This is a genomic window from Streptomyces sp. NPDC127098 (assembly GCF_042722465.1).
Lineage (GTDB): Bacteria > Actinomycetota > Actinomycetes > Streptomycetales > Streptomycetaceae > Streptomyces > Streptomyces millisiae.
This window is the reverse complement of record NZ_JBHXFJ010000050.1, coordinates 1-55,938: the sequence shown is the minus strand read 5'-3', so window position 1 is coordinate 55,938 and position 55,938 is coordinate 1. Positions and strand designations below refer to the sequence as shown.

The following is a 55,938-nucleotide window of genomic DNA, read 5'->3' as shown; positions in this document are numbered from 1 at the left end:
GATCGTGGTCAGGCTGGTGGTGCGGTGCCACTTCTCCACCCGGGCCGCCGACAGCCAGCGCCAGGGCGGGCGCGCTCCCGACCTGAGCAGGCCGAAGACGACCGTGACATAGGCCCACAGCAGACCGGTCCAGCCGAACGCCTGGCACAGCCAGTACAGCCAGTACCCGGGCGCGTCGGCGAGGAAGGGCATCACCCGGGTCGTGGCCGAGGTGCCGTTCTCCACCCTGACCCACAGCCACCAGAAGACGAGGCCGGTGATCAGCAGCGCAAGGCTGGCGTCCGGCACGGCCGCGCGGGCGTCCGACCGCAGGCCGCGCCAGTCGAACCGTCGTTCCGGCCGGCTCCTTCCTCCCGCGGAGGGCACGGTCGATCGCATGGAGTCTGTCATCGGAGTCCACCATTCTCGGAGAGCGACTTCGCGGTCCCAGCCCCCGGTGACGGCCCCTCAGGTGCGTATCCCCAGCAGCGTAATCGGCCTGGTCGCGGGCCGGAAGACACGTGCGGCGGGCGATGCCGACGGGCCACGTGTGATCCACGCCCTTGACGGATGTCCAGGACTGGCTCATTCTCGTCGCCATGCAGTCCGTCCTGACGTCGCGTCGCCATGTCGACCTGGGCCGTGTCACCACGGCCTCCTGTCTCGTCTGACGTCAGGCAGCGCCTGATCCGGCCGTGCGGGTGATCCGCGGCCGCGCTGCGCTTCTCTTCTCCACCGCGTCCTTCCCGACGCTCCCCTCGTTCTCGCCGTCCACTCGTCGACGGCCGCTCTTCCCGGCTCAGGACCGGGCGCCCCCGCGCGCCCACCGCCGGTCGCCGGCCCCCGAAAGGAACCCCTGTCGTGCTGTCCTCACGCCTGCCTCGCCCGAGATCCGTGCCCACCACCGCCGCCCTGGCGCTCTCCCTCTCCGTCCTGCTCGGTGCCTGCGGGGGCGGCGGCGCGGCGAGTGACGACGCCGGCGGCTCGGCCGGCGAGCCCACCGACGGCGGCACCCTCAGGTACGCGTTCAACGCGGCGCCCGACTGCGTCGACTCGCGGCAACGGCCCCAGCTGAACTCGCGGTTCATCGGCCGGCAGCTGGCGGACACGCTCACCGAACAGGACCCGGAGACCGGCGAGATCCTGCCCTGGCTCGCCACCTCCTGGGAGGTCAGCGACGACGTCACCCGCTTCACCTTCCACCTCCGCGACGACGTGACCTTCAGTGACGGCGAGCCGTTCGACGCCGAGGCCGTCAAGGCCAACTTCGACGCGATCATCGAGCTCGGCGTCCAGGCGCCGCAGGGCTACAGCTTCCTCTCCGGGTACCAGGAGACCGTGGTGGAGGACGCGCAGACGGCCACCGTCGTGTTCGAGGAGCCCAACGCGCAGTTCCTGCAGGCCACCGCGACCCAGTCGCTGGTGCAGCTGTCCCCCGCGTCCCTGGGGAACGACCCGGCCGACCTGTGCCTGGGCGACTTCGCCGCCTCGGGGCCCTTCACGCTGGACGAGTTCACCCCGGAGAACTCGGTGCGGCTGGTCAGGCGCGACGACTACGCCTGGGCCTCACCGCTGGCCGAGAACCAGGGCGCCGCCCACGTGGAGGCGGTCGAGCTGGACGCGATACCCGAGGGCAGCGTCCGGCAGGGCAGCCTCACCAGCGGCCAGGTCGACCTCATCGAGGCCGTGCAGCCCGCCACCCAGGCGCAGCTCGCGGACACCCCCGGGTTCACCGTGGCCACCTCCGCGCTCCCCGCCATCGCCATCCCCTACATCCCGCTGCCGCACAGCCCGAAGCTCCAGGACGCGGACACCCGCCGCGCCCTCGGCCTCGCCATCGACCGCGACGCGATCGTGGGGGCCGTCTACAACGGCGTCAACACGACCGCCACCGGCGTGCTGACCACCAGCAACCCCGGGTATGTCGACCAGTCCGACGAGATCCGGTACGACCCCGAGGCCGCCGCCGAACTCCTGGACCGCGCGGGCTGGGACACCATCGGCGACGACGGCGTCCGCCGGAACGCGGACGGCGAGCGGCTCAGCCTGACCATCACCTACGAGAGCGGCGACCCGCTGGCCGAGCAGCAGCACCAGCTGGTCCAGCAGCAGTGGGCCGAGGTCGGCATCGAGCTCGTCCTCGACCCCGTCGCGACCTTCCCCGACGTCAACATCGACGAGTACCCGGGGGACATCACCACCTGGAGCCAGACCCGGGCCGACGTCGACGTGCTCCGGCTCGTCTACTCCTCCTTCGACCCGGCCTACAGCATGCGGTACGGCAACCCGGACGAGGAGCTCAACGAGCTGCTGAGCGCCCTGCAGACCACGGTCGACCCCGAGGAGCGCGGCGAGATCGCCGCCCAGGCGCAGCGCCGGATCATCGAACAGGGCTACGCGGCGCCCGTCTACGACCGGGTCTCGGCCTACGGCTTCAGCGACCGGGTCGGCGGGTTCCGCACCGACCTGGAGGCCAAGCCGCTGCTCAACGAGGTGTGGCTCGCGTCGTGACCCGCTACGTCCTGGTCCGGCTCGGCAACGGCGTGTTCGTGCTGTGGGCCGCCCTGACCGTCTCCTTCCTGGTGTTGCACCTGGTGCCGGGCGACCCGGTGTCGGTGATGCTGCGCGGCAACGGTGGAGAGGGTTCGTCCGTGGACCCCGCGGCGGCGGACGCGCTCCGCGCCGATCTTGGCCTGGACCGCCCGCCGCACGAGCAGTACCTCGACTTCGTGTGGCAGGCGGTCAGGCTCGACTTCGGCACCTCGTTCGCCACCGGCGACGAGGTGAGCGCCGTGCTGGGCAGGGCCCTGCCGTCGACGCTCGAACTGGCCGCCGCCTCCCTCCTGTTGGCTCTGGTCCTGGGGGTGGCGGCGGCGCTGGCCGCGTCGTTGTTGCCGACCGCGCCGCTGCGCTCGGCGGTGCTGTCGGCGACGGTGGTCGGCAACGCCGTCCCGACCTTCTGGACCGGCGTGGTGCTGCTCCAGGTCTTCTCCTTCCGGCTCGGCTGGTTCCCCGCCTTCGGGGAGGGAGACCTCTCCCACCTGGTGCTGCCCGCGTTCGCCCTGGCCCTGCCCGGCATCGGCCTGCTGGCGCAGGTGCTCGGCAGGAGTCTGCGCACCGCGCTCGGCGAACCGTATGTGCGCACCGCGCGCGCCAAGGGCGCGAGCCGGCTGCGCGCGGTGACCGTGCACGCGTTGCGGAACGCCGCCATACCGGCGATGACGCTGTTCGGCCTGATGATCGGCGGCATCGTCGCCGGCGCGATCATCACCGAGACGGTCTTCTCCCGGCCGGGTCTCGGCGCGCTCACCGCCAAGGCCATCGACACACACGACTTCCCGGTGATCCGCGCGCTGGTCTTCCTGGCCGGGGCGCTCTACGTGCTGGTCAACCTGGCCGTCGACCTGGTCTACCCCAGGGTCGATCCGCGGATCGTCCTGACCGCCGGCGCGACGTAAGGGAAAAGGTAACCATCCGATGTCCGTCACCACACCACGCCCCGAGGAGCTGGAGCTCCAGGACCTGGAGGCGCCGCGCGCCCGGTTCACGGACGCCGCCCGGCGCCCCGGGCTGCTGCTCGCCGTGTTCTGCCTCGTGCTCGTGCTGGGCTGGACCCTGGTCCCGGGTCTCTTCGCCGGCCAGGACCCGCTGCACACCGACGCCTCGCGCGGCCTCCTGCCGCCGGGCCCAGAGCACTGGTTCGGCACCGACAACCTCGGGCGCGACGTCTACACGCGCGTGGTGCACGGCGCCAGGACCTCCCTGGTCGCCGGCCTGCTGTCCGTCGCCCTGGCGCTGGTCGCCGGCTCGGTCATCGGCGTGCTCGCCGGGTACCTCGGCGGCTGGCTCGACCACCTGTTGATGCGGGTGGTCGAGGTCCTGGTCGTCATCCCCGGGTTGCTGCTCTCGCTCGCCGTGGTGTCCGTCCTCGGCTTCGGCACCACCAACGTGGCCGTCGCGGTCGGTATCGCCGGCATCCCCGGCTTCGCCCGGGTGGTGCGGGCCGAGGTGCTGCGCGTCAGGGCGAGCGCCTACGTGCGGGCCGCCGTGACCAGCGGCAGCCGTACCCCGGCCATCCTGCTGCGGCACGTGCTGCCCAACGCCTCGCCGCCCGTGCTGGTGCTGGCCGCGCTCGACATCGGCGGCGCGGTGCTGTCCATCTCGGCGCTCAGCTTCCTCGGTTACGGGGCCGCGCCGCCGGCCCCCGAACTGGGCGCGATGGTCTCGGAGGGGCGGGACTACATGACCACCGCCTGGTGGCTGACCACCTTCCCCGGGCTGACCATCGCCCTCGTCGTGCTGTCCACCAGCCGCGTCGCCCGCGCGCTGGAGCGGACCGGAGTCTCCTCATGACCACCACCACCCACCCCCTGCTGGCCGTCAGCGACCTGCACCTCTCCTACCGCACCAGGCGCGGCACCGTGCACGCGGTGCGGGGCGCCTCGCTCACCGTCCCGGCCGGCGGGACGGTCGCCCTGGTCGGCGAGTCGGGATCCGGCAAGTCGAGCGCGGGCCTCGCCGTGCTGGGCCTGCTGCCCGCCGGCACCGAGCCGCTCCGGGGCTCCATCCGCCTCGATGGGCGCGAACTCGTGGGCCTGTCCGACCGGGCGATGCGCGACGTCAGGGGCCGCGGGATCGGCTTCGTCCCGCAGGACCCGAAGGCATCACTCAACCCGGTCCAGCGGGTGGGCGCCCAGGTGGCCGAGGCGCTGCGCCTCAACGGCCAGGCGCGCGGCCGCGCGGCGGCCGCCCGGCGCGCCAGGGAGCTGCTCGGCGAGGCCGGCCTGCCGGAACCCGACCGCACGGCGGAGCAGTTCCCGCACGAGCTGTCGGGCGGCATGTGCCAGCGGGTGCTGATCGCCATCGCGCTGGCCGGCGAGCCCCGGCTGCTGATCGCCGACGAACCCACCAGCGCCCTGGACGTCACCGTGCAGCGCCGCATCCTCGACCACCTCGGCGACGTCACCCGGCAGGCCGGCGCCGGGCTGCTGCTCATCACCCACGACCTCGCCGTGGCCGCGGAACGCGCCGAGCAGGTGGCGGTCATGTCGCGGGGTCGGATCGTGGAGGCGGGCCGGAGCGCGGACGTCATCGGCGCCCCCGACCACCCCTACACCCGGGAGCTCGTGGCCGCCGCACCCTCCATGACGTCCGAGCCCGCCGCGCCCGCGCCCCCGGGCGCCGAGCCGCTGCTGACGGTGGAGAACGTGCGGCGGGTCTTCCCGGTGCGGCGACCGACGAGCGGGGGCCCTCGGGAGATCGCCGCCGTGGACGGGGTGAGCTTCACGCTGGCCCGCGGCGGCTCGCTCGGCGTCGTCGGCGAGTCGGGCTCCGGCAAGTCCACGCTGGCCAACCTGTTGTTGCGCCTCGACCGGCCGGACGCCGGACGCATCGTGCTGGACGGCGTCGACCTGGCCACCGCGCCGGCCGCCGAGCTGCGCCGGCTGCGCCGACACGTGCAGCCGGTGTTCCAGGACTCCTACGGCTCCCTCGACCCCGCCCACACGGTCGCCGAGGCCATCGCCGAGCCGCTGCGGGCCTTCGGCGTCACGCCACGCGCGGCACGGGTCGCCGAGCTGCTCGACCTGGTGCGGCTGCCGGCCTCGACGGGTGCCCGCCGGCCGGCCGAGCTGTCGGGCGGTCAGCGACAGCGCGTGGGCATCGCCCGGGCCCTGGCCCTCACCCCGCGGCTGCTGGTCCTCGACGAGCCGGTGTCCGCGCTGGACGTCTCCGTGCAGGCCCGCATCCTCACCCTGCTGGGTGAGCTGCGCGCGGAACTGGGGCTCGGTTACGTGTTCATCTCGCACGACCTGGCCGTGGTCCGGCAGGTCTGCGACCGGGTCGTCGTGATGCGCCGGGGCCGGGCCGTGGAACAGGGCCGGGTCACGGACGTGTTCACCCGGCCGGAACACCCCTACACCCGGGAGCTGCTGGCCGCCGTGCCCGGCGCCCCCGACCACCGAACGACGCCGGCGCACCCGGCGAGGAGGCCGACATGACGCTTGCGGAGACCGATCGTACGGAGTTCGCCCGGCGGTGGGCCGAGTGGCACGACGCGCACGAGCGGAACCGCGCGGACCCGCACGGGTTCCTCGCGATCACCAGCCTGCGCTGGCTGACGCCCGAGCCGGCCCGTTTCGACGACGCCCCCGGCGTCTGGTCGAGCACGCCGGAGGGGGTGGTGGTCGAGCTGGCCGAGGGCGAGGAGCTCTCGGTCGACGGCGATCCGGTTCACGGGCGCCACCGCTTCGCCGAACTCGACGAGCGTGGTGGCGTGTTCGCCTCCTCGGGCCAGCTGGTGATCGAGGTCGCCAGGCGTGGCGGGCACGACATCCTGCGCCCCCGCGACCCCCGCCACCGGCTGCTGACGGAGTACCCGGGCACCCCGACGTACGACCCGGAGCCGGCCTGGGCGCGCCCCGGTCGCTTCGTGCCGTTCGACGCGCCGCGCGCGGTGACCGTCGGCGCCGTCGTCGAGGGTCTCGAGCACGTCTACGAGGCGCCGGGGCAGGTCGAGTTCGAGCTGGCCGGCGCCACCCGCCGGCTCACCGTGTTCGGCGGCTCGGCGCGCGGCGGGCTGCTGGCGCTGTTCACCGACGCGACATCGGGGGTGACCACGTACGCGGCCAGCCGCTCCCTGTCGATCGCGCCGCCGGACGGGGCGGGCGCGGTCACCGTCGACTTCAACCGGTCCTTCAACCTGCCCTGCGCCTACACCGACTTCGCCACCTGCCCGCTGCCGCCACGCGAGAACCGGCTGCCGGTGGCCGTGGCGGCGGGCGAGCGGCTGCCCGCCGGGCGCGGCGGCGCGGCCTGAACGGTCGCCTCTTGGCGTTGCTCAGCCGTGCCGCTCCGTGGCCCGGAGGCCGGCGAGCACCACGCCGACGATGCGCTCCGCGTCCGCGCGGGTGAACCGACGCATGCCGCGGTTGACGATCAGGTGCACCGGACCGGAGATCATCTCGCCGAGGAATGAGCTGTCGACCGGGGGGAGTTCGCCCCGGTCGACGGCAGTCTCCACCCGCCGCCGCATGGCGGCCACGCGCTGGTCGAGAATCCTGGTCAGCGCCTGGACGGTGGCGCTCTGGCGAGCGGGCTGGATGGCCTGTTCCAGCGTCCGCCCGAAGGGCGTCTCCAGGCCACCGGCGAGGGCCACCAGGAAGTCCACCAGGTCCCGGTGGATGTCGCCGGTGTCGGCGACCGAGGCGAGGTCCTCGGCGTAGCGCAGCAGCGCTTCGACCACCAACTCCTCGCGGTCCGGCCAGTTGCGGTAGACGCTCGTCTTGTGCACGCCGGCGAACTCGGCGACCTCCTCGTAGCGGAAGCCCGCGATGCCGTCGCGCGCCACGAGCTCGACGGTCGCGGCGAGGATCCGCTCTCTCACCCGCGCGTTGCGGCCACCGGGGCGCCGGGCCGGCGGCCGGTCAGTGGTCCCGTTGGCCATCGCCGCGCTCACCTCCTGTTTCCCCGCTCGGGTGCCGATTGTCGCCAGGTGCGGCGTTGCGGTGCAAGCCGAGGATAAGTAGTCTCGCTAAAAGCGACAGCTTGTCTCTTTAACCGACGGAACCGGGAGCCCACACGTGCACGTCCTTGTCTCCGGAGCCGGTGTCGCCGGACTCGCCTGCGCACTCGAACTCACCACCCGCGGCCACGACGTCACCGTCGTCGAGTACGGCCGCCACCTCCGGCTCGCCGGCACCCCCATCGACATCCGCGGTGACGCGATCGAGGCCGTGGAGCGGATGGGACTGCTCGCGGAGATCCAGCAGCGGCGGGTCCGGATGACCGAGCTCACCCGGTTCGTCGACAGCGCGGGCGAGCCGGTGGCCCGGATCCCGATGGCGGAGGTCAGCGACTCGGACGACGACATCGAACTCCTCCGCGAGGACCTCCTGCGGGTGCTCGCCGACGCGCTCCCGGACACCGTGGCGATCCGCTTCGGCGACTCCGTCGAGGCACTGACCGACGACGGCGTCGACAGCGGCGTCGACGTGCGTTTCGCGTCGGGCCGCACCGCGCGGTACGACCTGGTGCTCGGCGCCGACGGCCAGCACTCCGCGGTACGCGGGCTGGTGTTCGGGCCCGAGGAGGACCACCTCCGGCACCTCGGCGTCTACTTCGCCCTCGCCGACCTCCCCGCCGAGGCTCGCTCCACGGGCACCAACTCGATATACAACGTGCCCGGCCGGATGGCGGGCGTCTTCCGGTACGGCGGCCGGGCCGTCGCGGTCTTCCAGTTCCGCTCGGAACGGATCGACCACGACCACCGCGACCTGGACGCCCAGAAGAAGATCCTCGTCGACGCCTTCGCGGGCCACCGGTCGTGGCGGATCCCGGAGCTGCTCGACGCCGCCCGCGCCGATCCCGGCTTCTACCTCACCTCCGCGAGCCAGATCCACCTGCCCTCCTGGCACCGTGGCCGCGTCGCCCTCGTCGGGGACGCCGGATACAGCCCGGCCTACCTGTCCGGCCGGGGCACCTCACTCGCGCTCACCGGCGCCCACTTCCTCGCCGAGGAACTCGAACGGTGCGGCGACGACCACACCGCCGCGTTCGCACGGTACGAGGCCCGGCAGCGTCCCTATGTCACCTTCGCCCAGGGCCGGGTCCACAGCGGTCGTGACCGCATGCTGCCGACCACCTGGGCCGCCATCGCCGCCCGCAACGAGGCACTCCGGGCCGCCGGCGCCGGCGCCGGCGCGCCCCGGATCCGACACGCCGGAGAGGACGCACGGTGAAAGACACCCGGGAACAGCCCGCCCCCGACGCACAGGCGCACCGGTGGAGCGGGCGGCTCGTCCTCTGGGCGGCCGTGCTCACCCTCGCCAACGTCCTGGCCGACGTGGTCATCGGCTCACCCATGATGGTCCTGCCCCAGTTACTCGACCACTTCGACACCGACCAGGCCGCGTGGCTGAACGCGAGCGCGATGCTGGCCGGCGCCATCTGGTCGCCGCTGCTCGCCAAGAGCTCCGACATCTTCGGCAAGCGCCGGATACTCGTCGGCACGCTGCTCCTCGCCTGCGCGGGGGCGCTGGTCTGCCTCGCCGCCCCCAACGTCGGGATCTTCCTGGTGGGACGCTTCCTCCAGGGCGCCGCCTTCGCCGCGGTCTTCCTCACGGTGGCCCTCACCCGCCAGATCTGCGCCCCGCGGGTGGCGATGGCCGTGGTCGGGCTCGTGACGTCCGGCTCGTCGGTCGTCGGAATCGTCGAGCCGTTCCTGATGCGGCCGGTCATCGACGTGTTCGGCTACCGGAGCGTGTTCGTCGTGGCGGCGCTGCTCGCCGCGGTGGCCGCCCTCTGCGTGCGCTCCTTCATCCCGGAGTCGCCGATCCGCGGCACCGGCCGGATCGACGTGCGCGGGGCGCTCCTGCTCGGCGGCGGCCTCGGCGCGGTGCTCGCCTACGCCAGTCTCGGGAGCGACCTCGGATGGCTGTCCTGGGGCATGGTCGCGCTGCTGGCGGCCGGCGTCGCCGCCTTGGCCGGTTGGGCGCTCCTGGCGCTGCGGGTCGACGAACCCGTCATCGACCTCCGGGCCCTCAGCCGCCCGATCCTGCTGACCCTGCTGGCCCTGGTGCTGTCGGCGGGCTCCTTCCGGAGCATGCTGCAACTGACCGGCATCATCGCCCAGGTGCCGCCCGAGCTGGGGCTCGGCTACGGGCTCGGCGAAGGAGAGGCGGTCGCGGTGCTGCTCGCCACGCCCAATCTCGGCATCGTGATCGGCGGCCTGTGCGCCGGATGGGTCGCGGGGCGGGTCGGTCCCGCCCTGCCCCTTCTCGGCGGCATCGCCCTCGGGTCCGTGGCGACCTTCGCGATGCTGGCGGGCGTGGCGACGCTGCCGCTGGCGATCGCCTGCGGCGCCATGCTCGGCCTGGCCGCCGGCGCGATCGGCGCCTCCGGCTACAACCTGGCGACCAGCCTCGAAGCGCCGGAGCGGCAGGGCACGACCGCCGGCCTGGTGTCGGTGGTGCTCGCCCTCGGCTCGGTCGTCGTCAACATCGCCGGGGGCGAGGTGCTCAAGGCGACCATCGTTCCCGGGACCTTCGCCGACGGCGCCCCGGTGAGCACCGCGACCGGCGTGTACCTCTACGTCGCGATGGCGGGAGTGCTCTTCACCCTCGCCGCGGTGCCCGCGACGCTGCTGGCACGCGGCCGGCCCGCCGCGCCGGCCGGCCCCGGGGCACCGCGGCGTCCGGCTTCACCCGTGGTCAGCAGGTAGCCGGGTCAGAGCTCCTGTGGGCTGCCGGTCAACACCACCCGGCCCGTGACCTGTTGCGGGTTGACGAGCAGGTTGTATATCGGGCAGTTGCGCTCGACCGCCTCGTGCAGTTCCCGGATGCGCTCCGCCGGCGCCGGCGAGGTGACGTGCACGGTGTACGCGATGTTGTGCGGATAGATCGGGGTCTGCTCGAACCCCGGCGACCCGGCGCGCGGATCGTGGTCGGCCTGCACCTCGACCTCGAGCGAGTCGAGCGGGATCCGCAGGTCGGCCGCCTGGATGAGGAAGACGTGGGTGAGGCAGCTGGAGAGCACGCCGAGTTGGATCTCGGGAGAGGCCGGGCCCAGGTCGTAGCCGGCGAAGTCCGCACCCGAGTCGCTGATGATCTGGTGCTGCCTGATGCGGATGCGGCGCACCCCGCTGCGGGACTCGGCGGTGGCGCGGGCCCGGATCCGGTTGGGCTGGGTCAGCGGATTCGCCTTCGCGGCCTCCCGTCTGGCGAGCAGGGCCGCACGCTTGACCTCCAGGTAGGCGCGCAGCCCCGGTTGGGGGTCGTCCGCGGTGTCGAGCACGTCGCCCACCGGCTTTCGGGTCGTCTTGGTCGTGGTCATGCGAAGGCGCTCCTTGCGAGGGGCCGTCCGTTCCTCGGGAGGTCATGCCGAAGGGACGTACGGAGAACGGAGAGTGGGGAAGGGAGAAAAAGAAGGACCACGGGTGACGCGGTGCGGCGCCGGGCTCTGGTCCACCGCGCCTTCTCGGCGCGCGCGAACTGCGCCTGATCAGGCGTGACAGAGAATGCTGGAGACCCGGAGCAGGTCGATGTGCCGGCGGAGAACACGGGCCACACCGACCAGCCGGACGGGGGCGTCGTACTCGTGTGCCGCCATGACGTCCCCCCTTTCCTTCCAGCGCGATGTCGCCCGACGGTAACCAGGGGACTTTTCCGACGTCAACCGGCGTATCACTCCCCGGACAACCACCTCGGGCCGAAAAGGAGTCAGGGAATGCCGCACCCACGACGGAACGGACCCGCCACGCCACGCGAGCTCGGGGTGCGGCGGGTCGACGCGCACACGTACGTCGTCGCGGGCAGCGACGTCAACTGGGTCATCGTGCGGGACGGAAACGCGGCGACGCTGATCGACACCGGGTATCCACACGACCACGACCGGGTCCTGGCCTCGCTCGCCGCCGTCGGGGTGGCGCCCGAGGAGGTGGTCGCCGTGCTGGTGACGCACGCCCACGTCGACCACCTCGGCGCCGCCGAGCGGCTGCGCTCCCGCTACGGCACGCCGGTGCTGACCCACCCCGAGGAAGTGCCGCACGCCAGGCGGGACTTCCTCGACCAGGCGACGCTCGGGCAGATCGCCGCCCGCGCCTGGCGGCCGGCGGTGCTGTCCTGGGCCGTCCGCGCCGTCCGGGCCGGGGCGACCGTGGACGTGCCGGTCGCCGAGCCGCGCCCCTTCCCCCGGTCCGGCCGGCTCGACCTGCCGGGCGGGCCGCTGCCGGTCCACACCCCGGGACACACCCGCGGGCACTGCTCCTACCTGCTGCCGGACAGCGGCGTCCTGGTCAGCGGCGACGCGCTGGTCACCGCGCATCCCACCTCCCGGGCGCGCGGGCCCCAGCTGCTGCCCGGCATGTTCCACGCGGATCGTGACCGGGCCCTGCGGTCCCTGGCGGTCCTCGAGGCGCTGGACTCGGAGTGGCTGCTCCCCGGCCACGGGCCGGCCCTGCGGATCAGCGCGCGGGCCGCGGTCGCCAGGGCCCGCGCGACGAGCCGATCGCCCCGTCTCTGACTACAGTGAGTAAGGGAGAGAGCGGTCACCGGCCGATGATGCCGAGGGAAGGTGTGGGCATGGCACAGCGCGTCACCTGTCGCAGGGTCTACGAGGACACCTCCGCCGAGGACGGCAAGCGGGTGCTCGTCGACCGGGTCTGGCCACGCGGCCTCAGGAAGGAGGCCGCGCACCTCGACGAGTGGCTGCGGGACGTCGCGCCCTCCACCGAGCTGCGCCGCTGGTACGGGCACGAGCCGGAGCGGTTCGCCGAGTTCCGGCGACGCTACCTCGCCGAGCTGCGCGATCCCGAGCACCGGGAGGCCGCCGGCCGGCTGCGCGAGCTGGCCGCCCGGGACCGGATCACCCTGCTGACCGCCACCCACGATCCGGACCACAGCCAGGCGGCCGTCCTGGCCGAGTGGCTGGCCGACGGCTCCGGCGGCTGACACCCGGGCGCCCGCCGCCGGGGCCGAGGGCCCCGGTCGGCGGGCGCGGTTCGCGTCAGGCCGTGGCGCAGGCGCTGCCGCTGAGGGTGAAGGCGGTCGGCGCGGTGTTGCTGCCGCCCCGGTTGGCGGTGAAGCCGAGGGTGACCGAGCCGGCCGCCGGGATGGCGGAGGTGTAGGACGCGGGGGTCACGCTGACGTTGCCGCCGCTCTGCGTCGGCGTGCCGCCCCACATGTTGTTGATGGTCTGGCCGTTGGCGAACGTGAAGGCGAGCGTCCAGCCGTTGATGGCGGTGGTGCCGGTGTTGCGGATGGTGATCTCGCCCTGGAAACCGCTGCCCCAGTCGCCGACCACCCGGTAGGCGACGGAGCAGGTGGCGCCCGGGGTGCCGCCGCCCGTGGTGGTGACGCTCACCGTGGCGGAACGCGCGGAGCGGTTGCCGGCCGCGTCGCGCGCGTAGACGGCGAAGGTGTAGGCGGTACTGGCCGTGAGGCCGCTGACGGTGACCCGGTTGGTGGTGGAGGTGGCGACGGCGCTCTCGGTGCCGCCGCTGACGCGGACCACGTCGTAGGCGGTGACCCCGACGTTGTCGGTCGAGGCCGTCCAGGCGAGGGTGGCGGACGTGGCGGTCACGCCGGACGCCGTGGGCGTGCCGGGCGCGGTCGGGGCCTGGGTGTCGGCCGGGCCGCCGCCGCCGAAGACGGTGGCCTCCCGCGAGGTCTGGGTGATGCCGTTGACGCCGTTGAAGATGCGCTGGCCCCAGGTGCTCAGGTTGTCCGGGTCGAAGCCGATCGCGAGGTCGAGGATCGGGTCGGTGTTGCCGCTCCAGGACCAGGCGAGATAGCCGAGCCCCAACCGCTGGGCGGTGGCCAGGATGGTGTCCTCGTCCGGGTCCCCCCACTGGTCGGCGGGCCCGCCGAACTCGCCGATGACGATGGGCAGTCCGGCGTTGACATAGGCGTTGAGGTAGTCGGTGACCGACTGGGCGGTGCTGTAGACGCTGTACATGTGGATCGAGAACAGCAGGTTGCCCGTGGGGTCCGCGTCGTAGACGGTCTGCGCGTTGGCACGCATGACGCCCTGCCAGTCCTGACCCCAGTTGGGCGCGTCCACCATGATGGTGTGCTCGAACCCGGCGTTCCGCAGCTTCTGGACGGCGGCGACGGTGGGCGCGGTCCAGCCGGCCGGATCGGTGTTGCCCCAGGGCTCGTTGCCGATGTTGATGACGACGTAGTCCTCCTGGCCGACCAGTACGTCCCGCAGGCTGATCCAGTAGTCGGCCGCGCTGTCGAGCGTGCCGGCGGCGGCTTCCTCGCCGTAGCCGGTGGTGTCGTGGACCTCGAGGACGCAGATCATCCGGTTCTGCTTGCAGAGGTTGATCACGTTGGCGACGTCGGCGGCGTCGTTGCGGGTCCAGCGGTCGCCGTTGGACAGGACGACGCGCACGGTGTTGGCGCCGTACTCCTTGATGTCCGCGAACGACTGGGTCTGGTTGGTGTACCAGGTGTGGGCGTGGTTGACCCCGCGCATGACGAAGTCGTTCCCGTTGCGCTCCACCAGGCGGCCGTCGCTGATGTGCAGACCGGTGGCCTGCGTGCTCGGCGGCTCGGCCGGCGCGGCCTGGGCGGTCTGCCCGAGGCCGAAGAGTGTCGCCAGCGCGGCCAGGAGGGCGACGAGCGCTCGCGCGCCCGTCGGGGTGGTACTCGTTCCGGTTCTCGATCTCACTTCGGCTCCCTGAGTGGTCGGTCGAGCGCGGTGCGGCACGGCACGCGCTTGGGAGCGCTCCCAAGTCGCAGCGTGCACTGTTTTCCCAAGCCGTCAAGGTCCGGCGGCGCGAGCGTCAGACTTTTGTCGCGAAATCCTGTCGGGCCCCCAGCCCGGCGGGCCGCGCCGATCTCCTCGGAAACCGGGGACGTCACGCCTATGGACACCACTCGAACGGCGGGGCTAAGTTCTGCGCCGAAGCCAACCCCCCGGCGTTCGCCGGCGCGTTGACGCGGCCGGTGGACGCCGGCCGGCACTGATCGACCGGAACGGAAGTACCACTCATGCGCGGACGTGTTCCGTGCCGACTCGCCGCGCTCGCCGGCGTGACGGCGCTGCTCAGCTCCTGTGGCATCGTCGGCGGGGACGACGGCGTCGTCACCCTGGACTTCTGGTGCTGGGGCGACGTGCCGTCGGCACGGGTCGAGGCGTTCAACGCCGCGCACCCCGACATCCAGGTGCGCCGCACCGACGCGGGCGGCGGCAACGACTCGGCGACGAAGCTGCTGACCGCGAGCCGGGCGGGCAACGCGCCGGACGTCACGTGCGTCGAGTACCAGACGATCCCGGCGCTGGTGGTCTCCGACGTGCTGGCGGACATCGCCGACCACGTCGACGGGCTGACCGACGAGTTCACCGACGAGACCTGGCAGTTGACCAGCTTCGAGGGGCACGTCTACGGCGTTCCCGACGATGTCGGGCCGATGGTGCTGCTGTACAACCGGGCCAGGTTCGAGGAGTTGGGCCTCGCGGTCCCCGCGACCTGGGAGGAGTTCGCCGAGGTCGCCGCCCAGGCCAGGGAGCGCGACCCCGAGACCTACGTCGCCACGTTCTCGCCGACGGAGTTCGGCAACTTCGCCGGACTCGCCCAGCAGGGCGGCGCCACCTGGTGGGAGGTCGAGAACCGGAACTGGACGGTCGGCATCGACGACCCGGCGTCGGTGCGGGTCGCCGAGTACTGGCAGGACCTGATCGACCGCGACCTGGTGAGCGCCGAGCCGCTGTTGACGCCCGAGTGGAACAACCGGGTCAACCGCGGTGAGGTCCTGACCTGGCCGGCGGGCCTGTGGTCGCCCTCGGTGATCTACAGCATCGCGGAGGGGCAGGCCGGCGACTGGGCGATCGCGCCGCTGCCGCACTGGGCAGGCGAGTCCGACGCCGTGGCGTTCCAGGGTGGTTCGGCGCTGGCCGTCACCAACGACGCCGAGGACGTGGCGGCGGCCGTGGAGTTCGTCAGCTGGATGGAGACGGCGTCCGAGTCCACGGACCTGCAGATCGCCGGCGGCCAGTACCCGGCGTCGCTGGGCGGCCAGGCGGCGGCCGCGCTCAGCGAGCCGCCGGGGCTGACGGCCGGCCAGGAGGACTACTGGGACGTGGCGACGTCGGCCGCGACGAACACCGTGCCGCACATCCAGTGGGGGCCGAACGTGACCACCGCGAGCGACGCGTACGGTGACGCGTTCTCCGCGGCGCTGCGCGACGGGACCCCGCTGGTCGAGGCGCTGCGGCGCACCCAGCGGGAGGTCGTCGCGGAGATGGAGCGCGTCGGCTTCCACGTCACCACCGACTGAGGTCGGGGCCACGCCCGGCGCCGCCCCCTCCCCCCCTCTTCTCGTTCCCGTCACCAGCTCGGAAGGCAGCCATGCCACGCAAGACCCCGCGCCCGCGCGGCGCCACCGCCAGAGGCGGTCTCGGCGGATTCCTCGCCCCCTACGTCTTCCTGACCCCGGCGCTCGGCCTGTTCCTGGCCTTTCTCGCGATCCCCGTCGGGTACGCGCTGTACCTGAGCGTGCAGGGCCTGCGGATCGTCGACGAGGGGGTCTTCGGCACCCGGCGCGAGGTGTTCGTCGGGCTCTCCAACTACGCGGACATCCTGACCGACGGTTCGTTCTGGGCCGGGTTCGGGCGGATGGCGCTGTACGGGGTGCTCGCCGTGCCGCTCACCCTGGGCGGGGCGCTGCTCTTCGCGCTGCTGCTCGACCACGGCGGCGCCCGGGCCCGCCGCTTCTCCCGGGCCGCGATCTTCGTCCCCTACGCGGTGCCGGGTGTCGTCGCCTCGCTGCTGTGGGGCTTCATGTACCTGCCGTCGACCAGCCCCTTCAGCCATGTCACCGAGGCGTTGGGTCTTGGCACCATCCCGTTCCTGGACGCCGGCGGGATCTTCCCTTCGCTGGCCAACGTCGCGATCTGGGGCGGCATCGGCTTCAACATGATCATCATCTACACGGCGCTGCGCGGCATACCGCCCGAGCTGGCGGACGCGGCGCGCGTCGACGGCTGTTCCGAGTGGCGGCTGGCGTGGCGGATCAAGGTGCCGCTGGTGGCGCCCGCGCTGGTGCTGACCGGTCTCTTCGCGCTCATCGGCACGCTCCAGGTGTACGGCGAGCCGACCATGCTGAAGCCGATGACCATCGAGATCTCCGAGACCTGGGTGCCGCTGATGCACGTCTACCGCGACGGGTTCATCCGCGACGACCTGCCGATGGCGGCGGCCGGCTCGGTCGTCCTGGCCGTCGGGACGCTGGTGCTGTCGCTGGCGCTGCTGCGGGTCACCCAGCGCCGCACCTTCGAGGGGCTGCGGTGAGCGCCCCGGCCGCCGAGGCGCGGCGGCGTCCCGTGCTCCTCCCCCACCAGCGGGCCCGCGTGGTGCCGACGGCGGTGCTGCTGATCGGCGCGTTCTACTGCCTGGTCCCGATGGTGTGGATCGTGGTCGCGGCGTCCAAGTCCCCGGCCGAGCTGTTCTCCACCTTCACCTTCAGCCCGGGCACCGGTCTGCTGGACAACCTGCGCGAGCTGTTCGCCTACGAGAACGGGGCGTTCGGGCGGTGGGCGCTCAACAGCCTGCTGTACGCGGGCGTCGGCTCGCTGCTGTGCACGCTGATCTCGACCGTGGCCGGATACGCCTTCTCCCGCTACGAGTTCCCCGGCCGCACCGCGCTGTTCTACCTGATCCTGGCCGGGGTGCTGCTGCCCGGCATGCTGCTGGCGATCCCGCAGTACATCATCATGACCAAGATCGACATGGTGGGCAGCTACTGGTCGGTGCTGCTGCCGGGGCTGATCTCGCCGTTCGCCATCTACCTGGCCCGGGTCTACGCGGACGCCACGGTGCCGCTGTCGACGATCGAGTCGGCGCGGATGGACGGGGCCAGCGAGTACCGCATCTTCGGGACCATCGCGCTGCCGATGATGCTGCCCGGCATGGTGACGATCTTCATGCTCCAGTTCGTGGGAAACTGGAACAACTTCCTGCTGCCGTACGTCATGCTGTCCGACGAGAGCCGGTTCCCGATCAATGTCGGCCTGTTCACGCTGCTTTCCAAGGGGTCGGGCGAACCGGCCCTCTACAGCGTCGCGATCGTCGGCACCGCCGTCTCCATCGTGCCGCTGATCGCGCTGCTGCTCTTCCTGCAGCGCTTCTGGCGACTCGACATGATCAGCGGAGGTTTGAAGGGGTGAGCTCGCAGCGGTCGGCCATCGACGCCTGGCGCTCGGCGCCGAGGACCGCCCTGCCGGTGTTGCGTGAGCTGGTGATCCACGGGCCGCAGTCCCGCACCGACCTGGCCAGGCGTCTTGGCCTGTCGTCGGGGAGCCTCACCCGGCTGACCAAGCCGCTGGTGGCGGCGGGCCTCGTCGTGGAGCGCGACGTCCGGCACGATCCGGTCAACGGGCGCCCCACCCGGCCGCTGGAGGTCGTCGCCGACCGGCTGCTCTTCCTCGGCCTCAAGCTGACCAACGACCGGGTGTACGCCGTGCTCACCACGCTGCGCGCCGAGATCGTGGCGCGGGAGAGCGCGCCGCTGACGGCGCCCAGCCCGGGCGAGGTGGTGGCGGAGGCCGGGCGGCTCGCCGACCGGCTCACGGCGGCCGGCGGCGCGCCGGTCGCGGCGGGCGTCACCTTCGGCGGGGACGCGACGGCCCCGGCGCTGGTCGAGGAGAGCGAGCTGGTCGACTCCGGCATCCTGGGCTGGCAGCGGGTGCCGATCCGCCGGCTGCTGGCGGACCGGCTCGGCATGCCGTGTTTCGTGAAGAACGACGTGGCCGCGCTCGCCGACTCCTACCAGTGGTTCGGGGAGGCGCGCGGGGTGCGCGACTTCGCGGTGGTCACGGTCGGGGACGGCGTGGGGTACGCGCTGTTCACGCACGGCCGGGCGGTGCGGATGACGGAGGCCGACCTCGGGGAGTTCAGCCATCAGATCCTCGACCCGGGCGGGCCCATGTGCCCGGCCGGGCATCGGGGGTGCGCCGCCTCGTACGTGACGACCCGGTCGATCCTGATGACCGCGGCCCAGGGCATGCGCCGCTTCCCCACCTACCGCGAGGTGCTGCGGCTCGCGGCGGCCGGCGACCCGGTCTGCCGGGAGGCGGTGCGGCAGGCCGCGTGGGCGCTCGGCGTGATGATCGCGAACGTGGTCAACGCGACGACGGTGAAGACGGTGATCGTCGCCGGCGAGGCGGTGGACGTGGCCCGGGTCCGGCGCGCCGACCTGGACGCGGGGCTCGCCGCGCGCCGCCGGGACGTCGCCGGCATCGACGTGGCGGTGCGCGCCCACGACTTCCACGACTGGGCGCGCGGCGCCGCGGTGGTGGCCATCCGCGCGCACGTCGCCGACGCCGCCTGACGCCCGCCCGCCGGCCGTCGGCCGCGTCATGATGGGGCGGAGGGAAGGAGTCCGATGGCGGTGCTCGAACCGGAGCGGGCGGCGGCCGGGGCACGGTCGGTCGCGGAGCTCGACGAGGTGATCACCGGCTGCCGGGCCTGCCCGCGGCTGGTGGTGTGGCGCGAGGAGACGGCCCGGGTGCGGCGGCCGGCGTACCGGGAGTGGGAGTACTGGGGCCGGCCGGTGCCGGGGTTCGGCCCGGGCGACGCGGCGGTGCTGGTCGTCGGCCTGGCCCCGGCGGCGCACGGCGGCAACCGGACGGGGCGGATGTTCACCGGGGACCGGGCCGGCGACGTGCTGTTCCGGGCGTTGTACGACGTCGGTCTGGCCGACCGTCCGACGTCCACGCGGCGGGGCGACGGGATGACGCTGCGGGGGGTGCGGATGACCGCGCCGGTGCACTGCGCGCCGCCGGCGAACCGGCCGACGATCGAGGAGCGGGACACCTGCCGCGCCTGGCTGGTGCGCGAGCTGCGGCTGCTGCGCCCCACCCTGCGGTCCGTGGTGGTGCTGGGCGGCTTCGGTTGGCAGGCGCTCTGGCCCGCGCTCGCCGCGGCCGGCCGCCCGGTGCCCCGGCCGAGGCCGAGGTTCGGCCACGGGGCGCGGGTGGCGCTGCCGGCCGTCGACGCGGCGGGTGGGCCGCTCACCGTGTTCGGCTGCTACCACGTCAGCCAGCAGAACACCTTCACCGGCCGGCTCACCCCGGCGATGGTCAGGGAGGTGCTGACCGAGGCGGCGCGGGCGGCCGGCCTGCGGTAAGCGCTCCGCGGCGGGCCATGGTTCTCTGCGGCGCCGTCGTGGCTGGTCGCACCCACGGAGCCGCCCGACGGTGCTTCCGCGCGCCCTTCGGGGCGTCGCCGAAGCGGGCCGTGCCCGACCCGCTCGGATCCTCGGTGGCTCAGGAGAGCGGCGCCGTCGACTCCCTGATCACCAGGCGGCTCGGGACGGTCTCCACGCCGGCGCGCGGCCGGCCCTCGATCGCGCTGAAGAGCGCCTGGGCGGCGGTCCTGCCGACCTGTTCGAGATTGAGGTCGACGCTGGTCAGCGGCGGGCGCCCGCCGGAGGTGAGGATCTCCCAGTTGTCGAAGCCGAGCACGGCCACGTCCTCCGGCACCCGCCGGCCGCGCTCGCGCGCCGTCTCCAGCACGCCCCTGGCGATCTGGTCGCTGCCGCACAGGATGGCGTCCAGCGCGGGGTGGCGGTCCAGGAGCATGCCGGCGGCGGCCCGCCCCCACCCCTCCGACCAGCTGCCGAAGAGGACCTCGCCGACGAGCGGCAGGCCCGCCTCGGTCAGGGCCGCCACGGCGCCCTCGGCCCGCTCGCGCGCCGCCGCGTAACCGGGGTCCCCCGAGATGTGGGCGATCCTGGACCGGCCGCAGGCCAGCAGGTGCTCGACCGCGAGCCGTCCGGCGCCGACGCTGTCCGGCACGATCGACAGGTCCGCCGGGTCCGTCGAGGGCGCGTAGGCGTAGACGACGGGCACCGGGAGGTCCCTGCCGAGCGAGGACCTCGGGTCGGTGCGGCTGCCCACCACGATCAGGCCGTCGACGCGCCGGCCGAGCAGCGCCCGCACGTGGTGCTGCTCGCGGAGCGCGTCCCCCCTGGCGTCGCACAGGAAGACGGCGACCCGGCCCACCCCGAAGGCGTCCTCGGCGCCCATCAGGATGGGGATGCTGAAGCGGCCCTCCAGGTCGCCGGTGAGCAGGCCGACCGTGCCGGTGCGGCCGGCGGGCAGGCCGCGCGCCAGCGGGTTGGGCTGGAAGGCGAGCCGCTCGGCGGCCTCGATGACCCGCTGCCTGGTCTCGGCGCGCACCTGGCTGCGCCCGTTGAGCGCCTTGGACGCGGTGGCCAGGGACACCCCGGCCAGTCGCGCGACGTCGCTGAGCTTGGCCGCGGGCGGCCGGGACGGGCGGTCCGGTGGCTGCGTCATGCCCTGCGTCCTCCCCCTCGGCACGGCTACCGCGCGCCGTGTGCCCGCGCCGAGTGTAACCGAGCCCCGGAGGCCCTGCCGAAAGTCGTTTCGGGGACGGGAAATCCGTCGCCGCAGGATGCATTGACGGTTTGTCAGTCCGCCTCTACCTTCCGCCCGAAAGCGTTTTCGGCTGGGCTGCGCGCGAAGGAGTCAGACCATGGGACGAAAGGCTGTGTCCGCGGTCGCCGCGGCGCTTGTCGCCGCCGGCCTGCTGACGGCCTGCGGGGGCGGCGGGAGCGGATCCGCCGGCACGGGTGCCCCCGAGGGCGTGGACGACGGCACGACGCTGACGATGTGGACCAGGGCCGCCACGGGCCCGCAGAGCGAGGCGCTGGTCGAGGCGTACAACGCCGGCCACGAGAACACCGTCGAGCTGACCGTGGTGCCCACGGACGACTACCAGGCGAAGATCGGGGCCGCCGCCGGCTCCGGCGAACTCCCCGACCTGTTCGCCTCCGACGTGGTGTTCGCGCCGAACTACACGTCGAGCGGGCTCTACGCCGACCTGACCGACCGCATCGCCGCGCTGCCCTTCGCCGACGACCTGGCCGCCTCGCACCTGGACGCCGGCACCTGGGAGGGCGCCCGCCACGTGGTGCCGCACACCCTGGACCTGTCCGTGCTCTTCTACAACCGCGACCTCTACCGGCGGGCCGGGCTCGACCCCGACCGGCCGCCGACCACCCTGGAGGAGTGGGACGAGCAGGCCAGGGCCGTCGACGCGCTGGGCGACGGCGTGGACGGGACCTTCTTCGGCGGCAACTGCGGCGTCTTCACGTGGTGGCCGTCGATCTGGGCCGCCGGCGCCGAGGTCCTCGACGAGGACGGCACCTCGGCCGATCTTGACTCCGACACGGCCCGCCAGGTGTACGACACCTACCGCGGCTGGACCGCCGACGGCATCGCCGCCGCCGGCACCCGGGACGAGACCGGCACCACCTGGACCGGGGTCTTCCCCGAGGGAGACATCGGCGTGATGCCGATGCCCTCCACCACCTTCGGCCAGATGCCGGACGACCTGGACTTCGGCGTGGCCCCCATCCCGGGGCCCGGCGGCGGTGGCAGCAGCTTCGTCGGCGGCGACGCCATCGGGATCGCCGCCACCAGCGAACACCCCGACCAGGCCTGGAACTTCCTGCGCTGGTCGCTGGACGACGAGGCACAGCTCGACGTCGTGGCGGCCGGCGGCGACGTCGTCGCCCGCACCGATCTCGCGGCCAACGAGCACGCGGCGGCCGATCCCCGGCTGGTCACCATCAACGAGCTGGTCGCCGAGGGCCGCACCCCCTACGCGCTCAACTTCGGCCAGACCTTCAACGACCCCAACGGGCCCTGGCTGGCGCTGATGCGGAACGCGGTGTTCGGGGACGGCGACTCGGTCGAGGCCGACAACCAGGCCGTCACCGACTCGTTGCGCGACTGAGGGGCGGCGGATGAGCAGCCTCCCGCACCACCGCGCCGCCGCGCCCGCGGCCCGTCGGCGTCCCTGGTGGCGGTCCCGCGCCGCCCGGGGCGCCGCCTACGCCACGCCGACCGCCGTCTTCGTCGCCGTGTTCTTCGTGCTGCCCCTGCTGCTGGTCGGCCGGATGTCGGCCAGCGAGTGGCCGCTGCTCGCCGGCGACCGCGGCCTCAACCTGCCGGAGAACTACCTGGACGTGGCGGGCAACCAGCTGTTCTGGCCGGCCGTCAGGTTCACCCTGCTCTACACCGGCATCGTCACGGTCGCGCTGCTCGGTCTCGCCCTGCTGCTGGCGCTGCTGGTGCAGGAGGCGCGCCCCGGCACCGGCTTCTTGCGCACCGCCTACTTCCTGCCGAGCGTGCTGGGCCTGGCCTCCGCCTCGCTGCTGTTCTGGGGCCTGTACAGCCCCTCCATCGGGCCGGTCGGGCCGCTGCTGAGGCGCCTCGGCCTCGTCGAGGGGGACGTCTCCTTCCTCGGCTCACCGGGCGCCGCGCTGGCCTCCACGGTGTTCCTGGTGGTGTGGAAGTTCGCCGGCTTCTACATGCTGATCCTGCTGGTCGGCCTCCAGCGGATCCCGGTCGAGGTGTACGAGGCGGCGCGGATCGACGGCGCGCGACGCGGGCAGATCTTCCGCTCCGTCACGCTGCCGCTGCTGCGTCCCTCGCTGGCGTTGACGCTGATCCTCTGTGTCACCGGATCGCTGCTCGCCTTCGACCAGTTCTTCATCCTCACCAAGGGCGGCCCCGACAACAGCACCGTGACGGTGGTCCAGCTGATCTACCGGGAGGCGTTCCAGCGGCTCGACCTGGGCACCGCGGCGGCCCTCTCGATGCTGGTGCTGGTGGTGCTGCTGGTCCTGAACGCCCTGCAGTTCCGCGGCCTGCGCCGCGCCGACGAGAGGTGAGGCGAGGGATGACACCCGGTCGTGCCTGGGGCAGGACCCCCTACTACGTGCTCGCCGGCGGTCTGGCGATCATCTTCCTCTTCCCGATGGTGTGGACGGCGTGGGCCTCGGTGGCCGGCCAGCCGGGCACCGCGCAGGAGTCGGGCCTGGGCCTCGGCAACTACCGCAGGCTGCTGGAGTACGACACCGGCCTGTGGCGCTACCTGGCGAACAGCGCGATCGTCTCGGTGCTGACCGTGGCGCTCACCCTCGGGGTCTCGCTGCTGGGCGGGTACGCCTTCGCCCGCTTCGACTTCCCCGGCAGGAACGCGCTGTTCCTGCTCACCCTGGCGATCCTGATGGTCCCCTACGCCACCCTGCTGATCCCGCTCTACGTGCTGCTCGGCGACCTCGGCCTGCAGAACTCCTACCTGGGGCTGAGCCTGGTGCTGGCGATGTACCAACTGCCGTTCGCCACCTTCATGATGCGGATCAGCTTCGAAGCGGTGCCGCGCGAGCTCGAGGAGTCGGCCCTGATGGACGGCTGCGGCACGTTCGGCGCGCTGCGGCGGGTCCTGCTGCCGGCCGTGGTGCCGGGGCTGATCACGGTGGGCCTGTTCGCGTTCCTGGCCGCGTGGAACGACTTCATCGCGCCGCTGATCCTGATCAGCGACGGCGAGAAGGCGCCGCTGCCGCTGGCCGTGGCCAACCTGCGCCAGCAGAGCATGGGCGCGATCGACTACGGCGTCACCGAGGCCGGGGTCGTGGTGCTCGCGGTGCCCTGCCTGCTGCTCTTCCTGCTGCTGCAACGGCACTACATGCGGGGCTTCATGTCCGGCGCGCTGAAGGGATGACCGACGTGACGACCACGATGTCGCCTGTGGTGCCCGGCGCGGGCCGGCTGCGCCCGTTGTCGCTCGCCGACGTCCGGATCACCGGCGGCTTCTGGGGCCGCCGGCAGGACGTCAACTCCCGGGCCACGCTCGACCACTGCCTGCGCTGGATGCGCCGGGAGGGCTGGATCGACAACTTCCGGGCCGCGGCCGAGGGCGGGATCGCCGGCCGGCGGCGGGGGCGTGAGTTCGCCGACTCGGAGACCTACAAGCTGCTGGAGGCCGTCGCCTGGGAGCGGGCCCGCCCGGGCGGCGCCCCGCCGGCGCCGGCCGCCGAGGTGGCGGCGCTGGTCGCCGCGGCCCAGGAGCCGGACGGCTACCTCGGCACGGCCTTCGGCCACCCCGGGCAGCCGCCCCGCTACAGCGACCTGGAGTGGGGCCACGAGCTGTACTGCATCGGGCACCTGATCCAGGCGGGGGTGGCCGAGGCCAGGTCGGGCGGCGGGCCGCTGGCCGAGGTGGCCCGCCGGGCCGCCGACCACGTCTGCGACACCTTCGGCAGCGACGGCGCCGTCCAGGGCCTGTGCGGGCACCCGGAGATCGAGCCCGCGCTGGTCGAGCTGGCCCGCGCCACCGGCGAGCAGCGCTACCTCGACCAGGCGGCGCTCTTCCTCGACCGGCGGGGCCACGGGGCGCTGCGCCGGGCCGAGTTCGGTTCGGCGTACTTCCAGGACGACGTGCCGGTCCGGGCGGCCACCGTCTTCCGCGGGCACGCGGTGCGCGCCCTCTACCTGGCGGCCGGCGCCGTCGACGTGGCGGTGGAGACCGGCGACGACGAGTTGCTCGCGGTGGTCGTCCACCAGTGGGAAGCGACGGTGGCGCGCCGCACCTATCTCACCGGCGGCATGGGTTCGCACCACCTGGACGAGTCGTTCGGCGAGGACTTCCAGCTGCCGCCCGACCGGAGCTACTGCGAGACCTGCGCCGGCGTGGCCTCGGTGATGCTGGCCTGGCGGCTGCTGCTGGCCACCGGGCAGCCCCGGTTCGCCGACCTGGCCGAGCGCACCCTGTTCAACGTCGTCGCGGCCTCGCCCGCCGAGGACGGGCGGTCGTTCTTCTACACCAACACCCTGCACCGGCGGACCCGTTCCACGGTCCCCGACCCCGAGGCGGCCAACCCGCGCGCCGCCTCCGGGCTGCGCGCGCCGTGGTTCGCGGTGTCCTGCTGCCCGACCAACGTGGCCCGCCTGCTGGCCAGCCTCGGCGGCTACCTGGCCACCACCGACGGTTCCGGGGTGCAGCTGCACCAGTACGCGGACGCCGAGCTGACCGCGGCGCTGCCCGACGGGCGCCGGATCGGCCTCCGGATCGACACCGACTACCCCGCGACGGGCAAGGTGTCGGTGCGGGTCACGGACGCCCCCGGCGGGGCGTGGACGCTCACGCTGCGGGTGCCCGGCTGGTCCTGCGACGGCGCGCGGCTCACCGAGCCGGCCGGGACGAGCCGGCCGGTCGGTCCCGGACCCGCCGCCGTCACCCGGGAGTTCGCGGTCGGCGACGTGGTGCGGCTCGCCCTGCCGATGGCCCCGCGCTGGGTGGCGCCCGACCCGCGGATCGACGCCGTGCGGGGCACGGTGGCGGTGGAGCGCGGCCCGCTGGTGCTGTGCGCCGAGTCCGTCGACCTGCCGCCGGGGCACGAGGTGGACGCGCTGCGCGTCGACCCCCGGGTGCCGCCGGAGGACGCGGAAGGCCGGGTCGTGGTCCGGGCCGAACTGGCCTGCCCCGACGACCACGCCTGGCCCTATCAACGGTTCGAGGGGCCGCGCACAGCGGCGGCCCCGCCGGAGGACGGCTTCCGGGCCGTCCTGGTCCCCTACCACTCCTGGGCCAACCGAGGCCCCTCCACCATGCGGGTCTGGCTGCCGACGGCAGACCCCGACCGAGGAGGTACGCGATGCGTTCCCGGCACCGAGGCAGGCGACGCGGACCGACCCTGATCGCCGCGTTCGTCCTGGCGTTGACGCTGGGCCCCACGGGGGCCCCGCCGGCCGCGGCGGACAACGACGCGATCGGCTACCCGGTCTTCGCCGGGGCCGACGAACCCGTGCCGGAGCTCGACGCCGGGTTCGCCGTCACCGGCACCCTGCGGGCCCAGTACGAGGCCGACCTGGCGGCCGGCGACGGCACCAGCTTCTGGATGGACCGGATGCTGGCCAGGCGCGGCCCCGACCCGGCCGGCGACTGGCTCTTCACCAGGGGCCGCGCCGTCTTCATGAAGGAGCACGACCCGTCCCGGCTCGGCTTCGCCGGCGACGTCGCCTACTGGGAGAGCATCGACAACCGCGCCGCCTACACGATCACGCTCGCCGTGGACGGCCAGGAGGTCAGGCTCACGGAGGACGTCGACGAGCGGGTGCAGACCCCGAGCCACTGGCGGAGCGAGTTCACCGGCGGCGGACTGCGGGTCACCCAGCGGAAGTTCGTCACCGACGCCAACGTGATGGTGACCTCCCTGGAGGTCACCGACACGGCCTCGGCCGGCCGCCGGGTCACGGTGCGCGCCGTCTCGCCGTACGCCACCACGGCCGAGGGCGCGGAGCTGACCGGCACCTTGCCGGCCCACAACAACCTCACCACGCTCTACCCACGGCTCTCCGGGGACGGCCTGGCCCCCGACGGCACGGCCCTCACCGGCACGCTCGACCTGCCGGCCGGCGGCTCGGCCACCACCAAGGTCCAACTGGGCTTCGTCACCGACGAGCTCACCGCGTCGCGACCGGCCTACGACGCGGTGCGGACGGCCGCCCCGGCCGCCGCCTTCGCCGACCACGTGCGGGCCTACAACCGCTGGTGGGTGGAGAACCTGCCGTACCTCGACATCCCCGACGACGACATCGAGAAGACGCTGTACTACCGCTGGTGGCTGCTGCGTTACAACTACCTGGACGCCGACATCCCGGGCGCCGACTACCAGTTCCCCACCTCCATGGAGGGGGTGCTGGGCTACAACAACGCCATCGCGCTGACCATCGGGATGTTCGTCGACGACCTCAAGTACCTGCGGAACCCGGCCTACTCGTACGGCCCCTGGGTGTCGGCCGGCGAGGTCTCCCGCAACGACCGGTACACCGACAACCCGGGCGACCCGGAGAACTGGTCCAACAGCTACACCCAGTACCTCTCGGAGTCCGCCTGGGACTCGTACCAGATGCACGGCGGCCCCGAGGGCGTGGTGCGCAACCTCGCCCAGTACGCGGCGGCGGACGTGCGCGGCCAGCTGGCGGAGTACGACACCGACGGCAACGGCCTGATCGAGTACGACTGGGGCGCGATGACCGGCAACGACGCCGACGCCGTGTCGTTCGACTGGCGCCCCGGCAACCTGGACCGCGCCGAGTCCGCCTACGTCTACAGCAACGCGCTGGCCGCCGCCGAGGCGTACGCGCTGCTCGGCGAGCGCGAGTCGGAGGCCGAGATGCGGGCGGTCGCCGAGCGGGTGCGGAACGCCGTGCTCGAGTACCTGTGGAACGACGAGGAGCGCCTGATCCAGCACCGGCACGTCGAGTCAGGCGACCTGGTGCCCTGGAAGGAGATCAACAACTACTACCCGTTCTCGGTGGGCCTGATGCCCACCCCGGACGAGGACCCCCGGTACCTGGACGCGCTGCGGCTGTGGGCGGACGCCGACGAGTACCCGATCTTCCCCTTCTACACGGCCAACCAGGCCGACAAGCGGGAGGCCGCCGAGCAGGGCCACCCGGGCAGCAACAACTTCTCCGTCATCAACTCAACGGTGACTTTCCGCTTCCTCGCCTCAGTGCTGCGGAACTACCCGAACGAGTACGTCGACAACGAGTGGTACGCCAGGCTGCTGTCCTGGAACGCCTGGTCCCACTACATCGACGGCGACAACAACTGGCCCGACCAGAACGAGTTCTGGGCCGACGGCAGCGCCGACCCGCAGGGCATCGGCTACCGCTCGTGGATCCACCACACCATCCTGGGCACCACCAACTGGACGGTGATCGAGGACGCCATGGGCTTCCAGCCGCGCTCCGACGACCGCGTCGAGCTGTGGCCCATCGACATCGGCTGGCCCTCGTTCGCGGTCACCGACATCAACTACCGGGGCACCGACCTCGCGGTGGTCTGGGACCAGCCGGGCGACGGGGAACGGCCCTACGGCACCTCGGTGCCGGAGGGCTACTCGGTCTTCCTCGACGGCGAGCGCGCCGTCACCGTGGACCGCCTCACCCACCTGGTGTACGACCCGGAGACCGGCGAGGTGTCGTTCCCCGAGGGCGGCGGCGAGGTGGTGAGCGCCACCACCGCGGAGCTCGCGGCCCCCGAGGAGGTCGTGTTCGGCCCCGGCGACCGGGTCACCGACGTGTTCGCCAAGGCGGGGCGGGACGTGACGGTGGCGTCCGAGCCGGTGAACCTGGCGGAGGGCGCGACGGTCAGCGCCTCGCACCAGGGGTCGGGCCGTCCGGCGGCGGCCGCCGTGGACGGGTTCACCATCAACGAGCCGTTCTGGGGCAGCGCCGGCTCCGGCGATCCCGAGGACTGGCTGGCGCTGGACTTCGGCGAGCCCGTCGCCGTGGACCGGGTGCGCCTCCACTTCGCCAGCGACAAGCGCGCCGGCGGCTACGCGGAGCCGGCGATGTACACCGTCCAGTACCGGCACGGCGACCAGTGGCGGGAGGTGCCCTCGGCGGTGCGCGCCCCGACGGCGCCGCGCGCCAACCTCAACGAGATGCGCTTCGACGAGGTGACCACCTCGGGGCTGCGGGTGCTGCTGACGCACCGGCCGGGACACGCGAGCGGCCTGAAGGAGTTCCAGGCCCTGGCCACCGGCGCCGGCGGCGCCGACGTGCCCAACGCGGCGCCGTGGCTGCGGGCGTGGCGGGACCCGGCGTTCGCCAGCCCGGGCGCGGCCCGGTTGGTCGGCGTGGTGAAGGACGACGCTCGGCCTGCCCGGCGGCTCGACGTCCGCTGGGACGTGGTCTCGGCGCCGGACGGCGGCGTGGCGCTGTTCGAGGACCCCACCGCGGCGACCACGGTGGCCCGCTTCACCGAGGGCGGCAGCTACACGCTGCGGCTCACCGCGGACGACGGTGAGCTGCGCTCGACCAGGGACGTGGTGGTGGACACCGAGGGCGCGGGCTCGGGACGGGTCAACGTGGCCCCGGCGGCGACCCCGAGCGCCTCGTACACCTCGGGCTGGGAGTCGCTCGCCGCGGTCAACGACGGCCGGGAGCCCACCTCGTCGGGCGACAGCCCGCGCTGGGGCAGCTGGCCCCAGAAGGGCACCCAGTGGGTGGAGTACCGCTGGCCGGAGCCGGTGCGCGTCGACGGCTCCGACATGTACTTCTTCCGCGACGCCCAGCCGGGCGCGGCCGACGGCGTCGGCGTGCCGAGCTCATGGGTGATCGAGTGGTGGGACGGCTCCGGCTGGCGGGCGGTCACGGACCCCAGCGGGTACGGGACGGCCGAGAACGCGTACAACTCGACCGACTTCGCGCCGGTGACCACCAACCGGATGCGGGCCAGGCTCACCGGCCACCCCGACCTGGCCGTCGGCATCCAGGAGTGGAAGGTGTACGCCCAGGCGCCGGAGGAGGTGCGCCCGGTGCACGTGCCGACCACCGTCGGCGTGGTGCCCGACCTGCCCGACGGGGTCACGCTGGTCTCGCCCGAGGGCGTCGCCACCGAGGCGGCGGTCGACTGGCAGCCGATCACCGAGGAGCAGGTGGCGCGCGGCGGCACCAGCGTGCGGGTGACCGGCCTCACCCGGAGCCCGCCGCTGACCGTGACGGCCACCGTGTGGGTGCGGGTCACGGACGCCGTGGAGATCACCAGCGTCGCCGAGGAGCGGCTGCGCACCCGCGCCGGCGTCCCACCCGCCATGCCGGGGACCGTGACCGCCACCTACAACGACGGTTCGCGGGACAGCGCGGTGCCGGTCGACTGGGCGGCCGTCCCGCCCGACACCTACGCGCGGCCCGGCACGTTCCAGGTCACCGGCACGGTGACCGGCACCGGCATCCGGGCCACCGCGACCGTGACGGTACTCGGCGACACCTGACGGTACGGCGGTGACGCGACGATGGGGGTGTGGACCAGCCGTGCAGGCCCGTCGGAATTCTTGAAATTCTTCCGGGGCCGCACATGAAACACCCCCATCCTTCATCGCTGCTGAATTTACGGCGAATTCACCGGGCCAGTTCGACAATGCGGTTCGATCCCGCCTAGGCTGCCAACTCCGCAGGTCAGAGGGGTGGCTAAACCTCTCCATCAGCAGCGCGCGGAAATCGCACCAGCACTTCACAAGCTTCTGGAGAAATTCGCCATGCCGAAAACCGAGGGACCCTGGAGCAACCGGCTCACGGCGCTGCCTGACTCGGCGTGGCACGAGGCGCTGCTGGCGCTCATCGCCGGACAGGTGTCGACGGCGACCGGCCGGGCCGAGTCGGCCACCCTCGACCCGGCCGCGCCGTGGCGCCGGCTCGGCGTCTACCGGCAGGTGGCGGAGCGGCTGCGGGCGGGTCTCGCCGAGGCGACCGGCCTCGACCTGCCGGCCACGCTGTTCTTCGACCAGCCGAGCCCGCGCGCGGTCGCCGAGTATCTACGGTCCCGGCTGCTCGGCACCGCCGCGTCCGCCGGGGACGAGACGGCCGGCGAGGCCGCCGAGACCCCGGCCACGGGCCCGGCACCGGCCGTCCAGGAGCCGATCGCGATCGTCGGCGCCGCCTGCCGGCTGCCCGGCGGCGCCGACTCCCCCGAGGCGTTGTGGCGGCTGGTCGACGAGGGCCGGGACGCCATCGGCGGGCTGCCGGACGACCGGGGCTGGGACCTGGACGCGCTGTACGACCCGGACCCCGGGCGCCACGGCACCGCGTACACCAGGCACGGCGGCTTCCTGCCGGGCATCGACCAGTTCGACCCGGCGTTCTTCGGGATCAGCCCCCGCGAGGCCAAGGCGCTCGACCCGCAGCAGCGGCTGCTGCTCGAGGTCTCCTGGGAGGCCATGGAGCGTGCCGGGATCGACCCGCACGGGCTGCGCGGCTCCCGCACCGGTGTCTTCGCCGGCGTCTCGCTCCAGGACTACGGCCCGGCCTGGCACGAGGCGCCCGAGGAGGCGCAGGGGCAGATGCTCACCGGTAACGCCCTGGGCGTGATGGCGGGGCGCGTCGCCTACACCTTCGGCTTCGAGGGGCCGGCCCTCACCGTCGACACCCAGTGCTCCTCCTCGCTGGTGGCCGTGCACCTGGCCGGGCAGGCGCTGCGCTCGGGCGAGGCCGATCTGGCGCTGGCCGGCGGGGTGACGCTGATGTCGACGCCCGGCATGCTGCTGGAGTTCAGCCGGAAGCGCGGTCTCGCGCCCGACGGCCGCTGCAAGGCGTTCTCCGTGGACGCCGACGGCACGGGTTGGGCCGAGGGCGCCGGGGTGCTGCTGCTGGAACGGCTCTCGGACGCCCGCCGCAACGGCCACCGGGTGCTGGCCGTGGTGCGCGGCACCGCCATCAACCAGGACGGCGCGAGCAACGGCCTCACCGCCCCCAACGGCCCGTCCCAGCAGCGGCTGATCCGCCTGGCGCTGGCCAACGCCGGGCTGCGGCCGGCCGACGTGGACGCGGTCGAGGCGCACGGCACGGGCACCGCCCTCGGCGACCCGATCGAGGCCCAGGCGCTGATCGCCGTCTACGGCCGGCAGCGGCCGGCGGGCCGGCCGCTGCACCTCGGCTCGCTCAAGTCCAACATCGGTCACCCGCAGGCGGCGGCCGGCGTCGCCGGGATCATCAAGATGACGGAGGCCATGCGGCACGGCGTGCTGCCCAGGACGCTGCACGTGCGCGAGCCGTCGCCGCACGTCGACTGGTCGGCGGGCGACGTGCGGCTGCTCACGGAGCCGGTGCCGTGGAGCCGTTCCGGCCGCCCCCGCAGGGCCGCCGTCTCCGCCTTCGGGGTCAGCGGCACCAACGCCCACGTGGTGCTGGAGGAGGCGCCGGACACGGAGCCGGCGCCCGCCGCGGCCCCGGTGCCGCTGGTGCTCTCGGGGCGCACCGGCGAGGCGTTGCGCCAGCAGGCGGACCGGGTCGGCGCACACCTGGCGGAGCGTCCCGAACTGACGCCCCTGGACGTGGGTTTCACCCTGGCGGGCCGGGCCCGCTTCGAGCACCGCGCGATCGCCGTCACCGGGGACCGTGAGCGACTGGTGGGTCAACTGGCCGCGTTGGCCGCCGACCGCTCGGCGGCAGGCCTGGTCAGCGGCGCGGTGCGGCCGGCGCTGCGGCACGGCGGGCCGCGCGGCAAGCTGGCCGTGCTCTTCACCGGGCAGGGCAGTCAACGCCCCGGCATGGGTCGGGAACTCCACGCCGCCTACCCGGTGTTCGCGCGGGCGCTGGACGAGGTGTGCGCCCGGGTCGACCCCCATCTCGAACGGCCGCTGCGGGACGTGATGTTCGCGGCGGACGGCTCGTCCGAGGCCGCGCTGCTCCACCACACGGCCTACACCCAGCCCGCGTTGTTCGCGCACGAGACCGCGCTGTTCCGGCTGGTCGAGTCCTGGGGGCTGCGGCCCGACCTGCTGGCCGGCCACTCGATCGGCGAGCTCACCGCCGCCCATGTCGCCGGTGTCCTCTCGCTCGACGACGCCTGCCGACTGGTCGCCGCCAGGGGCCGGTTGATGCAGTCCTGCCGGGCCGGCGGCGCCATGGTCGCGGTGCGGGCCGGTGTCGACGAGGTGCGCGAGTCGCTGGCCGGGACCGAGGGGCGGGTCACCGTCGCGGCCGTCAACGGCCCGCTGGCCACCGTGGTCGCGGGCGACGCCGACGAGGTGACGAGGATCGCGGAGACCTGGGGGGCCGCCGGCCGGAAGACCCGCCGACTCGAGGTCAGCCACGCCTTCCACTCCCCGCACATGGACGACATGCTCGACGCGTTCGCCGAAGTCGCCGGCGCCCTTACCTACCACCCGCCGGCGCTCGCCGTGGTGTCCACCCTGACCGGGGAGCCGGTCGGCGAGCGGGAGCTGTGCGCGCCCGAGTACTGGGTGCGGCAGGTGCGTGAGCCGGTCAGGTTCCTCGACGCGGTGCGCCGGCTGCACACGGAAGGCGCCGGTGCCTATCTCGAACTCGGCCCTGACGCCGTGCTGTCCGCCCTGACCCCCGGTTGCCTGCCCGAGGAGCCGGACGGCACGCCCCCCGTCGTGGCGGCCGCCGCCCGCGCCGGCCGTCCCGAGGCCGTCACCCTGCTCACCGCGCTGGCCGAGCTGCATGTGCACGGCGTTCCGCTCGACCTGCGCGCCCCCTACGAGGGCTCCGACGCCACTCACGTCGAGTTGCCCACCTACGCCTTCCAGCGCCGCCGCTACTGGCTCGACCGCCCCGCGGCCGCGCCCACGGCCCCACGGCGCCCCCGCCCGGCGGAACCCGTCGACCTGCGGTACCGCGTCGAGTGGCGCCCGCTCGGCCCGGAGCAGCCGCCGGCGCCCGACGCGCTCACCGGCGTCTGGCCGCTCCTCACGCCGCCTGCCGGGGTCGACGAGGAACTGGTCAGCCGCCTGTCCTGGGTGGTCGAGCGCCTCGGCGGCGAGGTCCTCAGGTTGCCGCTGTCGGCCGAGGACGCCGACCGGAGCCGGGTGGCCGAGACGTTGGAGAAGCGGGTGCTCGCCGAGGGCGGCCGCGTCGGCGGCGTGCTCTCGCTCCTCGCCCTCGACACCGAGCCGCACCCGGAGCACCCGGTGCTCACCCGGGGGGCCGCGCTCACCTGCGCCCTGTCCCAGGCACTGGCCGACCTGGCGGTCGCCGCCCCGCTGTGGTGCGTCACCCGGGGCGCGGTGCGGGCCGGGGACGGGGAGCCGGCGCCCGACCCGCGGCAGGCCCTGGTGTGGGGGCTCGGCCGCACCCTGGCGCTGGAACGCCCCGACGGCTGGGGCGGGCTCGTCGACGTGCCAGCCGAGGTGGACGACGAGTCACTCGGCTGGCTGGGCGTCGCGCTCACCGCACCTGGCGGCGAGGACCAGCTCGCGGCCAGGCCGACGGGACCGCTGGTGCCCCGCCTGGTGCCGGCGGGACCGGCCCCGGCCGCCGCCGAGCCCTGGCGGCCGCGCGGCACGGTCCTGGTCACCGGCGGCACCGGCGCGCTGGGCGCCGAGGCGGCCCGCTGGCTGGCCGCCAACGGCGCGAGCCGGCTGGTGTTGACGAGCAGGCGCGGGATGGACGCGCCGGGCGCGCAGGAACTGCTCGCTGAGCTCGGGGCTTCGGGCGCCCAGGTCACCGTCGTGGCCTGCGACGTGTCGGACCGGGCGCAGCTGGCCGGGCTGCTCGACTCACTCCCCGCCGACCAGCCGCTCACCGGGGTGGTGCACGCGGCGGGCGTCGGCGGCCGGCTCGCCCCGCTCACCGAGGTGTCGCCGGACGAGTTCGCCGCCACCCTCGCGGGCAAGGTCGCCGGCGCCGTCCACCTTGACGAGCTGCTCGCTGAACGCGGCGTGCCGGTCGAGGCCTTCGTGCTGTACTCGTCGATCTCCGGCGTCTGGGGCAGCGCCGGCCAGGCGGCGTACGGCGCGGGCAACGCCTTCCTGGACGCGCTCGCCAGCCGGCGCGCGGCCGCCGGCCTGGCGGCCACCGCGGTCTCCTTCGGCCCGTGGGCCGAGGCGGGCATGGGGGTCGAGCCCGGGCTGCGCGACTTCCTGCGGGAGCGTGGCCTGCCGCCGCTCGATCCGACGGTGGCCGGCGCCCTGCTGTGGGAGTCGGTGAGCCGCGGCGAGCACGGCGTGACCGTCGCCGACGTGGACTGGGACCGCTTCCTTCCGTTGTTCACGGCCGCGCGCCCGGGTCGGTTCTTCGCCGAGCTGGGCGTCGCGACCCGGCCGGAGACCACGGACGCCGTGCCGGCCGAGGAGGTCGGCTCGTCGTCGCGGCCACGCCCGGCCGAGCTCGCGGCCCTGCCCGAGGCGGAGCGCGCCCGGCGGCTGCTGGAGCTGGTGCGCGGCGAGGCGGCCGCGATCCTGGGACACGCGGCGCCGGAGGACGTCGAACCCGAACGTCGTTTCCTGGAACTCGGCTTCGACTCGCTGGCCTCCGTGGAGCTGCGCAGGCGGCTGGTGGCCGCCACCGGCCTGACGCTCGCCACTCCCGTGGTGTTCGAGCACCCGACGGCGGGCGACCTGGCTCGTCACCTCGGCGAGTTGACGCTGCGCGCGGCGAGCGCCGCCCGGCGCGCGGAGCGGGCCGACCGGCCCTCGTTCGGGGTGCGTGACCTGTACCGGCAGGCGTGCGGGATGGGCAAGTTCGCCGAGGGCGTCGACCTGCTGCGGGCCGCCGCCAAGCTGCGGCCGACGTTCCGGACGGCCGAGGAGTTCGGCCCGGTCGAGCCGGTGCGGCTGGCGACCGGCCCGGCGGAGCCGGTGCTGGTCTGCCTGCCCTCCATGGTCGCCCCGTCCGGGCCGCACAACTTCGCCCGCCTCGCGCTGCACCTGCACGGCCTGCGGGACGTCCACGCGCTGCCGCACCCCGGCTTCGGCGACGACGAACTGCTCCCGGCCACCAGCGACCTGGTCGTCGACCTGCACGCCGACGCGATCCAGCGCGCCTTCCCCGACGCCCGGGTCGCGCTCGCCGGCTACTCCTCGGGCGGCTGGCTGGCACACGCGGTCGCGGCCCGGCTGGAGGCGCGCGGCGGTGCGCCCGACGCCGTGGTGCTGCTGGACACCTGGTTCCCCAAGGACCGGATACCCGAGGAGCAGATCGAGGGTCAGTTGCGCGGCATCGCCGTCAACGACCAGGCGTACGCGCTGATGACGGAGGCCCAGGTCACCGCCCAGGGCGCCTATCTCGACCTCTTCGACGGCTGGCAGCCGACGACGGTGAACGCGCCGGTGGTGCTGGTGCGGGCCGGCGAGCGGATGCCGCAGGCGCCGAGTGACGAGGCGGCGGGCGAGGGACGTTGGACCACCGCGTGGGAGGTGGAGCACGACACGATCGAGGCCGTGGGCAACCACCAGACGATGATGAACGAGCACGCGGAGTCGACCGCGCGGGCGCTGCACCGGTGGTTGGACGGGAACCGGGAGTGAGGGGCCGGGCCCCGGCTCCGTGGCCGAAACTCGCCGCGTCACGCCGGTTCGCTACGGGCAGACATGATCACGTTACGCACCGCGATCGGGAGGGGCCGGAGCATGGTGTTCGGCGTGGAACGGATCCAGAGATCGACTGACGACATCCAGAGCACCCTCGACACACTCGCGACCTCGGTCCATCTCGGCTTCGACCGGATGTCCGCCAGTCTCAACCAGGTGCGACAGCAGCTCGGCGAGCGGGTGGACGCCATGGAGGCCGAGCTCCGCTCGCTGCGGCTCACCGCGCAGACCTCGGCGGCCGGCGAGGAGATCAGGCGCGACATCGGCGCCCTCCACGCCCTGATCGAGGGGTGGCGGGCCGAGGCCGCCGCCGTCCGTGCCGAGGCGGAGACCACCCGCCGGGCGCTGGAGGCGGCGGCGCTCGGACCTGCGGCTGGCGGGCCGGGCGCCGCTGCCGAGGCGGCCGACGGCGAGCCCGACCGGCACGCCACGCTGTTGCTCGCCTCGGCCGGCATCGCCTCCGTGACACTCACCTGCCACGGCGACCTCTGGGCCTTCCTGATCGAGAAGGCCGCGCACGAGCGGCACTTCAGGGTGCCGGGCGAGGTGCGGGACATCGAGCGGGGCAGGGTGCGGGTGACGCTGTCCGGCCGGTCGCTGATCGCCGCGTTCACCGCGCTCGGCGGGATCCGCGAGTCCGACGCGACGCCCGGCGACCGGGCGTTGGCCCACGAGCTGTACGAGGCGTTCGCCGACGTGGTCGCGGCGGCCGCCGCCGGGCCGCGCGCCGGTGGCGGGAGCGAGGTGACGGTCGTCATCGACCGGACGCCGCCGGACGGCACACCCGGCGCCGGTCCCACAACGGGCTGAACTCGGCCAACCTGGACCGGTTCACAGCAGCCCGCGCGCCGCCAGGTTGCGCATCAGGGCGCGCAGCCCGAAGGTCCAGGGGGCGGCGTCCTCGCTGGTGGCGACGGTGTTGACCAGGGCACCGAGCCGCGGGCTCGATATCCGCACGACGTCGCCCCTGGCGTGGGTGAAGCCGGCGCCCGGCGCGTGCCGGTCCTCGGTGGGGGCGAACAGCGTGCCGGTGAACAGCACGAACCCGTCGGGGTGTTGGTGGTGGGCGCCGTGCGTGGCGGCGACCAGCTCCAGCACGTCGCGGCTGATCTCGCGCATCGTGCTGCGGCCGCGCAGCTCGTACCCCTCGGGTCCCCGCACCAGCAGCTCGATGTCGAGGCCGCGCACCGCGTCGAGGTCGAACTCGCCGTCGAGCAGCCGGACGAAGGGGCCGACGGCGCACGAGGCGTTGTTGTCCTTGGCCCGGGGCAGCAGCAGCGCGCTGCGGCCCTCGACGTCGCGGAGGTTGACGTCGTTGCCGAGGGTCGCCCCGCGCACCCGGCCGCGCGAGTCGACGACGAGGACGGCCTCGGGCTCCGGGTTGTTCCAGCCGGAGGAGGCGAGCACCCCGACGTCGGCGCCGGTGCCGACCGCGGAGAGGACCGGGGCCTTGGTGAACACCTCGGGGTCGGGGCCGATGCCCACCTCCAGGTACTGGGACCACAGCCCCTCGGCGATCAGCAGTTCCTTGGCCTTCTCGGCCTCGGCGGAGCCGGGGCGGATGCGGTCGACAGTGCCGCCCACCGCACGCACCACGGCCTCGCGCACCCGGGTGGCCTGCGCCGGGTCGCCGCCGGTGCGCTCCTCGATGACCCGCTCCAGCAGGCTGCGGGCGAAGGTGACGCCCGCCGCCTTGATCACCTGGAGATCGATCGGGGCGAGCAGGTGCGGCCGGTCACGGCGGCCGGCGGCGGTGGCGTCGAGCAGGTCGGCGAGGCGCCAGGCGCGCCCGCCCGGCGCCCGGCGCACGACGTCCTCGGCGTCCTCGCGCTCCATCAGCTCCGCGACGGTGGGCGCGTGGTCGGTCAGGTCGACGACGAGCCCGTCGCGCACCGCGGCGACGCAGGGGCCGCCCCATTCGGGCTCGTGCACACGGGCGACGAGAGCGGCCCGGTAGGCGTCCACCGGCAGGACGGTCTCGGGTGTCAGGTCCAGGGCCACGGTGGTGCCTCCTGAAACGGTCGTGGCTGAAGCGGTCGTGGACGGTCAGTGGGAGTCGCGGGGCACCTCGTGCCCCCGGCAGCCGCGGAGGAAGTCGAAGTCGGCTCCCTGGTCGGCCTGTTCGACGTGCTCGGTGTAGAGCCAGGCGTAGCCGCCGTGGTGGCGGGGCGCGGGCGGCCGCCAGGCGGCGCGGCGCCGCTGGAGCTCGGCCTCGTCGACATCGAGCCGCAGGGTGCGGCCCGGCACGTCGAGGACGATCGGGTCGCCGTCGCGCACCAGCGCGAGCGGCCCGCCCACGGCGGCCTCCGGGGCGACGTGCAGCACCACGGTGCCGTAGCCGGTGCCGCTCATCCGGCCGTCGCAGACCCGCACCATGTCGGTGACGCCGGCCTTGAGCAGCTTCGTCGGCAGCGGGACGTTGGAGACCTCGGGCATGCCGGGGTAGCCCTTGGGTCCCGCGTTCCTGATGACGAGCACGGTGTTCTCGTCGACGTCGAGGTCGGGGTCGTCGGCGACCTCGTGGTAGGCCTCGGGAGAGTCGAAGACCCGCGCCGGGCCGCGGTGGGTGAGCAGGTGCGGGGAGGCGGCGGACTGCTTGATGACGGCGCCGTCCGGGCAGAGGTTGCCGCGCAGCACGGCGGTGCCGGTGCCGGCGGGTTGGAAGGGCGCGGCGAGTGGGGTGATGACGTCGGGGTTGTGGTTCTCGGCGTCGGCGACGTTCTCCCCGATGCCGCGGCCGGTGACGGTGAGCTGCTCGCCGTGGAGCAGTCCCCCGCGGTGGAGTTCGGCGAGGACGGCGGGCAGCCCGCCGGCGTAGCAGAAGTCCTCCATCAGGTACTTGCCGCTGGGCATCAGGTTGAGCAGCGTCGGCACGGTGCGGGCCAGGGTGTCGAAGTCCCCGGGGGTGAGGTCCACGCCGACCCGGCCGGCGAGGGCGGTGAGGTGGATGATGGCGTTGGTGGAGCCGCCGATCGCCGCGTTGACGCGGACGGCGTTCTCGAAGGCGCCCCGGGTGAGGATGTGGGAGGGCCGCAGTTCCTCCTCCACCATGGCGACGATCCGCCGCCCGGCCGCCTGGGCGGTCTCCATGCGGCGGGCGTCGACGGCGGGCCAGGTGGCGGAGCCGGGGAGCTGCATGCCGAGGGCCTCCGCCAGGCAGGCCATGGTGGAGGCGGTGCCCATGGTCATGCAGTGGCCGTTGGAGCGGGCCATGCAGCCCTCGGCGAAGAAGCACTCCTCCTGGGTCATCCGCCCGGTCTTCAGGTCCTCCTCGAACTTCCACACGTGGGTGCCCGAGCCGACGTCCTCGCCGCGGTACTTGCCGTTGAGCATGGGGCCGCCGGTGACCATGAGGGCGGGCAGGTCGACGCTGGCGGCGCCCATGAGCATCGCGGGTGTGGTCTTGTCGCAGCCGGAGAGCAGCACCACGCCGTCCAGCGGGTTGGCGCGGATCAGCTCCTCGACCTCCATGGCCATGAGGTTGCGGAAGAGCATGGCGGTGGGGCGCATGAGCGTCTCGCCGGTGGCCATGGTGGGGAACTGGAGCGGGAAGCCGCCGGCCTGCCAGACGCCGCGTTTGACCGCCTCGGCGACCCGCGTGAGGTGGGCGTTGCAGGGGGCGAGCTCCGAGGCGCTGGTCGCGATGCCGATGACCGGCCGCCCGTCGAACACCTCGGGGCCGAAGCCCTGGTTGCGCATCCAGGACCGGTACACCATGCCGCCGCGGCCGCTCGCGCCGAACCAGGCCTGGCTGCGGCGGGCCGGCTTTTCGCCGTCCGTCATCTGGTCGTCTCCCGTGGTCTCGTGTGGTTCTGGTCGGGTGTGGTTCGGGGTCAGAAGTGCAGGTCGATCTGCTGCCGCACGGTCAGCACGGACAGGACGCCGAAGAGGCCGATCCCCCACACCAGGGCGACCGCCCGGACGCCGCGCACCTTCAGGGGGGTGGGGAGGGCCTTGCGGTTGAGGTAGAGCAGCAGGCCCGAGTAGACGAACATCATCATCCCGGCGACGCAGGCGGAGACGATCAGCAACACGAGCGGCTGGTCGAGGCCGAGCGCCAGGATGGTGATGCCGATGGCGACCAGGCCCCACACCAGCCAGAAATAGAGCCGGCTCTCGCCGATCCCGGAGTCGCGCAGGTAGGTCGACTTGAGGACGTCGGCGGCGAGCCTGCTGGTGTAGTCGACGATGCCGGTGGCCGCGCTGAACAGCGAGAAGGCGCCGATGAGCCAGAACAGGACGCCGAACCAGCTGCCGACCTGGGCCTTGAGCACCTCGCCCTCGGCCTCCACGAAGCCGACGTCGTTGGCGAGACCCTCGGTGCCGAAGAGCGTGGAGTGGGCGAGCAGCGAGGCGAGCACGATGGTGACGACGGTGGTGAGGCCGAAGGTGATGGCCTGCTCGATGTTGGCGAACCGCCACCAGCGCTTCCAGCGGGCCAGGTTCTCGCCCTCGGGGACGAAGACGTAGCCGGTGGTGTCGGTCGGGGCGGCGGCCTCCTCCTTGTTGCCGGTGACGGGGCTGACCAGGCGGGGCACGTAGTGGCCCATGCCGAAGCCCTTGTCACGTATCCAGTTGCTCTGGCAGAGGTTCTGGCCGCCGCCGGCCCCGGCGTACGCGAGCGCGCCCATGAGGACGGCGACGCCGAGTTCGCTGGGGAACTGGCCGATGTGGGTGACGGCGTCCGGGAGCTCCCGCCAGCTGGAGGCCTTGATGGCGAGGAAGACCGCCAGCAGGAAGAAGCCGCCGATGAGGGCGACCTTGACGAACAGCATCCGTTCGAGGGCGGTGTAGACGACGGGCGCGAGGGTGAGTATGGCGCCGATGAGCACGAGCAGGCAGACCGCTATCACGGTCGGGTCGCCGCCGAATACGTAGGAGAGCATGGTCGCCGAGCTCGTCGTCCAGCCGGGCCAGAGGTTCGCCGCGTACGTCAGGCCGACGAGGACCGCGCCCCAGTGGCGCCAGTAGCGGTTGAAGCCGGTGATGGCGGTCTCGCCGGTGGCGAGCGTGTACCGCTCGATCTCCATGTTGAGGAACCACTGGGTGACCACGCCGACGACGGCTCCCCAGAGGAAGACGAGCCCGGCCTGGGAGGCGATGTACGGCCAGAGGATGAACTCGCCCGAGGACAGGCCCACGCCGGCCGCCACGATGCCGGGGCCGATGATCCGCCACATCCTGCGAGGTGGCTCCGGCAGGGGTCGCACCTCGGGCCGTGGCAGGTTGCGGGTGCTCATGGGGAACGGGGCGGTAGCGGGACGGTGGGGGGTGCTGACGTCGTCGTCGGCATGCGTCATGGGGAACGCCTCTCATCGGCCGGTGGGGCGGGAGGTCGCGTTAATGTGAGGGCAATCATTAAATGATTCGATGAATGACGTCCAGAGGGTGGGCAAAGATCGTGATGCGGTACCGGACCATGCACCAGCGGGTGGTCGACGAGCTCGGGCGGCGCATCGTGGGCGGCGGTTGGGAGCCGGGGCGGCCGCTGCCGGTCGAGGACGCGCTCGCCACGGAGATCGGCGTCAGCCGGGGCGCGCTGCGGGAGGCGGTGAAGGCGCTGGCCGCCAAGGGGATGTTGCAGGTCAGGCCGCGGACGGGCACCCGGGTGCTGCCGCCCGAGCAGTGGAACCACCTGGACCGTGACGTGCTGCGCTGGCAGCAGGAGGGCGACTCGGCCGCGATGCTGCGGGACACCGGCGAGCTGCGGCGGATCGTGGAGCCCGAGGCGGCCCGGCTCGCCGCGGCCCGGGCACGGCCGGCCGAGGTCCGGGCCCTCACGGACGCCCTGGCGGCGATGGAGGAGGCGGCGACGCGGCCCGGGCGCGCCGGCTATGTCGAGGCGGACATCGCCTTCCACCGCGCCCTGCTCGACGCCAGCGGCAACCGGCTCCTCGGCTCGCTCGGCCGGGCGATCGACATCGCGCTCCAGCACAGCTTCGCGGTGAGCACCCGGACGCCGGGCGCGGTCGAGGCCTCACTGCCCGCGCACCGCGCCATCGTGGCGGCCGTGGCGGGCGGCGACGCGGAGGCCGCCGCGGCGGCGGTGCTCGGCATCATCGAGTCGGCCGAACGCGAGATCGCCGCCTCACCCCGCTCGCCGTCGCCGTGAGCGGCGCTCCTGCTGGAGCGCGTCCGAACCTACGAGCGGGCCGCCACGAGCAGGTCGACACTCCGCGTCCAGCTCTCCCGGGCGCGGGCGGCTCATATCGGGCCCAGCACCTCGGGCACTTCCGCGGCCAACTCGAGGGTTTCGAGCACGCTGAGCAGTTGCCGCTCCTCGTAGCGGAAGTGGTTCTCCATGATCGCCGCCACACCTTCGAGGTGGTGGTCCAGTTCCTCGGGCGGTGCGCCGCGGTCGACCGCGGCGCGGAGATCGCCGAGCAGGTGGGCGATCACGGAGTGGTCCTGCCGGAGTGAGCGCAGCACGGGCCGCAGCTCCGGGTGCGCGGCCGCGATGGCGGGGAACAGGGTGCGGTCCTCGCCCTGGTGGTGGCCGTCGAGAGCCGTGCAGAAGCCGTGGCAGTACAGCAGCAGTTCCCGGGTGGCCCGCTCGCCCGGGGTGCCCTCGGCGAGCGATTCGCGGGTCACGCGCAGCGCCTCGCGCAACCGGTGGTGCACCTGGCGTAGTTCTCGGCTCCAGGCGACGAGCCTGGTCGTCTCGCGCTCAGTCACGCGAGAACGAAGGGTGCGACGAACGCATCGTCGATCTCCTTCGGTTCGGCGCCTCCATGCCTGACACGGTCTGCCACCAGCACGCGACGCTCATCGGAGCGTATCGCGCCCTGCCGTTGCCGCGAAACGGGCCCGGGCGTCCAGGAGGGCGGTGACGGGCCCAGGTAGGTCACCGGCCATGCGTCCGGTGCCGCGGTCCCGCGAACAAGTGGGGCTCATCGTGGCCCGCTCGATGGTCTCCGCCGTGGCCCGGTCGCGCACCGAGTACGCGCGCTGGCCGCGGGTGAGGCCGACAGCGGCCAGTTGGTGGGTTCGCGCGCCTGGCGCTTGGGGGACAGCAGGCGGCCACGATCGGGTTCGCGATCCGTCCGGACCGCTGGGGCATCGGACACGGCACGGAAGTGGTCCAGCTGTTGCTGCCCCTCGGCTTCGACGTCCTCGGCCTCCACCGAATCTGGGCCGCGAGATCCGCTGAGAACACGGCGTCGCGCGCCGACGCAGGCCAGCGCACGGCGGTAACCGCGAGGACCTCTGCCGTGGTCCTGACCTGCCGAACTCCCCACGCCGGTGGGCTTCCTCGTGGGATCGTGCCGGCATCACCGAGACGATCGGGCAAAGCGGGCAGTCGGTGCTCTCGGGACGGCGCAGCGGCCCGGCACGGAGTCCCCGGCCGGCCCGTCAGCTTCCCGGGTCGCCCAGTTGGCGTCGGGTTCGGATCCGCCAGTCCCGCACGCGGGGCTCCCGGGCCCACGGCGCCAGGGCCGTGTGGATGTCTTCCACGTACGCGCGGGCGCGGGTGGAGGCGACGCCGGCGAGGATGTCCACCGCACGACGCCCGACGGCGAGGCCCTGCTCCAACTCCCCGGCCTGGAGGTGGGCGGTCGCGGTGACGGACAGCCGCAGCCCGACGGCCCGGGTGTGGCCGGCGGGCATGGCGCACTGGGCGTCCCACCCGGCCGCGATGTGCGGTTTCCCGAGGTCGCGGTAGACCTCCACGGCATCGGAGGCCATCCGGGCCGCGCCGAAGTAGTCGATGTAGGTGGGGGCTTCCCGCTCCCGGGCGTCGTCCAGCAGTTGTTCGCAGTCGGACAGGGCGCGGGAGGCGGACCGTTCGTCGCCGGTGCGGGCGTGGGCCCGGGCCTCGATCAGCCGCGCGAACGCTCGCACCTTCGGCGTGGCGTCACGGCCGGCGCGCTCGACCGCGCCCTGTGCCATCTCGATGGCCTGGGACGGGTACCCGCGGCGCATCGTCTGCAATGCCATCGTGGCCAGCACATAGCATCCCAGCTCCGGGTCGCCGCCGGCCCGCGCCAGGCTCAGCGCCTGGTCGAAGTGGAGCCGGGCGACATCGTGCCGGCCCGCGTCGAACGCCGCCCACCCGGCGAGCCTGTTGAGTTCGGCGGTGGCGGCGTACAGGCCGGCGCCGATCTCCTCGGTATAGCGGCCGGCGAGCAGGGGCGCGGCGCGAGTGGCCAGGACATCGACGACCTGGGCTGTACGCCCGTCGCCCCCGCCGTAGCGGGCGTCCCACTGACGGGCCTGCTCAGCGGCGCTCCACAGCTCGTCGAGGTCCTGCGCCCCGACGTGCCGACCACCCTCGGCGACGGACGCGGCGGCGGCCGGCCGCACCAGCGAACGAGTGGCGGGCGCGGCACAGGCCGCGACGGCGAACGCGCCCTTGGCGAAGGAACGGCGGTGCATCTTTCTCTCCAGAAGTCGGCCGGTGCCGCTCGGATCGACGGAGGTTGCCGGCGGCAGGTCGCGCGCCTGAACCCGTCGGGCGCCTGCTCGCCGCGCACCGTAGTCCGACCGCGAGGGAGCGCGGTAGGGCGCGCCCCGAGGGGGCACGCGCCCGTCGTGTCGGCCGTGGAGTACGGCGACGGAGCGGCACGCGGCTGGGCCCTCGACGGGGTTCCACCCGGACCGGTCCATCCACGATCCTGGCCCTGGTGGCCGCCGGCCCACGGACAGCGCGCCGCCCGGGCCGGACTCACACAGCACCCTCGCCGCCGAACGAGAGGCCATGCAGGTGGATCGCCGTACCTTCGCCGCCTACAGCGGCGCCTCCCTGATCGCCCTCGCCCACGACCGGGCGACGATCGAACCCGGGCGCCTCGCCGGCGCCCTGCGCGGACGGCACGTCGACGGTGCGTTACTCGACGCCTTGGAGGCCATGACCACCAGGTTCGCCGACATGGGCACCGCCCAGCGCCAGCACGCCCTGACAACGCTCGACGCACTGCACACCACCCTGGCCGATCTCCTCGACCACGGGCGCTGCGACGCCACGGCCCTGCGCCGCATCCACGTCATGGTCGCCCGCGTCGCCACCACCATCGCCTGGTGGTTCTTCGACCACGAGGGCCACGGAGTCGCCTCCCGGTACTGGCACTCCGCCCTTCACTCCGCACAGGAAGTCGGAGACCACGACCTCGGCGCCGGCATCCTCAGCGACCTCGCCTACCAGGCCGTCTGGCTCGGCCAGCCCGCGACCGCCGCCGACATCCTCAGTCACGCCACCACCCGAGCCGCCCACCCCGCCTCCCGATCGCTCCTCCACCTCCGCCGAGCCCGCGCCCACGCCCTCCTCGGTGACGCGCGCGCCTGCCACCGCGACCTGAGCGCGGCCGAAGCCCACCTGGCGGCCACCGCGCCCGACCCCACACCGGCCTGGTGCGTCTGGATGTCGCCGGCCGACCTGATGCTCGACACCGGCCGGTGCCTGCTCGATCTCGACCGCACCGGCGACGCACACCACCACATCACCGCCGGCCTCGCCCAACTCACCGCGCGCCGCGCGAAGACGACCGCCGTCTTCGACGCCTACCGGGCCGAGAGCCACCTCCGCGCGAACGACATCGACCTGGCCGCTGACGCCGCGGCCCGGGCGCTCACCACCGCCAGCGACATCGGCGCCTCCCGTGTCGTAGCGGGGATCCGGCGCCTGCTCCCCGTTTTCGAACCGCACTTGAGCGTCCAGGGCGTGGCCGAACTCATGGACCTGGCACGCACCAGGACGTGACGCGCCCCGATGGACGCCGTCCTCGCCCCCTGCGCCCCACCGGCCGGCCGGCCGGCTCGGCCGCGGTGCGGACCCGGGGCGTTCCACCGTCCGGGACGGTCCGCGTGCCTTCCGCCCGACGCCGTCGACCCGGACACGCTCTGGGCAGCGCCCCCGACCGGGGGCAACACGAGGGAGGAACAACATGCGCATCCGCCGCGTCCTCGCCGGGGCCGCGTTCGCCGCCGGCCTCACCGTCACGCCCGCGCAGGCTGTCTCGAGCACGCGGTCCGAGCCTCCTGCCGCTGACCGCCGACTACGTCGGCCTCGCGGCGGACAGGATCACGTCCACCAGCCGGTCCGCCGCGTCCGGGCGCCCGTGCTGCCGGGCCGCCCCGGCCATCGCCTCCCGCCGCGCCGGGTCGGTCAACAGTGGCCCGACCGCCTCCCGCAGCTGGTCGGTGGTGACTTCGCCTTCCAACGCGACAGCCGCGCCCGCCCCTTGGAGATGCCGCGCGTTGTGCGCCTGCTCGTTGCCCGCCGACGACGCCAGCGGCACGAAGACGGCCGGCTTGCCGAGCGCGGTGAGCTCCGCGAGGGTGCCGGCGCCGCTGCGGGAGATGACGACGTCCGCGAGTGCCAGCACGTCGGGCAGTTCCGGGCCGACGAACCCCGTGAGGTGGTAGCGGCCGGCGAGGTGCGGCGGGAGCCCGGCCGCGCCCGCGCGCAGGCCCTCGACGTTGTCCGGCCCGCACTGGTGGACGATGTTCGCGCGATCCAACAGCCAGGGCAGCGCGTCCCGGATGAGGGCGTTGATCTGCTGTGCCCCCTGGGCGCCGCCGGTGACGTAGAGCGTCGGCAGACGCCGGTCGAAGCCGGCCAGGCCGAGCGCGGTGATCGCCTTGTCCGCGCTCCCGGTCAGGACCTCGGGCCGCACCGGGTTCCCCGTCACGACGGCCGCGGACCGCACCTCCTGCGGCAGGAGCGGCAGCGACGACTCGGAGGACAACGCGATCCGGGCCGCGGAGCCCGCCAACCGGCGGTTCGCCAGCCCGAGGCGCACGGTCTGCTCGTGGAGCACCAGCGGGCGCTTGCACATCCGCGCCGCAAGCCCGGCCGGAACCGCGACGTACCCGCCCGTCGCGAGCACGACGTCGGGCCGGAACTCAGCGATGATCCTCCGGGCCTGGGCGACGCCGAGCGGCACCCGCGCCATGTCCTTGACGTTCGCCGGGCCGAGCATCTTGAGCGGGTTCGAGGAGCGGCGGATCTTACCCGTGGCCACCGTGCGGAACGCGATGCCCTCGGCCGGCGCCACCTTGGCCTCCAGGCCGGTAGGCGTTCCGATCCACAGCACGTCGAGCGTGCCGCCGCCGGCCGCCAACCGGGCCTGCAACGTGCGGATCGCGGTGAGGGCGGGATACGTGTGACCGCCGGTTCCCCCGCCGGTGACGACGAGACGGAAGGTGGTCGGGACGCGGGTATCGTTCACGCGCCGCACCCTACTGGTCATCACGCCGCTCAGCGTGCACGGCCGGCGCGGCTGCGGCGCCGTCCAGAGCACGGGGAGGGGACCGTGCGCATCCGACGTGCGCTCGCCACCGCCGCGGCAACCGCGGCACTCGTCAGCGGCCTCAGCGCCGCGCCTGCCGCCGCCGACACCAGCGTCGCCGCCGTACCTGCAGCGGGCGGCTACCCACACCGACGTCGACGACCGGGACCAGGTGAGGGGCGACATACCGCGCGCCTACATGCGCTGCGGCCTGAGCGGCGTGGCGCGCCGCCGCTCAGGTGGTGACGGTGAACTCCCTGCTGGTGCCGGAGATGGGTCGGATGGTGCCGGCGAGGGAGCGGGCGTCGCCCGCGTAGTGCACGCGGTAGGCGCCGGGTGGGGCGCCCGGGGGGATGTCCCAGGTGATGGTGATCCGGGAGGCGGCGAGCCCGTCCCGGGCCCATCGCAGGGTGGTGGACCAGTCGGCGTCGTCCGCGACCGTGGCCCAGCCGCCGTCGGGGAGCCGCCGTTCGACGCGCAGGTACGTGCCGCCGCGGCGGAGGTCGTTGGACGGGTGGGCGCCGGCGAACACGGTGGTGACCCGCTGACCGGCCCGGTAGGAGGCATCCGGCTGGGTCAGTACGTCGCCGAACTCGTGGCCGAGGGGCGGGGCGTCGAGGACGACGCCCGGTTGGAAGGACAGCGCGCTGCCGGAGTGGTCCGGGGTGCCAGGCCCGGGCGGCACCGGGCGCCCGTCGCGCAGTGCCGCCGCGAGGCCGGCGAAGGTCTGTTGCAGCGCGGGGAGTTGCCAGCGGCCGAAGAGGGTGCTGCCGCCCTCGTACTGCTGGGCGTCGTACTCCTCGGGGGTCGTCACGTAGTGGAAGTAGCCGTTGGCGTAGCCGGCCACCAGCACGTCGCGCGGTTCGACGCCGAGCGTGCCGGAGACGGTGCGCCGCAGCCGCAGGCCGGCGCCGATGGTGATCTCGCCCGGCACGCCGAGGAGGTGGAGCTGGCCGACGCGGACCAGCTGGATCGGGAAGCGTTCCGGTACCCAGGGGAAGAGCTCGTTCATGGCGCCGATCGGCACGAACACGTCCTTGGGGGCGTGCGCGGCGCGCAGTTCGGGCGAGACGGTGTAGAGCAGCGTGTCGGAGAGGAAGTCCCAGAACGGGTTCTCTCCTTCGACGAAGCCGGGGAAGGCGGGGCCGTCCTCGGTGCTGCCGGCGGCCATGGCGGCGCCGACGGCGGGCTTGGCGGTGCGGTGCGGGCGGCCGTCGCCGGTGAACTCGGCGTCGACCGCCACGTCGGAGAGGTCGACGTGGACCAGGCGGGAGTCGACCGGGCCCACCACGGCGGTGCCGGGGGATGCCGCCTGCTCGGCGGCCGCCCGGTACTGCGCGAGGCCGTTGGCCCTGGCGGCGGCGAAGTCGGCGGGGGTGGTGGGCGGCCGCAGGTCGAGGTTGGGCGACATGTCGCCGGCGTTGGTCTGCGCGAAGGCGGCGACGAAGTCGGGGGCGGTCGGCGCGAGGTGGTCGACGCCGGCCACCTCGCGCTCCCAGTGGTAGGCGGCGTAGCCCTTGTTGTCGGTGCTGATCAGCCGGTTGTCCCCGGAGAGGCTGGTGCCGTGGGTGGCGAACCAGTTGACGGCACCGACCTGCCGGCCGCCGCGCTCGACGCGCAGCAGCGTGGTCTGCGGGTCGACGGCCTCGGGGAAGTGGTCGGTGATGTCGGCGGGGTTGCGGGCGAAGGCCGACCGGGAGCGGTTGACGCTGGCGCCCCGCAACGTGCCGTGGCTCAGCACGAGTCGGGAGGGGGCGAGGTCGTCGTGGGCGCGGGTGACGGCCTCGACGACGCCGTCCACGACGGCCGTGAACGTCGCGCGGTGGAAGCCGAGGGTGGTCAGGTTGTAGAGCGCGTGGTGGGAGTGGCCGCCGGGGCCCGCGTGGCTGTGGGTGGCGGCCAGCAGCACGTTGCGGGCCGTGTAGAGGTCCCCGTGCCGCTGCCGCAGCCGCCGCAGCACCTCCTGGTGCACGCTGGCGAAGATCATCCCGATCTCGACGACGACCAGGGCGACGCGCTCGCCGCCGGCGCGGTCCACGATGACGAAGGCGCGGGCCCGGGTGCGCGCGTGCAGCCCGGCGGCCTGCTGGTCGGTACGGCCGTAGCCCATCATCCCGACCTCGGCGATCTCGCCGGTCGCGTCGGCGACGCCCCGGCCGACGAGGTAGGGCTCCTGGTCGTCCGCGGCGCGGGCCGCCGGGGCGGCGAGGGTGCCGAGCAGGCCGGCCCCGGCCACGGCCACGGCGGTCCCGGCGCGCAGGACGGTCCTTCTGCTGGTGTGGCGCGGCATGGTTCGCTCCCCTCGGGTCGCGTGCTGCCCCCGTCTCCCTCGGCTTCCAGAGTGGCGCCGACCCGCTGGGTTGTGAATATGTATCACGTTCATTTTTTGGCCTAGCATGCGTCTGAGCACGGTCCGGACGTCTTCTGTGCGGGGGAAGGCAGGGGAAGGAAGTCATGCTGCTGGAACGGGAACGCGAGGAACTGGCCGCCGCGGGCCGGCGGTTGGCGGCGAGTGGCCTGGTCATCGGGACGAGCGGGAACCTGTCGGCGCGGGTGGACGACCTGGTGGCCGTCACGCCCACCGGCGGGGTGATCAGCGAGCTGACCGCCGACATGATGACGGTCATCGACCTCGAAGGGCAGGTCGTCGACGGCGAGTTGGCGCCCACCTCGGAGGTGCCCATGCACCTGGCCGTCTACCGGGCCACCGGCACGGGGGCCATCACGCACACGCACGCGCTGGCCTCCACGGCCGTCGCCTGCACCCTGGACGAGATCCCGGTGGTGCACTACGCGATGCTGTCGCTCGGCGGCTCGGTCCGGGTCGCCCCCTACGCCACCTACGGGACCGACGAGTTGGCCGCGCACGTGGTCGCCGCGCTGGACGGCCGGCAGGCCGCGCTGCTGCGCAACCACGGCTCGATCGCGCTCGGCTCCACCGTGGAGAAGGCGGTCGCCAACCTCGAACTGACCGAGTGGGCGGCGGAGTTGTACGCCCGCTGCCTGGCACTCGGCACCCCGCACCTGCTGGACCAGAAGGCGCAGGAGGCCGTGATCCTCCAGGCGCTCGCCGGCGGCTACGGGACGACCAGGAAGTTGTGAAGGAAGCTGCGAAGGGACGGCCCATGACCACACCGGCGATATCCCACTGGCCCGACGTGGACGACGTCGAGGCCCGCCTCGACGCACTCGTCGGCACCCCCGTCCGGCGGCCCGACGACGCCACGCTCGCCGACTACCGCGCCTGGTTCGAGAAGCACACGGCCGGCTCCCGGGCGACGGCGGTCGAGGCGGCCGCGTACATACCGGGCGGCGTCCAGCACAACCTGGCGCTCAACGAGCCCTGGCCGTTGGACGTCGTCCGGGCCGAAGGCCCCTATCTGTGGGACGTGGACGGCAACCGGTACCTCGACTTCCTCCAGGCCGGCGGCCCGACCGTGCTGGGCAGCAACTACGGTCCGGTGCGCGAGAAGGTCGCGGAGCTGCTGGCCGGGTGCGGCCCGGTGACCGGGATGCTGCACTCGTCCGAGGTCCGACTCGCCAAGCTCATCCACGACTTCATGCCGGCCGTCAGCAAGTTCCGGATGCTCGGCAGCGGCACCGAGGGCGTGATGGCCGCCGTCCGGGTGGCCAGGGCGTACACCGGCCGAGCCCACGTGATCAAGGTCGGCGGCGCCTACCACGGCTGGTCCGACCAGGTGGTCTACGGGCTGCGCATCCCCGGCACCGGCAGCCTGGAGGCGACCGGCATCCCGGAGGGCGCGCTGCGGCTCACCCAGGAGGTGGCGCCCGGCGACCTGGACGGGCTGCGCGAGCGGCTGGTGGCCAACGAGGAGGCCGGCGGCACCGCGGCGGTGTTCGTCGAGCCGGTCGGCCCGGAGAGCGGCACCCACCTGGTGCGGCCGGACGAGAACGCGCGGATCCGTGAACTGTGCGACGAGTTCGGCGCGTTGCTGGTCTTCGACGAGGTGGTCACGGCGTTCAGGCTCGGCATGGGCGGCGCGCAGGGCCACTTCGGCGTCCGGCCGGACCTCACCGTGTTCGGCAAGTGCGTCGCGGGCGGCTATCCGGCGGCCGGCGGGATCGGCGGCGGCGACGAGGTCATGGGCGTGCTGGAGGGCGGCCTGACCGCCGTCGGCAAACGGGCCTTCGTCGGCGGCACGCTGTCGGCCAACCCGCTGTCCTGCGTGGCGGGTTACCACGCGCTGACCGAGATGGACCGCACCGGGGCGCCGGCGCTCGCGGGCCGGGCCGGGGACCGGCTGTGCGCCGGCCTCGCCGCGCTGATCGCGCGGTACGAGCTACCGTACGTCACCTACAACATCGGCTCGATCGTGCACCTGCACACCTCAGGCGTGCTGCATCTCTCGCTGGACGACCCGGACTTCTTCACCGAGCTCGGGCCGCGCTCCGAGATGCTCGGCCAGATGTCGATGGCGTACTCCGCCGAGGGCCTGATCACCATCGCCGGCAGCCGCCTCTACACCAGCATGGCCCACACCGACGAGATCGTCGACGACGCCCTGGCCCGCTTCGACCGCGTCTTCGCCAGGGTCTGACCGCCGTGGCGCCCCGCTACGTGATCGGCGTCGACCTCGGCACCAGCGGCGCCAGGACTGTGCTGGCCACCACCGGCGGCCGGATCCTCGGGCACGAGACCGCCCGCACCCGGCTGCACCTGCTGCCGGGCGGCGGTGCCGAGCAGGACCCGGACGACTGGTGGGCGGCCATCCGCGACACGCTGCGCCGGCTGCTGAGTCGCCGGCTGGCTCCCGTCGGGGACATCGCGGCGATCTGCCTGTCGGCCCAGTGGGGCGGCACGGTGCCGGTCGACGCCGAGGGCCGCCACCTGCACCGCGCCCTGCTGTGGATGGACGGGCGGGGCGCCGAGCACTCGCGCCGGCTCGCCGGCGGGGCGCCGCGGATCCCCGGCACCGGCTACCACGCGCTGCGGCTGGCCCGTTGGATCGCCAGGTCGGGCGGGGCGCCCACCCTCACCGGCAAGGACCCGGTGGGGCAGAGCCACTTCCTCAGGGCGGCCAGGCCCGAGGTCTACGAGCGGACGGCCTACCTGCTGGACGTGCCCGAGTACCTGACGATGCGGCTGACCGGGCGTCCGGTGGCCGGCCACGACACGGTGGCGCTGCGCTGGTGCACCGACAACCGGACGCCGGGCGCGGTCCGTTACGACGAGCGGCTGCTGCGGCTCAGCGGGCTGCCCAGGGACAAGTTGCCTGAACTGGTGGAGCCGGCCACCGTGGTCGGGCCGATCCGGCCCGCGGTGGCGGCCGAGTTGGGGCTCGGCGAGCACGTCCAGGTGGCGGCGGGCACCGGCGACACGACGGCCGCCGCGATCGGTGCCGGCGCGGTGCTGCCGTACGAGGGCCACCTGTGCGTCGGCACCTCGGCCTGGCTCTCCTGCCACGTGCCGCGCAAGAAGACCGACGCGTGGCACAACGTGGCCGCCCTGCCCTCCGTGGTGCCGGGGTCGTACTGGGTGGCCACCGTCCAGGACGTGGCCGGCAAGGGCATCGACTGGCTCGTCGGCAACGTCCTCGGGCCGGACGCCGGCCCGTCCGGTGGCGAGCCCGACCCCGGGGCGCGCGAGGAGATCCTGCGCCGGCTCAACCGGCTGGCCGCGACCGCGCCGCCGGGCAGCAACGGCGTGGTGTTCACCCCCTGGCTCAACGGCGAGCGCACCCCGGTCGACGACCCGACGGTGCGCGGCGGCTGGTTCAACGTCTCGCTGACCACCACCCGCGCCGACCTGGCGCGCAGCACCTTCGAGGGCATCGCGCTCAACGCCCGCTGGCTCAACGAGTCGGTGGAGCGGTTCACGGGGCGCGCCTTCCCGCACCTCAACTTCATCGGCGGGGGCGCGAGTTCGCCGTTCTGGTGCCAGGCCATGGCGGACGTGCTCGGCCGCACCATCCGGCAGGTCGAGGAGCCGGCCCTGGCCAACGCGCGCGGCGCAGCGCTGATCGCCGCGGTCGCGCTGGGCGATCTTGACTGGCCCGACATCGCGGAACGGGTCGCGATCGCCGCCGAGTTCACCCCGGACCCCGCCAACCGCCGGGTGTACGACCGGGCGTACGCGACCTTCCGCTCCGTCTACCGCCGCACCAGGGGGATCTATGCCGCGGTCAACGCCGAGCCGCGCCCCGGGCCGGCTCGCTAGAATGGAGCACACCGAAACGGCGAACCCCATGACGAGCGATGCGATGACCCCCCAGCGGACTGCCGGCCTGGGCCTGCGGAAGGCGCCGCAGCAGGCGAGGAGCCGGGCCCGCGTCGAGGCGATCCTGGCCGCCGCCGACCGGCTGCTCGCCACGGAGGGCGTCGAGGCCCTGACCACGCGCCGGATCGCCGCCGACGCCGAGGTGCCGGTGGGCACCCTCTACCAGTTCTTCGACGACAAGGACGCCGTGCTGGCCGCCGTGGCGCGCCACCACATGGAGCGGCACTCGGCGGCGATGCGGGCCATCCTGCACGACGCGCGCAGCGCCCGCTGGTTCGACCTGGTGAACCTGGTCTTCGACCGCTATGTGGAGCTGTACCGGCGGAACCCCGGCTACCTGGCCATCCGCGCCGGCCGCTACCTCAGCCGCGAGCTGCTCCAGCTGGACGAGGACAACAACACGATGGTCGCCGACCAGCTGCGGCGGATCCTGGTCTCCCAGGAGCATCTGGTCGACAGCCCGGCCCTGGCCGTCGCCTGCCGCGCCGGGGTGTGCGCCTCCGAGGCGCTGCTCCAGCTCGCCTTCCGGGACGCGCCGGACGGCGACCCGGTGATCCTGACCGAGGCGCGGCGCATCCAGCGCCTCTACCTGGCCGACATCGTGGCCGACCCCGGGCACCGCTCCCCCGACCGGCCGCTCGGCAGCCAATAGGTTCCCGGCCTACAGGTCGGCCGGCTAGACTTCCCGGCATGAAAGCGGACTCGGTACGCGGACATCTGGACGGCATGCTGCTGGCCGTGCTGGAGGCGGGCCCCCTGCACGGCTACGCGATCATCGCCGCGGTGCAGCGCCGCAGCGGCGGCACGCTGGAGCTGCGCACGGGCACCATCTACCCGGCGCTCAACCGCCTGGAGCGACTCGGCCTGCTCAGCAGCAGCTGGGACGCGGTGGGCGAGCGGCGCCGGCGCTGCTACCAGCTCACCGAGGACGGTCGGCGCGCCCTGGCCGGCGAGCGGCGCGCCTGGGCCGAGTTCACCGCCGCCATCGGCTCCGTGCTCAACCCCTCCCCCGCGACATGACGGGCACCGACGCCACCGGTGCCACCGACGCGATCGACCCGCTGGACGCGTACGTGGCGACGTTGGCGGCCGAGCTGCACGGTCCCGCGCCGGCCAAGGCCAGGCTGCTCACCGAGATCCGCGACGGCCTCGACGACACCGTCGCCGCCCACGCCCAGGACGGGACGCCGTATCGGCACGCGCTCGACCTGGCGCTGCGCGAGTTCGGCACGCCCGAGGAGCTGGTGGCCAGCTGTCAGCGCGAGCTCACGCTCGCCCAGGTCCGGCACACCGCGCGCACCGTGGCACTGGCCGCCCCGCCGCTGCTCGCCGGCTGGCTCCTGAGCTGGCACGCCGGCGGCGCGGACGACGGCCTCGGCTGGGCCGCGCGGCTGCTGGCCGGCTGCCTGGTCGCCGTGGCCGTGGTGGCCGCCCTGCCGGCGGTCGCCGCGCTCGCCGCCACCGGGCCGCTGGCCCGCCGGCTGCCCGTGCCGGCCCGCCTGCCCGAGCTCGCGGCCTGGACCGGCACCGTCTCGGCCCTGGCCGCCGGCGCCGCCGCCCTGACGCTGGCCGTCAGCGCGCCGCTGACCGCGACCTGGCCCCTGCTCGTGCTCGCCGCCGCGCTCGCCGTCGGCTCGCACACCAGAATGGCCGCCTCCGCCCGTGCCTGCCGCCGCTGCGCCCGTCTCCCGGTGAGCGCCGGCGGCGCCTGAGCCGGTCACCGAATTCGCAGAAACTCCACACCATCACACCAGTACGCCTATAAGCTCCTCACTCTCGTCACCTACCAGAGGGGGGAACTTCCCATGCGCACGCGTCCGTTCGTCGCCGTCGCCGTGGCCACCGGCGCGCTGGTGGCCCTCGCCGCCACCCCGGCAGACGCCGCCGAGTACAGCTCCGACCTGAAGATCCGCGGCGTCCAGTACGACGCGCCTGGCCGCGACAACAACAACTGCACCACCGGCAACACCGACGAGGAGTACGTGACGATCCGGAACTACTCCAGCTCCAGGACCGTCAACCTCCGCGGCTACGTGGTCAGGGACGCCGCGGGCAACCGCTTCACCTTCCCCGCCAACCACTACCTCCAGCCCGGCGACTACGTGCACCTGCGCGGCGGCCGCGGCACCGACTCGGACGGCGGCAACGTGGTCTACCGCCAGAACTGCAACTTCCTCTGGAACAACGGCGGCGACACCATCTACCTCTACAAGCCGTCCGGCAGCCGCGCCGACGTCCACGCCTACACCCCCTCCCAGCACGACCGGGACGGCAACGGCTACATCCGTTTCCACTGAGGCGCGACGTGGCGGCGCCCGACGGTCGGGACCGGTCG

The 55,938-nt window shown here is 73.6% G+C and carries 41 protein-coding genes and 3 pseudogenes; 32 read left to right on the top strand and 12 right to left on the bottom strand.

Features of this window, described 5'->3' with window-relative positions:
- Positions 1-390 (bottom strand): annotated as a pseudogene (locus tag ACFWI8_RS26440) (iron reductase); the annotation flags it as partial.
- Positions 391-578: 188 nt separating this feature from the next.
- Here ACFWI8_RS26440 and ACFWI8_RS26435 point away from each other — a divergent pair.
- From ACFWI8_RS26435 to ACFWI8_RS26410, 6 genes are all read left to right on the top strand, one after another.
- Complete coding sequence (locus ACFWI8_RS26435) at positions 579-650, top strand: putative leader peptide (protein ID WP_387096229.1); 72 nt, start codon at positions 579-581, stop codon at positions 648-650.
- Positions 651-873: 223 nt separating this feature from the next.
- Positions 874-2,490: an ABC transporter substrate-binding protein gene (locus ACFWI8_RS26430; RefSeq protein WP_387096223.1), complete on the top strand. Its 1,617-nt coding sequence runs from the start codon at positions 874-876 to the stop codon at positions 2,488-2,490.
- On the top strand, positions 2,487-3,437 hold the full coding sequence (locus tag ACFWI8_RS26425; protein WP_311595947.1) for an ABC transporter permease: 951 nt from the start codon (positions 2,487-2,489) through the stop codon (positions 3,435-3,437). Before ACFWI8_RS26430 ends, ACFWI8_RS26425 begins: the two co-directional genes overlap by 4 nt.
- A 19-nt stretch (positions 3,438-3,456) precedes the next feature.
- A complete protein-coding gene (locus tag ACFWI8_RS26420) occupies positions 3,457-4,332 on the top strand; it encodes an ABC transporter permease (RefSeq protein WP_387096221.1) in 876 nt (291 codons plus the stop codon).
- Positions 4,329-5,978 (top strand): dipeptide ABC transporter ATP-binding protein, encoded by a 1,650-nt coding sequence (locus ACFWI8_RS26415; protein WP_387096218.1) that lies wholly within the window; start codon positions 4,329-4,331, stop codon positions 5,976-5,978. The genes ACFWI8_RS26420 and ACFWI8_RS26415 overlap by 4 nt, the downstream gene beginning before the upstream one ends.
- Positions 5,975-6,796, top strand: a complete 822-nt coding sequence (locus ACFWI8_RS26410; RefSeq protein WP_387096215.1) for a DUF1684 domain-containing protein — start codon at positions 5,975-5,977, stop codon at positions 6,794-6,796. Before ACFWI8_RS26415 ends, ACFWI8_RS26410 begins: the two co-directional genes overlap by 4 nt.
- A 21-nt stretch (positions 6,797-6,817) precedes the next feature.
- Here the strand turns inward: ACFWI8_RS26410 and ACFWI8_RS26405 are convergent, their stop codons facing one another.
- The gene (locus ACFWI8_RS26405; RefSeq protein ID WP_387096213.1) at positions 6,818-7,423 is read right to left on the bottom strand and encodes a TetR/AcrR family transcriptional regulator; all 606 of its coding nucleotides are present in this window, start codon (positions 7,421-7,423) and stop codon (positions 6,818-6,820) included.
- Positions 7,424-7,559: 136 nt separating this feature from the next.
- On the opposite strand from ACFWI8_RS26405, the gene ACFWI8_RS26400 reads away from it, so the two are divergent.
- Together ACFWI8_RS26400 and ACFWI8_RS26395 are read left to right on the top strand one after the other, a co-directional pair.
- Positions 7,560-8,717: an FAD-dependent monooxygenase gene (locus tag ACFWI8_RS26400; protein WP_387096210.1), complete on the top strand. Its 1,158-nt coding sequence runs from the start codon at positions 7,560-7,562 to the stop codon at positions 8,715-8,717.
- The gene (locus ACFWI8_RS26395; protein ID WP_387096207.1) at positions 8,714-10,198 is read left to right on the top strand and encodes an MFS transporter; all 1,485 of its coding nucleotides are present in this window, start codon (positions 8,714-8,716) and stop codon (positions 10,196-10,198) included. The genes ACFWI8_RS26400 and ACFWI8_RS26395 overlap by 4 nt, the downstream gene beginning before the upstream one ends.
- 5 nt (positions 10,199-10,203) lie before the next feature.
- On the opposite strand, the gene ACFWI8_RS26390 is transcribed toward ACFWI8_RS26395, so the two are convergent.
- Complete coding sequence (locus tag ACFWI8_RS26390) at positions 10,204-10,809, bottom strand: OsmC family protein (protein ID WP_311595936.1); 606 nt, start codon at positions 10,807-10,809, stop codon at positions 10,204-10,206.
- A 393-nt stretch (positions 10,810-11,202) separates the two neighbouring features.
- Here ACFWI8_RS26390 and ACFWI8_RS26385 point away from each other — a divergent pair, with 393 nt between their 5' ends.
- Entirely contained in the window at positions 11,203-11,997 is a 795-nt protein-coding gene (locus tag ACFWI8_RS26385; protein ID WP_387096204.1) for an MBL fold metallo-hydrolase, read from the top strand.
- Positions 11,998-12,056: 59 nt separating this feature from the next.
- Positions 12,057-12,425: a DUF488 domain-containing protein gene (locus ACFWI8_RS26380; RefSeq protein ID WP_387096201.1), complete on the top strand. Its 369-nt coding sequence runs from the start codon at positions 12,057-12,059 to the stop codon at positions 12,423-12,425.
- 55 nt (positions 12,426-12,480) lie between these two features.
- Here the strand turns inward: ACFWI8_RS26380 and ACFWI8_RS26375 are convergent, their stop codons facing one another.
- On the bottom strand, positions 12,481-14,148 hold the full coding sequence (locus ACFWI8_RS26375) for a cellulase family glycosylhydrolase (RefSeq protein ID WP_387096198.1): 1,668 nt from the start codon (positions 14,146-14,148) through the stop codon (positions 12,481-12,483).
- Between the two features lie 323 nt (positions 14,149-14,471).
- On the opposite strand from ACFWI8_RS26375, the gene ACFWI8_RS26370 reads away from it, so the two are divergent.
- The 5 genes from ACFWI8_RS26370 (at position 14,472) to ACFWI8_RS26350 (ending at position 19,607) form a co-directional block, all read left to right on the top strand.
- Complete coding sequence (locus ACFWI8_RS26370) at positions 14,472-15,758, top strand: ABC transporter substrate-binding protein (RefSeq protein WP_387096195.1); 1,287 nt, start codon at positions 14,472-14,474, stop codon at positions 15,756-15,758.
- 71 nt (positions 15,759-15,829) lie between these two features.
- The gene (locus tag ACFWI8_RS26365) at positions 15,830-16,771 is read left to right on the top strand and encodes a carbohydrate ABC transporter permease (RefSeq protein ID WP_387096193.1); all 942 of its coding nucleotides are present in this window, start codon (positions 15,830-15,832) and stop codon (positions 16,769-16,771) included.
- Positions 16,768-17,646 carry a carbohydrate ABC transporter permease gene (locus ACFWI8_RS26360; RefSeq protein ID WP_387096190.1) on the top strand — a complete coding sequence of 293 codons (879 nt, stop codon included), beginning with the start codon at positions 16,768-16,770 and terminating at the stop codon, positions 17,644-17,646. The genes ACFWI8_RS26365 and ACFWI8_RS26360 overlap by 4 nt, the downstream gene beginning before the upstream one ends.
- Positions 17,643-18,809 (top strand): ROK family protein, encoded by a 1,167-nt coding sequence (locus tag ACFWI8_RS26355; RefSeq protein WP_387096187.1) that lies wholly within the window; start codon positions 17,643-17,645, stop codon positions 18,807-18,809. The genes ACFWI8_RS26360 and ACFWI8_RS26355 overlap by 4 nt, the downstream gene beginning before the upstream one ends.
- A gap of 54 nt (positions 18,810-18,863) precedes the next feature.
- On the top strand, positions 18,864-19,607 hold the full coding sequence (locus ACFWI8_RS26350; RefSeq protein ID WP_387096184.1) for a uracil-DNA glycosylase: 744 nt from the start codon (positions 18,864-18,866) through the stop codon (positions 19,605-19,607).
- Between the two features lie 139 nt (positions 19,608-19,746).
- Here the strand turns inward: ACFWI8_RS26350 and ACFWI8_RS26345 are convergent, their stop codons facing one another.
- Positions 19,747-20,778: a LacI family DNA-binding transcriptional regulator gene (locus ACFWI8_RS26345; protein WP_387096181.1), complete on the bottom strand. Its 1,032-nt coding sequence runs from the start codon at positions 20,776-20,778 to the stop codon at positions 19,747-19,749.
- A gap of 199 nt (positions 20,779-20,977) precedes the next feature.
- On the opposite strand from ACFWI8_RS26345, the gene ACFWI8_RS26340 reads away from it, so the two are divergent.
- From ACFWI8_RS26340 to ACFWI8_RS26310, 7 genes and pseudogenes are all read left to right on the top strand, one after another.
- Positions 20,978-22,243, top strand: a complete 1,266-nt coding sequence (locus ACFWI8_RS26340; protein WP_387096178.1) for an ABC transporter substrate-binding protein — start codon at positions 20,978-20,980, stop codon at positions 22,241-22,243.
- Positions 22,244-22,253: 10 nt separating this feature from the next.
- Entirely contained in the window at positions 22,254-23,183 is a 930-nt protein-coding gene (locus tag ACFWI8_RS26335) for a carbohydrate ABC transporter permease (RefSeq protein WP_387096176.1), read from the top strand.
- A gap of 8 nt (positions 23,184-23,191) precedes the next feature.
- Complete coding sequence (locus ACFWI8_RS26330) at positions 23,192-24,016, top strand: carbohydrate ABC transporter permease (RefSeq protein ID WP_387096173.1); 825 nt, start codon at positions 23,192-23,194, stop codon at positions 24,014-24,016.
- A complete protein-coding gene (locus ACFWI8_RS26325) occupies positions 24,013-25,992 on the top strand; it encodes a glycoside hydrolase family 127 protein (protein ID WP_387096170.1) in 1,980 nt (659 codons plus the stop codon). Before ACFWI8_RS26330 ends, ACFWI8_RS26325 begins: the two co-directional genes overlap by 4 nt.
- Positions 25,950-30,080 carry a discoidin domain-containing protein gene (locus ACFWI8_RS26320; RefSeq protein ID WP_387096167.1) on the top strand — a complete coding sequence of 1,377 codons (4,131 nt, stop codon included), beginning with the start codon at positions 25,950-25,952 and terminating at the stop codon, positions 30,078-30,080. The genes ACFWI8_RS26325 and ACFWI8_RS26320 overlap by 43 nt, the downstream gene beginning before the upstream one ends.
- A 288-nt stretch (positions 30,081-30,368) precedes the next feature.
- Positions 30,369-36,074: pseudogene (locus ACFWI8_RS26315) on the top strand (type I polyketide synthase); the annotation flags it as partial.
- A 114-nt stretch (positions 36,075-36,188) separates the two neighbouring features.
- On the top strand, positions 36,189-36,947 hold the full coding sequence (locus ACFWI8_RS26310; protein WP_387096165.1) for a hypothetical protein: 759 nt from the start codon (positions 36,189-36,191) through the stop codon (positions 36,945-36,947).
- A gap of 21 nt (positions 36,948-36,968) precedes the next feature.
- Here the strand turns inward: ACFWI8_RS26310 and ACFWI8_RS26305 are convergent, their stop codons facing one another.
- From ACFWI8_RS26305 to ACFWI8_RS26295, 3 genes are read right to left on the bottom strand one after another with little or no spacing between them, the layout of a single operon-like run.
- Positions 36,969-38,138 (bottom strand): fumarylacetoacetate hydrolase family protein, encoded by a 1,170-nt coding sequence (locus ACFWI8_RS26305; protein ID WP_387096162.1) that lies wholly within the window; start codon positions 38,136-38,138, stop codon positions 36,969-36,971.
- Positions 38,139-38,183: 45 nt separating this feature from the next.
- Positions 38,184-39,920 (bottom strand): IlvD/Edd family dehydratase, encoded by a 1,737-nt coding sequence (locus tag ACFWI8_RS26300; protein ID WP_387096159.1) that lies wholly within the window; start codon positions 39,918-39,920, stop codon positions 38,184-38,186.
- A gap of 50 nt (positions 39,921-39,970) precedes the next feature.
- Complete coding sequence (locus ACFWI8_RS26295) at positions 39,971-41,437, bottom strand: Nramp family divalent metal transporter (protein WP_387096156.1); 1,467 nt, start codon at positions 41,435-41,437, stop codon at positions 39,971-39,973.
- 74 nt (positions 41,438-41,511) lie between these two features.
- On the opposite strand from ACFWI8_RS26295, the gene ACFWI8_RS26290 reads away from it, so the two are divergent.
- Positions 41,512-42,249, top strand: a complete 738-nt coding sequence (locus ACFWI8_RS26290) for a FadR/GntR family transcriptional regulator (RefSeq protein WP_387096154.1) — start codon at positions 41,512-41,514, stop codon at positions 42,247-42,249.
- A gap of 92 nt (positions 42,250-42,341) precedes the next feature.
- Here ACFWI8_RS26290 and ACFWI8_RS26285 read toward each other — a convergent pair whose 3' ends face one another.
- Positions 42,342-42,812, bottom strand: coding sequence for a hemerythrin domain-containing protein (locus tag ACFWI8_RS26285; RefSeq protein WP_387096151.1), 471 nt, complete (start codon positions 42,810-42,812; stop codon positions 42,342-42,344).
- Between the two features lie 320 nt (positions 42,813-43,132).
- Here ACFWI8_RS26285 and ACFWI8_RS26280 point away from each other — a divergent pair.
- Positions 43,133-43,246: pseudogene (locus ACFWI8_RS26280) on the top strand (GNAT family N-acetyltransferase); the annotation flags it as partial.
- 244 nt (positions 43,247-43,490) lie between these two features.
- On the opposite strand, the gene ACFWI8_RS26275 reads toward ACFWI8_RS26280, so the two are convergent.
- Positions 43,491-44,513 carry a sporulation protein gene (locus ACFWI8_RS26275; RefSeq protein ID WP_387096149.1) on the bottom strand — a complete coding sequence of 341 codons (1,023 nt, stop codon included), beginning with the start codon at positions 44,511-44,513 and terminating at the stop codon, positions 43,491-43,493.
- A gap of 322 nt (positions 44,514-44,835) precedes the next feature.
- On the opposite strand from ACFWI8_RS26275, the gene ACFWI8_RS26270 reads away from it, so the two are divergent.
- A complete protein-coding gene (locus tag ACFWI8_RS26270; RefSeq protein ID WP_387096146.1) occupies positions 44,836-45,834 on the top strand; it encodes an XRE family transcriptional regulator in 999 nt (332 codons plus the stop codon).
- Between the two features lie 295 nt (positions 45,835-46,129).
- Here the strand turns inward: ACFWI8_RS26270 and ACFWI8_RS26265 are convergent, their stop codons facing one another.
- Together ACFWI8_RS26265 and ACFWI8_RS26260 are read right to left on the bottom strand one after the other, a co-directional pair.
- Positions 46,130-47,326: a glycosyltransferase gene (locus ACFWI8_RS26265; RefSeq protein ID WP_387096226.1), complete on the bottom strand. Its 1,197-nt coding sequence runs from the start codon at positions 47,324-47,326 to the stop codon at positions 46,130-46,132.
- 274 nt (positions 47,327-47,600) lie between these two features.
- Positions 47,601-49,655, bottom strand: coding sequence for a neutral/alkaline ceramidase (locus tag ACFWI8_RS26260; RefSeq protein WP_387096143.1), 2,055 nt, complete (start codon positions 49,653-49,655; stop codon positions 47,601-47,603).
- A 164-nt stretch (positions 49,656-49,819) separates the two neighbouring features.
- On the opposite strand from ACFWI8_RS26260, the gene ACFWI8_RS26255 reads away from it, so the two are divergent.
- The 7 genes from ACFWI8_RS26255 (at position 49,820) to ACFWI8_RS26225 (ending at position 55,900) form a co-directional block, all read left to right on the top strand.
- Positions 49,820-50,467: a class II aldolase/adducin family protein gene (locus ACFWI8_RS26255; RefSeq protein ID WP_387096140.1), complete on the top strand. Its 648-nt coding sequence runs from the start codon at positions 49,820-49,822 to the stop codon at positions 50,465-50,467.
- A gap of 23 nt (positions 50,468-50,490) precedes the next feature.
- Positions 50,491-51,924 (top strand): aspartate aminotransferase family protein, encoded by a 1,434-nt coding sequence (locus ACFWI8_RS26250; RefSeq protein ID WP_387096137.1) that lies wholly within the window; start codon positions 50,491-50,493, stop codon positions 51,922-51,924.
- A 5-nt stretch (positions 51,925-51,929) separates the two neighbouring features.
- On the top strand, positions 51,930-53,543 hold the full coding sequence (locus tag ACFWI8_RS26245) for an FGGY-family carbohydrate kinase (protein WP_387096134.1): 1,614 nt from the start codon (positions 51,930-51,932) through the stop codon (positions 53,541-53,543).
- A gap of 28 nt (positions 53,544-53,571) precedes the next feature.
- On the top strand, positions 53,572-54,255 hold the full coding sequence (locus tag ACFWI8_RS26240) for a TetR/AcrR family transcriptional regulator (protein WP_387096131.1): 684 nt from the start codon (positions 53,572-53,574) through the stop codon (positions 54,253-54,255).
- Positions 54,256-54,293: 38 nt separating this feature from the next.
- Entirely contained in the window at positions 54,294-54,623 is a 330-nt protein-coding gene (locus ACFWI8_RS26235) for a PadR family transcriptional regulator (protein ID WP_387096128.1), read from the top strand.
- Positions 54,620-55,315, top strand: coding sequence for a permease prefix domain 1-containing protein (locus ACFWI8_RS26230; RefSeq protein WP_387096125.1), 696 nt, complete (start codon positions 54,620-54,622; stop codon positions 55,313-55,315). The genes ACFWI8_RS26235 and ACFWI8_RS26230 overlap by 4 nt, the downstream gene beginning before the upstream one ends.
- A 93-nt stretch (positions 55,316-55,408) precedes the next feature.
- Complete coding sequence (locus ACFWI8_RS26225) at positions 55,409-55,900, top strand: lamin tail domain-containing protein (protein ID WP_387096122.1); 492 nt, start codon at positions 55,409-55,411, stop codon at positions 55,898-55,900.
- Positions 55,901-55,938: the final 38 nt, after the last annotated feature.

Bases quoted from the DNA above. Each gene is read 5' to 3' on its own strand.
- ACFWI8_RS26340 (WP_387096178.1), top strand. From the start codon at position 20,978: ATGGGACGAAAGGCTGTGTCCGCGGTCGCCGCGGCGCTTGTCGCCGCC.
- ACFWI8_RS26290 (WP_387096154.1), top strand. From the start codon at position 41,512: ATGACGTCCAGAGGGTGGGCAAAGATCGTGATGCGGTACCGGACCATG.
- ACFWI8_RS26415 (WP_387096218.1), top strand. From the start codon at position 4,329: ATGACCACCACCACCCACCCCCTGCTGGCCGTCAGCGACCTGCACCTC.
- ACFWI8_RS26420 (WP_387096221.1), top strand. From the start codon at position 3,457: ATGTCCGTCACCACACCACGCCCCGAGGAGCTGGAGCTCCAGGACCTG.
- ACFWI8_RS26370 (WP_387096195.1), top strand. From the start codon at position 14,472: ATGCGCGGACGTGTTCCGTGCCGACTCGCCGCGCTCGCCGGCGTGACG.
- ACFWI8_RS26320 (WP_387096167.1), top strand. From the start codon at position 25,950: ATGCGTTCCCGGCACCGAGGCAGGCGACGCGGACCGACCCTGATCGCC.
- ACFWI8_RS26330 (WP_387096173.1), top strand. From the start codon at position 23,192: ATGACACCCGGTCGTGCCTGGGGCAGGACCCCCTACTACGTGCTCGCC.
- ACFWI8_RS26385 (WP_387096204.1), top strand. From the start codon at position 11,203: ATGCCGCACCCACGACGGAACGGACCCGCCACGCCACGCGAGCTCGGG.
- ACFWI8_RS26335 (WP_387096176.1), top strand. From the start codon at position 22,254: ATGAGCAGCCTCCCGCACCACCGCGCCGCCGCGCCCGCGGCCCGTCGG.
- ACFWI8_RS26325 (WP_387096170.1), top strand. From the start codon at position 24,013: ATGACCGACGTGACGACCACGATGTCGCCTGTGGTGCCCGGCGCGGGC.
- ACFWI8_RS26270 (WP_387096146.1), top strand. From the start codon at position 44,836: ATGCAGGTGGATCGCCGTACCTTCGCCGCCTACAGCGGCGCCTCCCTG.
- ACFWI8_RS26365 (WP_387096193.1), top strand. From the start codon at position 15,830: ATGCCACGCAAGACCCCGCGCCCGCGCGGCGCCACCGCCAGAGGCGGT.
- ACFWI8_RS26265 (WP_387096226.1), bottom strand. From the start codon at position 47,326: ATGACCAGTAGGGTGCGGCGCGTGAACGATACCCGCGTCCCGACCACC.
- ACFWI8_RS26295 (WP_387096156.1), bottom strand. From the start codon at position 41,437: ATGACGCATGCCGACGACGACGTCAGCACCCCCCACCGTCCCGCTACC.
- ACFWI8_RS26240 (WP_387096131.1), top strand. From the start codon at position 53,572: ATGACGAGCGATGCGATGACCCCCCAGCGGACTGCCGGCCTGGGCCTG.
- ACFWI8_RS26345 (WP_387096181.1), bottom strand. From the start codon at position 20,778: ATGACGCAGCCACCGGACCGCCCGTCCCGGCCGCCCGCGGCCAAGCTC.
- ACFWI8_RS26405 (WP_387096213.1), bottom strand. From the start codon at position 7,423: ATGGCCAACGGGACCACTGACCGGCCGCCGGCCCGGCGCCCCGGTGGC.
- ACFWI8_RS26275 (WP_387096149.1), bottom strand. From the start codon at position 44,513: ATGCACCGCCGTTCCTTCGCCAAGGGCGCGTTCGCCGTCGCGGCCTGT.
- ACFWI8_RS26250 (WP_387096137.1), top strand. From the start codon at position 50,491: ATGACCACACCGGCGATATCCCACTGGCCCGACGTGGACGACGTCGAG.
- ACFWI8_RS26300 (WP_387096159.1), bottom strand. From the start codon at position 39,920: ATGACGGACGGCGAAAAGCCGGCCCGCCGCAGCCAGGCCTGGTTCGGC.
- ACFWI8_RS26380 (WP_387096201.1), top strand. From the start codon at position 12,057: ATGGCACAGCGCGTCACCTGTCGCAGGGTCTACGAGGACACCTCCGCC.
- ACFWI8_RS26235 (WP_387096128.1), top strand. From the start codon at position 54,294: ATGAAAGCGGACTCGGTACGCGGACATCTGGACGGCATGCTGCTGGCC.
- ACFWI8_RS26255 (WP_387096140.1), top strand. From the start codon at position 49,820: ATGCTGCTGGAACGGGAACGCGAGGAACTGGCCGCCGCGGGCCGGCGG.
- ACFWI8_RS26350 (WP_387096184.1), top strand. From the start codon at position 18,864: ATGGCGGTGCTCGAACCGGAGCGGGCGGCGGCCGGGGCACGGTCGGTC.
- ACFWI8_RS26410 (WP_387096215.1), top strand. From the start codon at position 5,975: ATGACGCTTGCGGAGACCGATCGTACGGAGTTCGCCCGGCGGTGGGCC.
- ACFWI8_RS26225 (WP_387096122.1), top strand. From the start codon at position 55,409: ATGCGCACGCGTCCGTTCGTCGCCGTCGCCGTGGCCACCGGCGCGCTG.
- ACFWI8_RS26260 (WP_387096143.1), bottom strand. From the start codon at position 49,655: ATGCCGCGCCACACCAGCAGAAGGACCGTCCTGCGCGCCGGGACCGCC.
- ACFWI8_RS26390 (WP_311595936.1), bottom strand. From the start codon at position 10,809: ATGACCACGACCAAGACGACCCGAAAGCCGGTGGGCGACGTGCTCGAC.
- ACFWI8_RS26230 (WP_387096125.1), top strand. From the start codon at position 54,620: ATGACGGGCACCGACGCCACCGGTGCCACCGACGCGATCGACCCGCTG.